Here is a 56,525-nt window from a genome sequence, read left to right on the forward strand (position 1 = left end):
GCTCATTTCCAGGAGCCATTCCTGCACAATATAGTCTTGTGGAATATATTGAGACATATAGACAACCCTCCGAGCAAGCTCGAAAGGCTCCAATAAGGAACGGCCTGAATTTAACCGATCACATGACGCCTGAAAGCCGCCACAGACCAGAGCCGCCGCCCACATGTCCCTTCATCAATCAACAATGTCAAAGAACCGACAACTTTAGAGGGACAACCAGCCTTCCCTGAAACTGCTTCCAGGGGAGTGTGTCCCGTCTATGTTGGCGACCGTTCCAGGCGCTCCCTGCTGGCAGCGCCCCGTCCGGTGAACAGCCCTCTAGGTAAGCCCTTTGATTCGGTCAAACCCTTTTTTGAACTTTCTGTTGCACCGATCGGCGATGGCGCGGGAATGGCATAGAAAAGCCAGTTATTTCTGCTGCTTATGTTGATTCCAACCGGAATGGGCGCAAACGGCGATTATCCCCGTGCACCCATCCCTTGCCGCTTCATCCTTTCCTCTCGCCGAATCAAACTACTGAAAGGATAGGGGAAATCGTCCTGCCACACTCAGGCCAGCGGCTCGCCTGCCCAGGTTTCGGTATCGACCTGCGCCTGGGCTTCCCTGGGGTAGCGCGGACCCGACGCCGCATCGAACGGGAAAAGCGCATCAACCGCCGCGATCAGCGCCGCTGGCCAGGCACGCGACAGGGTCGCCAGATTTTCTTCCAGATGCGCGGCGCTGGTCGTCCCCGGTATCGGCACGACATGATCGCCCTTCGCCAGCAGCCAGGCGAGGCAAAGCTGGGCCGCCGTGCCGCCCGCTTCCTTCGCCAGCGCCGCAAGCCGTCCGGCCAGGGCCAGATTGGCCGCCAGATGCGGCGGCTGGAAACGCGGCATCGCATGGCGAACATCGCCCTGCGCCACGGTGGCGGCATGCGGACTGCCCGCCAGCAGCCCGCGCCCGACTGGCGAGAAGGCGACGAAACCCACCCCCAACTGCGCGCAGGCATCCAGCACCGCGATTTCGGGATTACGCACCCAGGGCGCATATTCGGTCTGCATCGCCGCGATCGGATGCACCGCATAAGCGCGGCGCAACGTCGTTGCCGACATTTCCGACAGCCCGATCGCGCCGATCTTGCCAGCCTCCACCGCCCGCGCCAGAGCCCCGACCGACTCCTCGATCGGCACCCTGGCATCGAGCCGATGGAGATAATAAAGATCGATATGATCAACCTTCAGTCGACGCAGCGAATCCTCCAGCACCCGCGTGATCGCAGCGGGCGAGCCGTCCAGCCCGCGCTTGCCGTCAATTTCCGCCAGCACGCATTTGCTCGCCAGGGTAAATTCCCCCCGCCGGTGCATCAGCGTCCGGCCCAGCAGTTCCTCATTCGCGCCGAAGCCATAAAGGGCCGCGGTGTCGAAGAAGGTCACACCCATATCGAGCGCATGGCACAACAGCCTTTCCGCCACCCCCAAATCGGGTTTGGGCAGATAGGCGTGGGACAGGTTCATGCAGCCAAGGCCGATGGCCGAAACGGTAAAGGGGCCGATCTTGCGGGTGGGAAGGCTGGTCATGTTATAGAGGCAATCCTACGTAATTTTCCGCGATCGTCGTCTGCGCCGCGACCGAGGAAGCGATATAGTCGAGGTCGGCGACCTGCATCCGGCGATCGAACGCATCGCCATCGGGAAAGCGGTGCATCAGCTTCGTCAATTGCCATGAAAAGCGTTCGGATTTCCAGACGCGGGCCAGCGCCTTGTCCGAATAGCCGGCGATCGCGTCGCTGTCATGACGCTTATAATAGCCGATCAGCGCTTCCGACAGATAATGCACGTCCGATGCGGCCAGGTTCAGCCCCTTGGCGCCGGTCGGCGGCACGATATGCGCGCTGTCACCCGCCAGCATCAGCCGGCCATGCCGCATCGGTTCGAACACGAAGGAGCGCAGCGGCGCGATCGACTTTTCCAGCGCCGGGCCGCGGGTGATGTGCGCTGCCGCTTCCGGCCCCAGGCGGACGGCCAGTTCGTCCCACAGCCGGTCGTCGGGCCATTCTTCCAGCTTCTCGTCCAGCGGCACCTGGATATAATAGCGGCTGCGGGTCGCCGAGCGCATCGAGGCGAGGGCGAAGCCGCGTGCATGATTGGCGTAGATCAGTTCATGGTTGCACGGCGCGACATCGGCCAGGATGCCGAGCCAGCCGAACGGATAGACCTTTTCATAAGCCGCCGCGACGGACGCGGGCACCGCCTTGCGCGACGGACCATGGAAACCGTCGCAGCCGCACAGGAAATCGGCGTCGATCCGGTGGGTCACGCCATCCTTGCCATAGGTCAGGTAAGGCGCATCGCTGGCGATATCGTGCAGGGCGACATCGCCCGCGTCATAAATAATCTCCAGCCCGCGTTCCGGCGCGGCCGCCATCAGGTCGCGGGTCACTTCGGTCTGGCCATAGACCATCACCTGCTTGCCGGTCAGCGCGGCAATGTCGATGCGGATCAGCCGCTCGCCATCGGCCAGGAAAAAGCCGTCATGCGGCAACCCTTCGGCGTGCATCCGCGCGCCCAGGCCCAGCCGGTCCATCAGGTCGGTGGTGGTGCGTTCCAGCACCCCCGCGCGAATCCGGCCCAGCACATAATCGGGCGACGCCCGCTCCACGATCACGGTATCGATGCCCTCCGCCCGCAGCAGATGGCCCAGCAACAGCCCGGCGGGACCGGCACCGACGATGGCGACCTGGGTTTTCATGACGATCCTCTCCAATTCACAAGCAATTGGCCGGATCATGCGTCGGGCATCAGCGGATCGCCATGGCCGGATCAGCCAATGACTTGGACGATAGAACCACCATGCATCACAATATAATCGCCAGCAACCTACCAAACAGGCGGTTATGTCCGATATCCGGCCTTGAGCGGGATGGACGATCCGCTGCGCGATCCTTCAGGCTGCCGGCAATGTCACCACGCTGTCCGGTGCGTCGCGCAGGCGCAGATAGAGCGTCCCGTCCCGTGGCGCCGGTATGGTCAGGGCCGATCCGGTATAGCCATGCGCCACCTGCACCGCCTGATCCAGTGTCGGCGTCGTTCCCACAGCGTCGATCAGGAACAGGTCGCGGCCCTTGATCATGCACCCTTGCGCCTTGCCTTCGCAGGCGACCGCATCGATCTGCGGCAAGCGCGCCAGCGTCACCAGCGGCTGCCAGTCGCTCGCCGCGCCGACACGCAGCAGGCGGAAACGCAGCGGCCCGAACAAGGACGGCGCCATCACCTTTGGGTCCAGTCGCGCCACCATCACCTGCGGCCCTTCCAGCCGCAGGCCATTGGCGGCGGTCAGCCGGATCGCCGCGCCATCATCGGCCGGGGCGACCTCGATCACATCAGTCCCCTCCAGCGTCGTGCCCGCGCCCGCCCGGATCGAAAAGACGATCTGGCCATTGTCCGGCAGCAGATTATTCCCGTTCAGCACCAGCATCTTGCCGTTGGCGGGCGAGGGACCGGGACTGATATCCTTGCTCAGCAATCCGACCTGGGGCCGGGGCGGGGCCACGGTCACGTCCAGGCCAACCTTGCGCCCGTCGCGCAGCCGGACCCGCGCGGTCGCTTCGCGCCCCTGCGTCATCGCGGCGCCATCGCCCTGCGCCACCAGCCGCAGCCGGTCGACCGCGCCCTCCCGCGTCAGGCCATCGGGTCGCAGCAGCAGCCCGGCCACCTCCACGCTCTCCACCTGGTCCAGCCGCTGGCCAGAAAGCAGCGCCATCCTGTCCCCGGCATGAATCTGCAATCCGTCGAGCCGGCTCGCCTGCGCATAGCTGCGCAAGGGGATCGTCATGGGCTGCGGCACGCCCTGATAGCTGATCTCGATATTGAGCATCCCCGCCTTGCGATCGGCGAGCGGCAAGGTCAGCGCCAGCCCGTCCTGCCCCTCCACCGTCCATTGCACCGGCGCTGGCGCGCCATCGCCCTGGCGCACCGTCACACGCTCGACACAGGCGGGCGTGCCGCCCTTCAACCGCACGACATTGTCGCGTCCGACCACCAGGGCCGTGGCGTCGCCATCGACCTGCCAGCTTCTGTCGTCGGGCAATTGCAGGGTGAAATCCGGTCCCTCGAACCGATCGAAACCCCAATGGCCATAAAGATGCCCCTGCGCCGTCCCCCTGAACCCGGCCGGCCATGCCGTCGCGCCCGCCAGCACATAGCCGCCCCGGTCGGCGCGGGCCTCCACCGGCCATTCCACCGTCTCGCCCGATGCGGATTGCACCGCCAGCGTCATCGATCGGGCGTAGCTGGTGGAATAGATCAGCGGCGCGCCCTCGACCGGCAGCACCGCGCCCGGCCGCACCACGCAGATCGGACCGCGCGCCCCGCTGCGCAGCCGGGGCGGACTGTCCGCCTCGATCGCGGGCATCGATACGACCATCACCGATTTGGGCTTCTGAAAGGACGGCGCGCTGTTCAGCAGCAGGCCGATGCCATCGCCCTTGCGCACGCTCAGCGTCGGCAGATAGCCGAATTCAGGATTGCTGAACGCGCCGAAAATCCTGGCCACGTCGCGCACCACCGCAATATAGGCGCTGTAATAGCCATAGCCCGCCTCGCGCGTGGCGCTCAGTTGCAGCGCCAGGTCGGTCGGCGCGCCGGTCAGCGTCTCCGCCATCGAACTGGTGTGCACATCCGACAACAGCAACGAATCCCGGTTTTCAAGCAGGCAGGATGCCTGCATCTCGATCACCTTGGACAGGCATTCCTCGTTCAGCTTCATCGACAGGCTGCGCGCCAGTACCGGCGCCAGCGTGCGGAGATATTCAGGGTGGCTGTTCTCCTGAGCGCGGATCGCGCCCATGAAGGCGTCCAGCCGCGACCGGTCGAGCGACGCCTGGTTCAAATCCTGCGTCGCCCGCACGAACTCACCCGGCTTGCCGCGCACCGCACCGGACAGCGCGCCTTCCGCGCCGCCGGTATCGGGAACAAGGAACAGCACCATCTGCCGCGCGCCCCTGGGCACCGTCAGGTCCAGCGCCTTGCCCTTCTTCTTCCAGGTTTCGGCAAAGCTGACCCAGTCCCTGGGCGGCGGATTGGTCGCCCCGCGCAGAAAGGCGGACACCAGAATGAAATGCGCGCCCTGATCACCCTGCAAATCGGCCTCGACCGTCAGCCTGTCCCCTTCGGACAGGCTGGGCACCTGCGCGATCGGCAGGCTTTGCGCGCCGCGCGTCACACGGACCTTCAGGGATGGACCGGCCAGTTCAAAGGGCGCCGGGTCCGCGGCCATCAGCGGCGCGCTGGCCAGCAACCCGGCGACACAGCCACCAAAAACCATCATCCTGTTGATCAACAAGCGCATAATCCTGTCATCCGGCAGTAGGTGCCCCTCGCCTCCCCCTCTCCCACATCGCCTCCGGCAAGCCAAGCGGAACGGATGCAACGGGATGGACCGTGGCGGTTCGCCGCCGGGCCGCCGGTATCAGTCCGCGCGCCCATCCCCGGCCTCGGCAATCAGGCGCAGGGCGCTGCGCAGGGCGCTGCGCAGGGCTGCCCCATCCTGCCCTGCCAGCAACCCTTCGAACCGCGCTTCATTGGCCGCCATGATTGCATCCACCCGTGCGCGGGCCGCTTCCCCCGCCCCCGTCAACGACAGCGCCAGCGAACGCCCGTCCACCGGCGATTTTTCCAGCAACCCCTTGCTGGCCAGTGCCGCTATCAACGGCACCATATTGGCGCGCTTGATCCCCAGCATCCGGCCCAGGTCGCTCTGGATGCAGCCAGGATTGGCGCCCACCAGGGTCAGGATCGTGCCTTCGACCGGCCGCAGCCCGATTTCCGCCAGCGCCTCTCCCAGACGGGCCATCACCACCGCCGATGCGCGCCGGAGCATATAGCCCAGATGGGACGCGACCGGGTCGCGCAGGCGATCTTCAGGGGTTTCGGGCTGATCCATGACCATCCGAATAATGCTATTGATCATAGCAATCAACGTTGTTATGAATCATAGCAATAAAGAGGAGTCGGATATGCCTGCATCGGAAATTCTCCTGTCCATCGGGGGCACGCCCCGTGCCACGGCCGCCACCTTCGATCGCGCCAATCCCGTGACCGGCGCGCTGGCCACCCGCGCCGCCGCCGCCAGTGTCGGGGATGCTTTGGCCGCCGTCGATGCCGCCAGCGCCGCTTTCCCGGCCTGGTCCACCCTCGGCCCCAATGCCCGTCGTGCCGCCCTTATGAAGGCCGCCGACGCGCTGGACGCCAGGGCCGCCGATTTCGTCGACGCGATGATGGCGGAAATCGGCGCGACCGAAGGCTGGGCGCGCTTCAACCTGATGCTGTCCAGCGCGATGGTGCGTGAAGCCGCCAGCCTCACCACCCAGATCGGTGGCGAGGTCATCCCCTCCGACAAGCCCGGCTGCATTGCCATGGCGGTGCGCGAACCCGCCGGCGTCGTGCTGTCGATGGCGCCGTGGAACGCGCCGATCATCCTTGCCACCCGCGCCATCGCCGTGCCGCTCGCCTGCGGCAATACGGTGGTGCTCAAGGCGTCGGAACAATGCCCGCGCACCCATGGCCTGATCGTGGAGGCGTTCGTGGAGGCGGGGCTGGGCGGCGGCATCGTCAACCTCATCACCAACGCACCGCAGGATGCCGCCGATATCGTCGGCGCGATGATCGATCATCGCGCCGTGCGCCGCGTCAACTTCACCGGCTCCACCGCCGTGGGCCGGATCATCGCCCAACGCTGCGCGGCCAACCTCAAGCCCGTCCTGCTCGAACTGGGCGGCAAGGCGCCGCTGATCGTGCTGGAGGATGCCGACCTTGACGAAGCGGTCAAGGCCGCCGCCTTCGGCGCCTTCATGAACCAGGGCCAGATTTGCATGTCGACCGAACGGATCATCCTGGTCGATTCCATCGCCGATGCCTTTGCGGCCAAGTTCCAGGCGAAGGTCGCCACCATGCCGGTCGGCGACCCGCGCGATGGCAAGACGCCGCTTGGCGCCGTGGTCGACACGAAAACCATCGCCCATGTCCGCGCGCTGATCGATGACGCGCTGGCGGCCGGCGCGGTCCAGCTCAACGGTGGCGAAGCCGATGGCGTGTTGATGCCCGCCCATGTCATCGACCGGGTGACGCCGGACATGAAGCTGTTCCGCGACGAAAGTTTCGGCCCCGTCGTCGGCCTCATCCGCGCGCGCGACGAAGCGCACGCCATCGCGCTCGCCAACGACACCGAATATGGCCTGTCCGCCTCGGTTTTCACCCGTGACACCGCCCGCGGGCTGAAAGTCGCGCGCCAGATCCAGTCCGGCATCTGCCATATCAACGGCCCCACCGTCCATGACGAGGCGCAGATGCCCTTCGGCGGGGTCAAGGCATCGGGCTACGGCAAGTTCGGCGGCAAGGCCGGCATCGACAGCTTCACCGACCTGCGCTGGATCACGATTGAGACCGAGCCTGGCCATTATCCCATCTGAAACCGCCCTTCATCACGCCCCGGAGATTTTCCATGACCAACATCCTGCATGTCGACGGCGTCGACCAGACTGAACTCGAAACCGTCGCCTACACCGTCGAAGCCGGCATCGCCTGGGTCAGCTTCAACCGCCCGGACAAGCGCAACTGCATGTCGCCGCGCCTCAATCGCCAGATGATGCGCGTGCTCGACGCGCTGGAACATCGCGCCGATGTCGGCGTGCTCGTCCTGACCGGCGAAGGCACGGCCTGGTCGGCGGGCATGGATCTTAAAGAATATTTCCGCGAAACCGAAGCGCAGGGCCTGGCCGGCACGCGCGGCGCGCAGCGCGAAAGCTATGGCTGGTGGCGCCGCCTGCGCTGGTATCAGAAACCGACCATCGCCATGGTCAATGGCTGGTGCTTTGGCGGCGGATACGGCCCGCTCTTCGCCTGCGACCTCGCCTTCGCGGCGGAAGAGGCGCAGTTTGGCCTGTCCGAAATCAACTGGGGCATCCTGCCTGGCGGCGGCGCGGCCAAGGTCGCGACCGAACTCACCAATTTCCGCAACGCCATGTATCATTCGCTGATGGGGGAGAATGTGGACGGCAGGAAGGCCGCCGAATGGGGCTTCGTCAACGAAGCCTTGCCGCTCGCCCAACTCAAGGACCGCGTAACGCAAGTCGCGAACATATTGCTGACCAAGAATCCCGTCGCCCTCAAAGCGACCAAGGACGCCATCCGCCGTGTCCGCGAAATGACCTATGACAATGCCGAGGATTATCTGATCCGTGCGCAGGAGGCGGCCAACAGCTTCGACAATGAAGGGCGCAAGGAAGGGATCAAGCAGTTCATCGACGACAAGACGTACAAGCCGGGCCTTGGCGCCTATGACAAGTCCAGGCAGACCGCCTGATAACTTCTCTTTGGCCGGGCCGCTCCACAGGGGGCGGCCCGCCTTTCCCATATGACAGTTTCCCGGAGAGACACGCCATGACGGTCGACATGCTGACCCCGCCCGCCGCCGCCGCCACGTCATCGCTCGACCGGCTGCTGCGGCCGCGATCGGTCGTCATCGTCGGCGCGTCGGACAAGCCCGGCGCGCTGGGGGCATCGGTCCTCTCCAACCTCGACCGCAACGGCTTTGCCGGCGACATTCATCTCATCAACCCCAAGCGGGCGGAGATTGGCGGACGCCCCTGCCTGCCGTCGGTCGACGCCCTGCCCGATGGCGTGGATGTCGCTGTCCTCGCCATCCCGCGCATCGCCGTGCTCGACACGATCAGGGCGCTGGCCGCGCGCAGGGTCGGCGCCGCCATCATCTTTTCCGCCGGCTTTGCCGAAGGCGGCGAGGAAGGCCTGGCCCAACAGCGCGAGATTGGCCGCATCGCGGCGGAATCGGGCATGGTGGTGGAAGGCCCCAACTGTCTTGGCATGACGAATTTCATCGACCGGGTGCCGCTGACCTTCGTGGAAACCGACGCAAGGCCGCTCGGCGACCGCGCCGGCATCGGGATCGTGTCGCAGAGCGGCGCGATGGCCTGCGTCTTGGGCACCACCCTTGCCGCCCGCGACCTGGGCCTGTCCTTTTCCATCTCGACCGGCAACGAAGCCGCCTCCGGGGTCGAGGATTATGTCGACTATCTGCTGGAGGATGGCTCCACACAGGTGATCGCCATGATCGTGGAGCAATTCCGCAAGCCTGCCCGCTTCCTCGCCGCGGCCCGCCGCGCGCGCCTGCTGGGCAAGACCATCATTCTGCTCCACCCCGGCAAATCCAGCGCCGCGCGCGAATCCGCCGCCACCCATACCGGGGCGATGGCGGGCGACTACCAACTCATGCGGGTCAAGGTGGAACGCGCCGGCGTGATCGTCGCCGAAACGCTGGAGGAACTGGGCGATGTGACGGAAATCGCCCTGCGCTGCCCCGCCATCCCGGCCGGCGGCGTCGCGGTGCTGGGGGAATCCGGCGCGTTCAAGGCGCTGACCCTTGATCTGTGCGAAAGCCTCGACCTCGACCTGCCGCCCGTGGACGATGCCAGCGCGCCTGCCCTGCGCGCGGCCCTGCCCGACTTCGTCGGCGTCTCCAACCCGCTCGACATCACGGCGCAGGGGCTGGTCGAACCGGACCTTTATTACCGCACGCTGGCCGCCCTGTTCGGCGACGATCGCTTTGGCAGCGTGGTCGCCGGCATCATCCAGACCGACCCCGTCACCGTCGGCATCAAATTGCCACCGATCCTGCGCGCGGTCGGTACGCTTGGGCCGACCAAGCCTGTGATCTTCGCCGGCCTGGATGAAGGCGCGGCGGTGTCGCCCGACTATATGGCGCAGCTTCGCGCCTATGGCATCCCCTATTTCCCCTCGACCGAACGCGCGCTGCGGGCCTTGAAGCGGCTCAACGACCATGCCCGCCGCGATTTTACCGAAGGCGATGTCAGCCCCCTCCCCGCCCCCGGCCTGCCGGCCGCCGGCGGCGTCATTCCCGAATATCGCGCCAAGCAGATACTGGCCCCGCTCGGCATCCCCTTCCCCACAGGCGCCTTCTGCGCCACCATCGACGATGCGCTGACCGCCGCCCAGAGGATTGGCTATCCCGTCGCGCTCAAGGCGCAGTCCGCCAGCCTCAGCCACAAGAGCGACGCCGGCGGCGTCATCCTGAACCTGGGCGATGCGGACGCCCTGCGCGCCGGGTGGGACCGGCTCCATGCCAATGTCGCCGCCTATGATGCCGGCATCACCCTCGACGGCGCCTTGCTGGAAGGGATGGGCGAACGCGGCGTCGAACTCATCATCGGCGCAAAGAATGATCCCGACTGGGGGCCGGTCATCCTGGCTGGCTTTGGCGGCGTTACCGCCGAAATTCACCAGGATGTGCGCCTGCTCACCCCCGACCTTCCGCTCGACGCGATCATCGCCGAACTGTTCAGGCTCAAGGGCGCGCCGCTGCTGCGCGGTTTCCGCGGATCACCGCCGCTCGACGTGCCGGCCGCCGCCCGCATCATCGCCACGCTGGGCCGCATCCTGCTGGCCGAACCGACGATCGGAGAGATCGACCTCAATCCCGTCATCCTCTATGCCGATGGCGCGGTCGCGCTCGACGCGCTGATGCTGACAACAGCGCGACAGGCGTGACGCGATGGAGGAGGGACGGACCATGGACGATGCATTGCCCCGCCGCAGCCTGCTCAAGGCTTTTCCTCCCCTCATGCTGCCTGCACTCGCGCTCGCCGGCGGCACGGACACGCTCCGGGCGGCCGAACCGGATGCCCTCGCCGTCCCGCCCCTGACGCTCGCGATGCGGCTGCGCATATGGATCGGCCCGCCGCAGGAACTGGGCCTAGTCGATGGCGTGCGCAAGCGCGTCATCCCCATCACCGGCGGCAGCGTCACCGGCCCGCGCCTGACCGGCAAGGTGCTGCCCGGCGGCGCGGACTGGCAATCGATCCGGCCGGACGGGACCGCCGACATTCTCGCCCGCTATGCGTTGCAGGCCGATGACGGCACGATCATCTCGGTCGTCAATCCCGGTTATCGCCACGGCCCCGCCCCTGTCCTTGCCCGCATCGCGGCGGGCGAAGTCGTGGACCCCGCCCTCTATTATTTCCGCACCACCCCGCGTTTCGAGGTGGCGAGCGACAGCCCCCACGCCTGGCTCGGCCGCACCATCTTCCTCTGCACCGCCGCCCGCTACAAGGATCATGTCGCGCTCGACATTTTCGCGGTAGGCTGACCCCCATATGAAAACGACATGACAGGACAGGATCGAGGATGACCGACATCAGGCAAAGGCTGGACGAAGCCCCCATGGGCCGGCTCCAGGTCGCAGCGATCATCCTGTGCATCCTGCTGAACGCGCTCGACGGGTTCGACGTGCTGGCGATCAGCTTCGCCTCCCCCGGCATCGCGGCGGAATGGGGGATAGACCGTGCCCAGCTCGGCCTCGTCCTGTCGATGGAACTGATCGGCATGGCGGTGGGATCGGTGCTGCTTGGCAACCTTGCCGATCGCATCGGCCGCCGTCCGACGATCCTGGGCTGCCTGATCATCATGGCCGTCGGCATGGGCGCGGCGACACAGGCGTGGGGCGTTGTCTCCCTCTCGATCATCCGCCTCGCGACCGGCCTGGGCATCGGCGGGATGCTGGCCTGCACCAACGCCATGGTCGCCGAACTGGCCAACGCCCGGTCCCGCAGCCTGGCCGTTGCCATCATGGCGGCGGGCTATCCGGTCGGCGCGATACTGGGCGGCAGCGTGGCTTCGCATCTGCTGGTCGGCGGCGACTGGCGCGACATCTTCCTCTTCGGCGGCATCGTCACGGGCATCTTCCTGCCCATCGCGCTCTGGCTGCTGCCCGAATCGATCGGCTTCCTGTTGCAGAAACGCCCTGCCGACGCGCTGACCCGGATCAACCGCATCCTTGGCCGCATGGGCCATCTGCCCGTCCATGCCCTGCCGCCGCCGGACGAGGCCGCGCCCAAAGCCTCGTTCGCCGCCCTGTTCGCACCCGGCCTGGCGCGCACCACCATCCTGCTGACGCTCGCCTATTTCTGCCACATCATGACCTTCTATTTCATTCTGAAATGGGTGCCAAAGATCGTCGTGGACATGGGCTTCGCGCCGTCGGCCGCGGGCGGCGTGCTGGTCTGGGCCAATGTCGGCGGGCTTCTCGGCTCCCTGATCCTGGGGGCATTGAGCTGGCGGCTGCCGGTGCGCGGGCTGGTGATGATCGCCATGGTCGCTTCCACCATCATGGTGACGCTCTTTGGCCAGGGGCAAACGACTCTGGCCGGCCTCAGCCTGGTCGCGGCCATGGTGGGCTTCTGCACCAATGCCGCCGTCGTCGGCCTCTACGCGCTGGTTGCCCAATCCTTCCCCACCGCGTTGCGCGCGGGGGGCACCGGCATCGTCATCGGCATCGGCCGGGGCGGCGCGGCGCTGGGACCGATCCTGGCCGGTTTCCTGTTCACGCTCGACTTCGGCCTTCCGGCGGTGGCCCTCGTCATGGCGCTTGGCTCGCTGATCGGCGTGATCCTGCTGGCGATGCTGCGTCCCCGCCCCGCCTGACATCTTGCCCATGGGTGCGGCCGGGCGCATAGATGGATGATCCATCATGACGATCGCGCCCGTCCCCCGCTTCTACCTTTATGGCGAACCACAGCGCAGCGTGGCGGAGGGGTTCGTTCATGTCGAAAGCCTGGACGACCGATCCCGGCCCAGCGAATGGACGATCCGCCCGCATGTCCATCGCGATCTCAACCATATCATCCTGATCGCGCAAGGGGGTGGCGCGATGCAGGCAGAGGCGGCACAGGTCAGTTTTGCCGCTCCCTGCCTGCTGCTGATCCCGGCCGGCATCGTCCACGGCTTCACCTGGCACAGCGAATCCAGCGGCCATGTGACCACCATTGCGGACAGCTATCTGCGCCACCTGATCGTCCGTGACGCCGATCTCGCCCCGCTCTTCGCCCACCCCCATGCCGTCGCCCTGCCCCGTGAGGAAGGCGCTACCGCGCAAAGCATCATCGCCCGCATGGCGCAGGAACTGGGCTGGTCCGGCCCCGGCCAGCGCGCCGCCGTCGAATCCGCGCTCTTGTCACTCATGGTGCTTGCCCTGCGTCATGCGCCGCTGGCGCAGGCGACCCGGCCCGGCACCGCGCGCCAGGCCGCGCTCGTCGCCCGCCTGCGCGAACGGATCGAACAGCGGTTTCGTTTGCGGGAGCCGGTATCGGTCCATGCCCATGCCCTCGGCACCAGCCTGACCGCCCTGCGCCAGGCGTGCGCGCGCGTCGCGGGCAGTTCGCCCGCGCAGATGCTGGACGACCGCAGCCTGCTGGAGGCCCGCCGGCTCCTGCTCTATTCGCAAATGTCGGTGGCGCAGATCGCCTATGCCATCGGCTTTGAAGACCCGGCCTATTTCTCGCGCTTCTTCACCCGCCATGTCGGCCAGCCGCCCCGGACATATCGCGCGGTCCGCGAACGGCCCCAGCCATGACCGATGAAATCCGCGATATTCTCGCCCGGCTGCAAGAACCCCGCGACAATATCGTCACCCGCGCCCGCCGCATGGTGGAATGCCATGTCCCGCCCGAACGGCGCGGCCCCGGCTGGGACCGGCACTGGCGCGAACTGGAAGCCTATCTTGACCTGCCCGGCCATTGGTCGGCAAAGGACGGCGATGACTCGTGAGATGATGAACGACCTTATGGTGGCCCGGCTGCTGCGCGACCATGGCAGGAGCAAGCATCACTGGCGCAAGGTGATCGGCCCGATCCGCCTCTATGCCCGCGACACCCATCCCCATTGCAACTGGACGCTGACACCCACGGGCGACATGCGCGACGTGGCCCTGATCGAAAATCTGCTCGACGACCTGCGCATGGCCCACCCGCTGCTGACCGCCTGACGGCAATGAAGGACGCAGCCGGTTTGACGGCCACGTCCTTCCCTGCGACCCCGAAGGGATGTCAATCCGCCAGTTGGGTTTCCAGTTCACCCAGCACGCGATAGCAATCGAACACCTTGGCGACGCTGCTGTTGGGTTCGCGGCCTTCGCGAATGGCGCTGATGAATTCGCGGTCCTGCAATTCGATGCCGTTCATCGACACCGCCACCTGGCTGACGTCGATCGGCTCCTCCCTGCCGTTCACCAGATCGTCGTAGCGCGCGATATAGGTGTCGCTGTCGCCGATATAGCGGAAGAAGGTGCCAAGCGGCCCGTCATTGTTGAACGACAGCGACAGGGTGCAGATCGCGCCCGTCTCGCTCTTCAACTGGATCGACATGTCCATCGCGATGCCAAGCTCCGGGTGGATCGGTCCCTGCATCGCGTGCGCCGACACGATCCGGCCCGCCTGATAGGCGAACAGGTCGACCGTATGCGCGGCATGGTGCCACAACAGATGGTCGGTCCAGGACCGCGGCTCGCCCTTCGCATTGATATTCTTGCGACGGAAGAAATAGGTCTGCACGTCCATCTGGCTGATGTTGAATGCCCCCGCCTTGATGCGGTTATGGACATATTGGTGCGACGGGTTGAAGCGCCGGGTATGGCCGACCATGCAGACAAGGCCCGTTTCCTTCTGCTTGGCCAGCACCGCCTGCGCATCGGCCCAGCTATCGGCCAGCGGGATTTCCACCTCGACATGCTTGCCCGCATCCATGCAGGCGATCGCCTGGGCCGCGTGCATCTGCGTCGGCGTGCACAGGATCACCGCGTCGACATCATCGCGGGCCAGCGTTTCGTTCAGGTCGGTCGTGACATGGCCGATGCCATATTTCTCCGCGACCTTCTTCGTCGCGTCCAGTTCGCGGCCGATAATCGATGTGACGGTCACGCCGTCGATATTCTTCAGGCCATCAAGATGCTTTTCGCCAAAGGCGCCGGCACCGGCCAGGGCTATACGCATGGGAAACTCCGTACTTTAAGCGCCTCCCTTTCAGGGGAGGGGTCGGGGTTGGGAAGGCAAGCCAGGGCTCGCCATGATGGATTATTCCGCCGCGATTGCGCGCACCGTATCGCTCCCGCTCATGTCCAGCCCCTCGCCATTGTCGGGGCGCAGCACCAGATGGCCGATCGCGGTGTTGGAACAGGGCACATGATAATGGCGGTGCAGCGCGCGGGTCTTCTTGCCCATCGCCCCGCGCATGATCAGCCACATCACCATCTCGATGCCCTCGCTGCCCGTTTCGCGCAGATATTCGATATGCGGTATCCGGCGCAGATGGTCGCTGTCACCGATCAGCCCGTCCAGGAACATATTGTCCCATTCCCGGTTGATGAGGCCGGCGCGCGGCCCCTGTAACTGGTGGCTCATGCCGCCGGTGCCCCACACCTGCACATTCAGATCTTCCGGGAAACTCTCGACCGCCTTCCTGATCGCCTCGCCCAGCGCCCAGCAGCGATTGCCGGACGGCGGCGGATAGGTGACGACATTGACCGCCAGCGGCACGACCTTGCACGGCCAGGCGTCGGGCTTCCCGAACATCATGGACAGCGGCACCGTCAGGCCATGGTCGACATCCATCTCGTTGATGATGGTCATGTCGAACTCGTCCAGGATCAGGCTCTGCGCCATGTGCCAGGCAAGGTCGGGATGCCCCTCCACGTCCGGCACCGCGCGCGGCCCCCAGCCTTCGTCGGCCGACTTGTAGCGCTCGCCGCACCCGATCGCGAAGGTCGGGATGATCTTCATGTCGAACGCGCTGGCATGGTCATTATAGACCAGCACGATCACGTCCGGCTTTTCCGCCTGCTCCCATGCCCGCGTCCAGTCATAGCCGGCAAAGATCGGCCCGAAATACTCGTCGCGATCCTTGTTGAAATCCGACGCCACGCCCAGCAGCGGCACATGGCTCGACGCCACGCCAGCAGTAATCCGCGCCATCATCTGCTTCCTTCGTTGGTTTCGCCGCCAGACGCGGCGTTGGCCCTGATCGACCGCACGCCTTCGGGCGACCGGCCGCCATTCATCATCATCTCGCGATATTCGGGGAAGCTCATGCCGGTCATGGTGCTGACCGCCTCGGCGAAGGGAATCCCGTCGGTCGAAAACAGCTTGGACAGGAAATAGACATTGCCGCCCAGGTCCAGGCAGCGATTATAGTCGCGCGCCAGCAATGCGTCCTTCTGCGCCTGCGTCAACGGCCATTCGTCCATATAGGCGCGCTCGTCCGCCTTGAACCGCGCCCGATTGTCCGCCTTCATCAGGCTCATCGCGAACTGGTTCATATGATAGCCCTGTCGCGCCCGCTTGGCGGTGAACACGCGGGTGCCGGGAATATCCTCCATCTCGGCCAGATATTCGTGAATATCCTGATGTTTGGGATCTTCCGTTATCATAGTCCCCTCTCCTTCAATCGGGCGTCGAGCCGGGGAAAGACGCGGCGGGCATTGCCTTCGAAAATCGCGGCACGCTCGGCCTCGCTGATGTCCAGCGCATCGACATAGCGTTTGGTGTCGTCGAAATAGTGGCCCGTGGTCGGGTCGATCCCGCGCACCGCGCCGACCATTTCCGACCCGAACAGGATATTCTTGTTGTCGATCACGTCGGCCAGCAGGTTCACGCCCGGCTGGTGATAGACGCAGGTGTCGAAGAAGATGTTGTTCATCAGATGCGTCGACAGGTCGGGCTTCTTGAGCATGTCAGCCAGGCCCCGATAGCGTCCCCAATGATAGGGCACCGCGCCGCCGCCATGCGGGATGATGAATTTGAGGGTCGGGAAATCGGCGAACAGGTCGCCTTCCAGCAACTGCATGAAGGCGATGGTGTCGGCCGCGATATAATAGCCCCCCGTCGCGTGCATCGCCGGATTGCAGCTCCCCGACACATGGATCATCGCCGGCACGTCCAGCTCGACCATCTTTTCGTAGAAGGGATACCAGTAGCGGTCGGTCAGCGGCGGATGGGTGAAATGCCCGCCGCCCGGATCGGGATTGAGGTTGCAGCCGATAAAGCCCAGTTCGGTGACGCAGCGTTCCAGTTCGGCGATGCTGTTCGTCATGTCGGCCTTGGGCGACTGGGGCAACATGCACACGCCGACGAAGGTTTCGGGAAACAGGCCCACGACCCGCGCGATCAGGTCGTTGCAGCGGATCGCCCATTCCCTGGCCATCGCCTCGTCGCCGACATGCGGGGCCATCGCCGATGCGCGCGGCGAAAAGATCGTCAGGTCCGCGCCGCGCTCCTTGATCAGGCGCAACTGGTTCGCCTCGATCGTCTCGCGAATGTCCGCGTCGCTGATATCGGGATAGGGCGGGCACGGCGTCCCGGCCTTGAACGCCGCCTTCTGGGCCTCGCGCCAGGCGTCATGCCCCCTGGGCAACACCGTATAGTGGCCATGGCAATCGATAATCAGGCTCATCCGCGCTTATCTCCAAACATTTATCGTCACCCCAGCGCAGGCTGGGGTCTCAGGCGAAGGCGCACTACGCCCGCCCCAAAAACCCCATCACTCCCGCCTTCGCGGAAGCGTCGTCGGAAGCAATCACCCCGATCTTCGCCCCCAGCCCCTCCGGCACCGCCTTCACCCCCAGCGCGCCGATCGCCCGCTGCCGCGCGACCGTGCCGCGCGTCATCGCAGCGCCCGTGCCCAGCCCTTCCAGCGTCCTGACCACTTCCTCCATCTCGGCCGCGCGGCGCGTGCCATGCACCAGCATCCGGTCCAGATTATAGTCCGCCCGCGCATCCCAGGGCTGCGCCTTCTCGCTCGCGTCGAGCGAGGCCAGCACTTCGTCCAGCACGTCCGCCTGCGCCGCCGCCAGCACGCATTCGGCGGTCAGCGCCTCGATCCCCTTGACCATGACCGACCGGATCATCTTGATCGACGATGCCCGCCCCACGTCCGCACCGACAACGCGCATCCTGGCAAAGCCCAGCGCCCGCAACCGCGCCTCTGCCAACTGCGCCTTTTCGCCGCTCAGCAGCAACGGCACGTTCAGCCGCGCGGGATCGACCGGCGCCATCACCGCGCCATCCACATAATGGCCGCCCGCCGCCTCGATCGCCCGCGCCGCCGCCTGCTTGGTCTGCGGCGCGACGCTGTTCATGTCGCAAAAGAGCGCGCCCGGCGTCATCAGCGCCGCCGCCGCTTCCGCCACGGCCAGCGCCTGATCGGCCGTCACCAGCGACAGGACCAGGTCCACACCGTCCAGCGCATCTTCCATGAATCGCGCCGGCAGCACGCCCGCCTGCGCATAGGCTGCCAGCATGGCGTCACGCGTCGTCGCGCCGTCCGTCTTGGCATCATAGACATGGGCCGCCGCCGCCCAGTCCCCCGCCAGGGCAAAGGTGGATCCTGCTTCGCCGAACCCGATCAGACCAACTTCCTGCTCCATGACGATCAGCGATGGCCCATGGGGTCGCGAACGGCCAATCGAATCCGCCACGCCATCATAAGAATTTACGAAGTCATCTTGCCGGCGGCGACTTCCACGGCGGCCATGAACTGCTGCTGCAATCGGGTCGGACGCCAGTCCGCGCGGGTCGTCAGCCCGATCGTGCGGCTGATCGCCCCCGGTGCCGGTCCGATATCGGCCAGCAACCCCGCCTCCAGCTCCAATGCCAACTGGTCGTGCGACAATAATGTCAGATAATCCCCACCGACCAGCAATTGCCGGATCGTCATCACCGATCCGCACTCGATCGGGACGACGGGCAGGTCGCCGCCCAGTTCGGCGAACATCGTCCGCCACAATTGCCGCAACGGCGTGCCCTCCGGCGGCAATATCCAGGGAAAGCGGCGCAGCGCGTCGGCATCCCAGCCCTTTTCCAGCGGATGGCCACGCCGCGCCAATATGGTCGGCCGGTCCTCGAACAACGGCATCTGGCGCAGGTCCAGCACCATTGCCGGATCGCGCAGGGCCCCGATCATCAGGTCGATTTCGCCATCGCGCAACGGCCCTGCCAGTTCTGCATGGGCCCCTTCATGCACCGATATGTCGACATGCGGGAAATCCGACCGGAACCGGGCAATCGCTTCGGGCAGCAGCCGCGCGCGCGACAGCGGCATCGCGCCCACCATGATGCGCCCGCCCTCTTCCCCCTTCAGGTCGGCCAGATCCGCCAGCCCCTGCCGCAACTCCGCCAGCGCCAGCCGCAACCGCTGCGCCAGCGCGATGCCGGCCCTGGTCAGCGCCACCCCCCTGCCCCGCCGGTCGACCAGCCGGCTGCCCACCGCCAGCCCCAGGTCGCCCACGGCCCGGTGCAGCGACGGTTCGGCCACCCCGGTCGCGGCCGCCGCCGCCGCATAGCTGCCTGCCCGCGCCAGCGCCACGAAAGCGCGCATCTGCGCCGCCGTCACCCGGTTGCTGCCGATCAGGCGCAGGGCGACATCGATCCGGGGCTTCAACCGCATCGCCGCCTCCAGCGCCGCCATCCCGCCTGGTTGCCGCTCGAACAGGCGCACGCCCAGTTGGGCCTCCAGCTTGGCGATGCCCTGTGTCACCGCCGGCTGGGTCAGGTTGACCGTGCGTGCCGCCAGGCTGACGCTCCCCTGGTCGACGATGGCGGCCATGGCGGCCAGATGACGGATATTGAACTGGTCAGGCTGCATGATTGATGATTATCAAAATTTAATGCCTCTGCGCCAGTTCGCATTTGAGCATGATGTCATAGCTGTTCATGTCGTTGTCCATCTTGGGAGAAGGAGCAGTTTCATGTCCGGCATCGTCGTCCAGAATATCGAACGGGCGGACCTCGCCGTCGTCGACGGCCTTGCCCGCTGCGGCGTCGCCACCGTCCATGAAGCGCAGGGCCGCACCGGCCTGCTCGCCGCCTATATGCGGCCGATCTACAACGGCGCCCGCATCGCCGGCAATGCCGTCACCATCTCCGCCGCGCCCGGCGACAACTGGATGGTCCATGTCGCGATCGAACAACTCAAGGAAGGCGACATCCTGGTCCTCGCCCCCACCAGCCCCTGTACCGACGGCTATTTCGGCGACCTTCTCGCCACCTCGGCCCAGGCGCGCGGCTGTCGCGGCCTCATCATCGACGCGGGCGTGCGCGACGTGCGCGACCTGACGCAAATGCACTTCCCGGTCTGGTCGAAGGCGGTCCATGCCCAGGGCACGGTCAAGAACACGATCGGATCGGTCAACGTGCCCGTCATCTGCGCCCATGCGCTGGTCAATCCGGGCGACGTGATCATCGCGGACGATGACGGCGTGTGCGTCGTCCCCCGCGCTGATGCTGCCGCCGTGCTGGAAAAGGCGCAGGCCCGCGAAGCCGCCGAAGAAGCCAAGCGCGTCCGCCTGGCCGCGGGCGAACTCGGCCTCGACATCTACAACATGCGCCCGCGCCTCGCAGAAATGGGCCTGAAATATGTGTGAATCACGTCTCCCTCTCCGGTTGGGTTCGCGCTTGTCGGGAACCCAGCACGCCATTCTCGACAAGCGCGAACCCAACGGAGGTGGGAAATGAGCGCCCTCTCCTCCGCCCCCGTCCTGTGGATGCGCGGCGGCACGTCGAAGGGCGGCTATTTCCTCGCCGATGATCTGCCCGCCGACACTGCCGCCCGCGACGCCTTCCTCCTGCGCGTCATGGGGTCGCCCGACCCGCGCCAGATCGACGGCATGGGTGGCGCCGATCCGCTCACCAGCAAGGTTGCGGTCGTCAGGAAATCCGATCGGCCCGGCGTCGATGTTGATTATCTGTTCCTGCAGGTCTTTGTCGATCAGGCGATCGTCAGTGACGCCCAGAATTGCGGCAATATCCTCGCCGGCATCGGCCCCTTCGCGATCGAGCGCGGCCTCGTCACCGCACAGGCGGGCGAAACCCGCGTCGCCATCTTCATGGAAAATACCGGGCAAATCGCCATCGCCACGGTACAGACCCCCGATGGCCAGGTCTGTTACCACGGCGACGCGACAATCGATGGCGTGCCAGGCAGTGCGGCGCCCATCCCGCTGGAGTTTCGCGACACTGCCGGCTCGTCCTGCGGCGCGCTACTGCCCACCGGCAATGCCTGCGATATCGTCGAAGGCGTGCGCGTCACCCTGATCGACAACGGGATGCCCTGCGTCGTCATGAAGGCGCAGGATGTCGGCGTCACCGGCTATGAGGATCGCGACACGCTCGACAAGGATAGCGACCTCAAGGCGCGTATCGAAAAGATCCGCCTCGCCGTCGGACAGGCCATGAACCTTGGCGAGGTCAAGGACAAATCGGTGCCCAAGATGATGCTGGTCGCCCCGCCCCGCCATGGCGGCGCGGTCACGGTGCGCAGCTTCATTCCCCATCGCGCCCATGCCTCCATCGGCGTGCTCGGCGCGGTCAGCGTGGCCACCGCCTGCCTGATCGAAGGCTCGCCCGCGTTCGAGGTGGCATCGATCCCGGACGGCCATCGCAAGACGCTTTCGGTCGAACATCCGACCGGCGAAACCACCTGTGTCATGGACCTGGACGATAGCGGCAACGTGACCAGCGCCGCGATGCTGCGCACCGCGCGCAAATTGATGGATGGAAAGGTTTTCGCATGACAGATCGCATCACCTCATGGCACGGCAACCCGTCCCGGCCGCTCTACACGCCCCCCGCCGGGGCGATCGATGCCCATTGTCATGTGTTCGGCCCGATGGCGCACTTCCCGTTCAGCGCGAAGGCGAAATATCTGCCCGCAGACGCTGGCCCCGACATGCTCTTTGCGTTGCGCGATCATCTGGGCTTCGCCCGCAACGTCATCGTCCAGGCAAGCTGCCACGGCACCGACAATGCCGCCACACTGGACGCGATCGCCAAATCCGGCGGGAAAGCGCGCGGCGTCGCCGTGGTCGATCCCGCAATTGCGGATGCCGACCTTGCCGCCCTGCATGACGGCGGCATCCGCGGCATCCGCTTTAATTTCCTCAAGCGCCTGGTTGACGATGCGCCCAAGGACAAGTTTCTCGACGTGGCGCAACGCCTGCCCGCCGGCTGGCATGTCGTCATTTACTTCGAAGCCGACATTCTCGAAGAACTCCGCCCTTTCATGGATGCGATCCCCGTCCCGCTGGTGATCGACCATATGGGTCGCCCGGACGTGACCCAAGGCCCCGACGGCGCTGACATGAAGGCCTTCCGTGCCTTCCTCGACAGCCGGGACGATATCTGGTTCAAGGCCACCTGTCCCGACCGCCTTGATCAAGCCAGGAACGGCATGGGAGGCGATCCCTGGAACGCCTTCGCCGACGCGGTCGCGCCGCTGGTCGCCGATTATCAGGATCGCGTCCTGTGGGGCACCGACTGGCCCCATCCGAACATGCAGGACGATATTCCCGATGACGGCCATCTGGTCGACATGATCCCCCGCATAGCACCCACCGTCGCACTCCAGCGCAAGCTGCTGATCGACAATCCGATGCGTCTGTACTGGCCAGAAGAACGGGTCTGATCGCCCGGTTGCCATGCCGGCAAAAGCGCCGCCGCCCCGGCCCATGACAAGGCGGCGCTTTTGCCCGGCCCCTATAATCGCTCCCGCATGTCCTGCACGCCCTCATCCAGAAAATCGACGATGGCCCGCACGCGCGGCAATCGCTGCAAATCGGCGTGCATGACCAGCCAGTAGCTGCGCCACACCTCTGCCTGCCCCGGCAGCAATCGCACCAGCCGCCTGTCGGCCTCGGCCGCAAAGACATGCAGCACCCCCAGCCCGATGCCCGCTGCGACCGCTTCATGCTGCGCCGCGCTGGAACTGGCGCGAAAGCCGATCGTCGCGCCCGCCACGATCTGGTCCAGCGCGATCATTTCAGGGAAACCGGCCAGTTCCTCGATATAGGAAACGAAATTGTGACGGCTCAGCTCGGACCGACCTGCCGGCGCGCCATGGCGCGCGACATATTCTTTCGACGCATATAGGCCAAGCCGGTAGTCCACCAGCTTGCGCGCCACCAGCCGTCCCCTGGGCGGCGGCTTCAGCATGACGGCAATGTCCGCCTCCCGCTTCGACAGGCTGGCGGCCCGGCTTTCCGAAGCCAGTTCCAGCATCAGCCGGGGATGTCGCGTCCGCAACCGCGCGACACGCGGCGCGACCAGATGGGCGGCGAAGGCTTCCGGCGTTGCCAGCCGTACCGTTCCCTCCACTTCCCGGTCGCGCCCCGCAACGCTTGCGGCGGCCGCGACCAGCTCGCTCTCGACCCTCTCGGCATGGGGCATCAGGGCAAAGGCCGCGTGGGTCGGCGTCACGCCGCGCGGGGATCGGTCGAACAGCCGTGCGTCCAGCACGGCTTCCAGCGCCGTGATCCGCCGCGCGACCGTACTATGGTCAACACCCACGCGCCGGGCCGCCGCCAGCATATTGCCTTCGCGCATGACGGCCAGGAACAGGCGCAGATCGTCGGAATTCAGCATGGGCAAAACTGCACAACCAATGTGTCATCCTACCCGTATCGTCGCCAAGCTCGAAGGTCTATAGGGCAAGGCTGGAAATATCGGACAGGAGCCTTGATCATCATGCGGACCGTCACCCATTTCATCCATGGCACTATGGCGCCGCTGGCCGGCGCACGCCTGTCCGACATATTCGATCCGGCGACCGGCGCCGTGCAGGCGCAGGTCGAACTCGGCACCCCTGCCCTGCTCCAGCGCGCGATCGATTCCGCGCTGGCGGCGCAGCCTGCCTGGGCCGCCACCAACCCGCAGCGCCGCGCCCGCATCCTGTTCCGCTTCAAGGAACTGATCGAGGCGCATATGGATGATCTTGCCCATATGCTCTCGTCCGAACATGGCAAAGTGATCGCCGACGCGAAGGGCGACATTCAGCGCGGGCTTGAGGTTGTCGAATTCGCCTGCGGCATCCCGCATCTGCTCAAGGGCGACTATACGCAAGGTGCCGGTCCCGGCATCGATGTCTATTCCGTCCGCCAGCCACTCGGCATCGCCGCAGGGATCACCCCGTTCAACTTCCCGGCCATGATCCCGCTCTGGATGGCCTCGATGGCGATCGCCTGCGGCAACGCCTTCATCCTCAAACCCTCCGAACGCGACCCATCGGTGCCGGTGCGTCTGGCCGAACTCGCGCTGGAAGCGGGCCTGCCGGCCGGCATTCTCAACGTCGTTCATGGTGACAAGGAAATGGTCGACGCGATCCTGGACCATCGCGATATCAAGGCGGTCAGCTTCGTGGGGTCCTCCGATATCGCCAACTATGTCTATGCCCGCGCGGCGCAGAACGGCAAGCGCGCGCAATGCATGGGCGGCGCGAAGAATCACGGCATCATCCTGCCCGACGCGGACATGGACCAGGCGGTCGCGGACATAGTGGGCGCGGCCTACGGGTCGGCGGGTGAACGGTGCATGGCGTTGCCGGTGGTGACGCCCGTTGGTCAGGAAACGGCGGACATCTTCCGCGAAAAGCTGATGGCTGCGATTGCGACGCTGCGCCCCGGCATTCCAACCGATCCCGACGCGCAATATGGCCCGCTCGTCACCGGCCAGCACAAGGCCCGCGTGGAATCCTATATCCAGATGGCGGCCGACGAAGGCGCGGAGATCGTCGTCGACGGGCGCGGTTTTTCGCTCCAGGGATATGAAGACGGCTTCTACCTCGCCCCCACGTTGATCGATCATGTGACCCCGCGGATGAAAAGCTATCAGGACGAAATTTTCGGTCCGGTGCTGCAAATCCTGCGCGCGCAGACGTTCGAGGAGGCGCTCGGCTATCCCTCGCAGCACCAATATGGCAACGGCGTCGCCATCTTCACCCGCAATGGCGACTATGCCCGTCGTTTCGCCGCGGATGTCGAAGTCGGCATGGTTGGCATCAATGTGCCGATCCCGGTGCCGGTCGCCTATCACAGCTTTGGGGGATGGAAGCGGTCAGGCTTCGGCGATCTCGACCAATATGGCGAGGATGGCGTGCGCTTCTACACCCGGACCAAGAAGATCACCCAGCGCTGGCCGACCGGCGGCGCAGTCATCGACCAGAGCTTTGTCATTCCCACGATGAAGTGATGATCCCGGCAGGAAGGGGTGGTTGCCCCTGCCCTTTCCTGCTATTGTGCCAGGCCTGATCCAGGGTGCATCCGCCGCCGGATTTTCCTGAGCGACAGCCTGTTGGACGATGTAACCAACATAGCGGTTTGGTTACATCGCATCTTGCGCTAAGCCGCAGTCATGGCCGCTTTTTCCTACACCGCCGATCACGCCCTCCTGCTGCTTGGCAGGCTCGATGGACGGCTTGTGTCCAGTCCGGTCGCCGATATCTGGCTCGCCCGTGCCCGGCTACGCGGCGCCGCGCGGCTGGCGACCATGGCCGGCGTCCCGGTCGAGACGCGCGATCTCCAGGACTGGATCAGCGGCCGCAGCCTGCCCCCCCGGCACAGTGAGGGGCTGAACGATCCTCTTTCGGTCGCCGCCCTTTTCCACTTCGCCCTGTCGGCGGGCGAGGATGGCGCCGATCCGGTTGCGCGCGCGACGCTCAACATTGCGCGCCAGTTGCTCGATGATCGGGCCGAAGCGGCTTTATGGGGTCAGGAGGATCTGGTGCGCTTCGGCCCGCTCTGGCGTCAGGTCCGCGCCCTGCTGGACGCCCCCTACCCCCTCCCGTCGCTTCCAGCGGTCGCCCAGCGCCTGCTGGAGGCCCGCTACATGCTTGATACCCCACAAGCGGAAGCACCGTTGCTGACCACTGCGGACGGCCGCCAGTTGCGGTTGACCGGCGTGCGACAGGACAAGGGCTGGATCATCGCCTGCCACCTGCCCCTGGCATTGCAACGCGCGGGATTGACGCTGCGCCTGCTGCCCTTGCTGACGGATCTGCCGCGCTTCCTGCCCGATGCCCCCGATGACCTCGTCGCGGCGCTTGAACGGGGCCTGATCGCGCGATCGCAGGAAGGGCTGGCGGACCTTGATCGGCTGGAGACCCGGATGCGCCGCCTGCCCGCCATGTCGGGCCTTACGAAACGGAGCCGGGTGCCGTTGCTGACCCGGCTCGAACTGGCCTATCCGGGATTAAGCAAGGTTGCCATCGCGCGTCTGCTTGGCATTTCCCATCAGGGCGCAACCAAGCTTGTCGCGCAATTCAAAGCCCTCATGGGCATGCAAGGTCATGGGTGACGGCGCTCCCTCCTCCAGTCCATTCTCCCCCAAATATCTCCTGTCGTTAGAAAGTTTATACTGAGGTTAGAGAGTTAACGGCACCTCACTCCACCGTGACTCGCGTGTCCAGCGCGAGTCGGGCAACCATCGCGTTCCCGGAATGTCGAGCTATCGTTCCTGGTATGTCGAACAAGGCGTTCCCGAAGGATCGGCAATCCGTTCCCGAAGGATCGAACCATGTTCCCGATGGATCGAAAGGCCGGACCATGGCCGCTGCCTTCCCTGCGGATTGAATCAGTTCAGGCTGCATTGGCGAAGAGGTTGTTCAAATTCACGCGATGGCGCGGTCCCCGGTTGAAGCCTGTCATCCAATCGTCGCACATTCCCTGCCGCACCCGACACTTCGGGAACGAAGCGATGGTGAAACGAAAGATCGCGGCATGGTCTGGCCTTCGCACAGGATGGAAGCGGCATGCCCTGATGGCGATCCGGCCCGTCATCGCGGGGCAAGATGGCATCAAAGCGCGGGAAAGGGCCATTGCGCGACCGGCTTGTCCTATTCTGATGGAAACAGGCGGCATTTCAGTCCGATGACATAGCTTTGCTTCGTCCTCGCGCCCGCCATCGGCCCGCTACGCGCACAAGGATGGACCAGACTCACGCCATCGGCCTCGAAGGCAGGCCGGTAGCGCTCTGGGGCTGAATGCTGATTGGTCCCGGAATGAAGGGGAAGCGTCCTGCCTCCCCTGCCGGTCAGAGCTGATGCTTGTTCTTGTCATGGAAGCGGCGGACGAAGCCGATGAACGCCTTCTGATAATTGACCGGCGTGCGCTCCGCATCGCCACCGATCCACGCCTTGAAGTCCTGATGCAGCGTCTGATAGTCCCAGCCGGGACATTCGGCCCGCAAGGTGGCGAAGGTCGCATCGCTGATCTCGCCCGCGCCGGCGCGCGCCGACAGGCTGGCGACACTGCGGCGGATCAGCATGCTGGCATCCACGGCCTCCACTGCTTCCTCCGGTCCGGTGCGCGCCGGGGCGTTCGCCGGGCTCCGTGATGCTGTCGCGGGGGCCACGGCCGGCGCATCCTTGCGCCGCCGCATCCGCAATGCGGGTTCCTTCTTGCCCTCCGCCTGTTCCAGTTCGATCGTATAGCCGGGCAATGGATCGCGCTCCGCGATCTTGGCCAGTTCGAACTTGAACCGGCGATATTGTCCTTCCGCGCCCGATTTCTCGAACAGGGTCGGCATGGAAATGGCAAAGCCCCCCTCTCCCGCCCCGCCGGCATGTTTGCGCGCAACCTTGTAAAGCCAGCGTTCGCGCCCGCCGGTCAGGTCGAAATAGGCGCGGTCGATCGACAGCACCCCGCCCTGCATCAGCACGCCTTCATAGAACCAGTTGGAAAGCTCGATCGTCATGCCGCGCGATCGTTCCGTGCGCTCGTCCACCAGTTGAGTCCAGCCGTCGAGCCAGGAAAATGTCGCCTCGCGGCGGTTTTCGGCGCGGATATTGGTTTTGATCGTCGTCGCCACCAGCCGGTCGAGCGACTGCCCCAGCAATTCATAGGCGCGCCCCGTGGTCGGGCGGTGAATCGCCCGCAACAGGTCATAAGGCATCAGGTGCAACTTGCGCGGAATGTCGTTCAGGCCGCGCCGCGCCATGTCGGCCAGCACGCTGGCGCAGTAAATCAATATGTCCGCATCCCATATGGTCGCCATGCCATAATCGGGATTGGCCGACACATGCACCCATGCCTTTCCATCGGGCGATACATAGTCGATGGGCTTGACCCGCTTCGACTTGGCCAGGCTGAAAAACGGGCGTTCCATCATCTCGCGCTGGTCGCGCAGCGGCATGTCCGCGATATAGGGCAGGAACAGTTCGAACTGGTCGCTGATCTCGGCCTTGGCGGTGCGTGTCATGGCAGCCGGACTTTCCGTAAAGCCGCTGGGCTGTTTCCCTGGGGAAACGGCAGGAGGGCAGGGGAGGGAACTGGTGCCAGCCACGCCCTCTGTTTCCCCAGGGAAACGCGCCTCACCGCTGCAAGCCCTGACCGCGCCGTTCCAGATGCGCCAGGGCATCGCGCAGGGCATCCGCAAGCGAATCCGCGTCGGCTCCCGAACCGGCATGCAGCCTGATCGTGATTCCCTGGCGGTTGACCGACTGGACCGACAGGGCAGGGCGACCGATCGGCCCGGTCCACACATAGGGTTCGGCCCTGGGCGTCGCAGAGGCCGAGCGCGGCGCGTCGAGCAGCCGCTTGAGCACATCGGCGGCGGGGATTCCGGCGCTGCCTCGTTTGCGCAGCGTCGCCTGTTCGCTTGCCACTGTCCGGGCCGTTGCCCGGATCAGGGCCGCGGCCTTCATGTCATCCAGCGCCTGCGCCAACGCATAGGCCGGCTTCAACTGCACATCGGCGGGAGAGGCGAAGGCATCGATCACCGTGTCGGGTATCCCGGCCACCTTGATCATCTTGCTCAGCCAGCCTTTGGAGAGTTTCAGCCGTTCGGCCATCCGGGTCAGATGGCTGCCATAATGGGTGTGCAGTGCCTCGGCATAATTGCGCGCCCGCTCCAGGTCGGACACATCTTTTCGCGCACGATTTTCCAGGTCGGCCAGGCGAAAGGCTGCCTCGTCATCCAGGACCGCGACCTGGGCGACGAACTGCATGTCGGGATAGCTATGTCCGCGCAGCCAACTGATCGACCAATGCCGCCGCGTGCCTGCAATCACCTCATAATCATGATCGGGATCGCCCTCGACCCGGCGCACGACGGCGGGGACTTTCTGCCCACCTTCGGCGACGATCGAATCGATCAGCTCCCGGCAATTTTCCTCCGACAGGTGGGCATAATGGCGGGCATTGCCCGGCCAAATCCGCACTCGTGCGGGGTCGAGCAGCAATTGCGTGACCTGCCGCACCTCGCCCGACGCCAGCCGCGCCAGCGCCGATTCCCGGCCCAGCAATGTCGTGCCGCGCGGCCGTTCGCTGCGGGGCGATGCGGCAGGGACAGGGGCAGGGGACGGGGACGATGCCTCGATCGTTTCGGGTTCCGGCGCCGCTTCGGGCGCTTGCGCGCCTTCCGCTTCATCGGACAGCAGCGCCGCCAGATAGGCTGATTGCTTACGCGCCATGACCCTGTCCTCCAAAGAACATAAAGTGAACATCATGCGGCATTGACGATGTCCTCTTCACGCGCCGGGGCAATGCGCCCCCAACCCTGCCGGACCAGCGCTTCCACCTGCCCCATCGCCTCGTCCAGATTGGCGCGGCAGCGCTTGTGGGTGCGCGGCGTGCCGATCGGCCGCTCCAGTTCATAAACGGTCATCATCCGCAACGCGGCATGGCTGATCTCGGCTGAATCCAGGATCGGCACCGGCAGCAGCGCCGGGCCGAAACTCTGCTCCATGATCGCGCGCACCATCGCATGGCTGGGATCGTTGGAATCATATTTGGAACAGAGCAGGCGGATGAAGCTGTAATCCACGCTGATGCCCGCGCTCTGCAACTGGCCGATCACCTGGTCCATCATCGACAGGAACTGGACGGTCGAACAGAAATCCGGCGTCGTCGCCGCCAGCGGCACCAGCAGCGCATTGGCCGCCTGCATCACCGCCAGGCTGATCGTGCCCAGCGCCGGCGGCGGGTCGAGCAGCACGATGTCATAATTGCGCGCCAGGTCCATCAGCCCCTGCTTGAGCTTGCGGAAGCGCGCCGCCAGCACCGATCCGCCATCGCTGCCGGCCGCCGCCAGCTCATATTCGACATCGAACAGTTCCAGGTTGGACGGGATCAGGTCGACATTGGGCCAGGGCGTATTCTTGACCGCATAGAGCAGGTCGACTTGGGTGGGGTCGATCGACAGATAGGGGTAGAGCGTCTCTTCGCGCTGGATGTTGAAATGGGGGTTGAAGCCGAACAGGGTCGTCGTCGTCGCCTGGCTGTCGCAATCGACCACCAGCACGCGATAGCCCTGCACCGCGAAATAATGGGCCAGATGCGTGGTGACGGTCGATTTGCCGACCCCGCCCTTGAAATTCTGCACCGCGATGATCGCCGGCACGTCCATCGGCGCGCGTTCCGGGCTGGCGCCCAGCACCGCGCGCATATGCAGCATCTCGTCGACCGTATAGCCGGGCCGCCGGCCATTTTCGGTCGGCGGGGCCGGGGGCAGGCGGCCATCCTCCTCCGCCATGCGAATCCGATTCGTGGAACAGCCCAGCAATTGTGCGGCTTCGGCGATACCGAAACGCACGTTCAATTCCTTGCGGCTTTCAGGCAGAAAGGCTTTGCGCCGCAGCCTTTCCACCATTTTTTCGCCAGCTTCAGCCAGATCGCCGATCTGATCCACGATTGCGTTCATTCCGACCCCATATGCGAAGTTGAAGCTTAATCTGCACCAGCATTGCAGATTTGCTTCAATTCCGCAATGGCTGCCGGAATTTGCCTCAGCCTTTGCCCTCGACCGCCTGCAATCGGCATCCCGCTTCTACCCGCTGTCGCACCCTGCAAACAGCGTTGCATATGTTCCACTCGGTGTCACAATAACAACCGGGATCGGCCAGCGGCGCGCCCATCCATGCGGCTGGTGACGATCGCCGCCGGTTGCATCGCCGCTGTCATATCGTCGCTACCGACCGGACCAGCGCTGCGTGAAACCCTGTCCGCTCATCCGGCCGGGATGCTCATGGCTTGAGCGCGCCGGCCACCACCGGCGCCAGTTTCCGGACGATCACGGTCACGCCCCTGTCATTGGGATGGATGCCGTCGGGCAGTTGCAACGCCCGCTGGCCGATCACCCCGTCCAGGATGAACGGGTAGAGCGTCGCATCATGGCGTTTCGCAAGGTCGGGATAGATGGGGTTGAACGCTGCCGCATAATCCGGCCCCATATTGGGCGACGCCAGCATCCCGGTCAGCACCACCTTGATCCCCCGCCGCTGCGCCTCGATCAGGATCGCGCCCAGATTGGCGCGGGTTTCCCTGGGGCTGAGGCCACGCAGCATGTCGTTGCCGCCCAGCCCCACCAGCATCAGGTCGGGCTTGCGCGGCAACCCGTCCAGCGTGAAGGCCAGCCGCGCCAGCCCCGCCGCGCTGGTATCGCCCGACACCCCGGCATTGACGACCCGCGCCTTCACTCCGCGCGCGTTCAGCGCCTGTTCCAGCACCGGGGCCAGCCCCTTGTCCTGGTCCAGATTATAGCCGGCATAGAGGCTGTCGCCGAACGCCACGACCAGCCTGGCGTCCGCCGCCGGCGCCACCATGTTCGCCACCTGCGCGGCGTCCGCCGGCGGGGGAGGGGGCGGCGTCTTGTCCGAACAGCCGCTCGCCACATGGACAATCAGCGCCATCGCCCCATATTGCATCCATCTGCCCGCCAAGGAGCGCTCCTTCTTCATGCATATGCCCATCGATCCTGCCACTATCGCGATCCGCGCGCAGAATGTCACCCTCTCGCTGGGCACGCGCGACGCGCCGGTGACGATCCTGAAGGGCGTGGACCTGTCCATCCTGCGCGGCGAAAGCGTCGCTCTGCTGGGGGCATCGGGATCGGGCAAAAGCTCGCTGATGGCGGTGCTCTCCGGCCTCGAACGCGCCAGCGGCGGCAGCGTGAATGTGGGCGGCGTCGATTTCGGCGCATTGGGGGAGGATGACCTGGCCCGCGCCCGGCGCGGCCGCATCGGCATCGTGCTGCAAAGCTTCCATCTGCTCCCCACCATGACTGCCCAGGAAAATGTCGCCGTGCCGCTCGAACTGGCCGGCCATGCCGACGCCTTTGCGCAAGCGGCGGAGGAACTGCGCGCGGTCGGCCTTGGCCACCGGCTCGACCATTATCCCGCGCAACTGTCGGGCGGCGAGCAGCAGCGCGTCGCCATCGCCCGTGCGGTCGCGCCGCGCCCGACGCTGATCTTCGCCGACGAACCGACCGGCAATCTCGACGCCGCCACCGGCGCGTCGATCATGGACCTGTTGTTCGACCGCCAACGTGCGGCCGGGGCGACGTTGATGATCATCACCCATGATCCGCTGCTCGCCGAACGCTGCGGCCGCATCATCGAAATGCGCGATGGGCAGATCGTCGCGGATCGCGCCGCATGAACGCGCTTGGCTGGCCGGCCGCCTGGCGCATCGCCCGCCGCGATTTGCATCTGGGCTTCCGGGGCCTCCGGCTGCTCTTCCTCTGCCTGTTCCTGGGCGTCGCCACGCTGGCGGCGATCGGCAGCCTGACATCGGCCATCACCCAGGAATTGCGCGACCGGGGCAGGGTCATACTGGGTGGCGATGTCGAAATCGCCATGACCCAGCGCGAAGCGGGCTTCGGCGACAAGCAGGCCTTTGGCCAGTTGGGCACGCTCAGCGAAACCATCCGCATGCGTGCCATGGCGCAACGCGACGGGCAGGGCAGGGGCGACGCCCCGCCGGCCGTCCTCACCGAACTCAAGGGCGTCGACACCGCCTATCCGCTCTATGGTGCGCTCACCCTGCGCGATGCCACCTACCGCCCGCTCGACGCCGACCATATCCTGATCGGCGAAGCGCTGGCCGAACGGCTCGCCGTGCGGCGCGGGGATCGGCTGCGCTATGGCCAGGCGGACTTCACCATCGTCGCCATCATCGCCGAAGAACCCGACCGGCTGGGGGAGGGCTTCACCCTTGGCCCGGTGGCGATCGTCTCGCTGGACGGGCTGCGCCGCACCGGCCTGATCCAGCCCGGCAGCCTTTACACCAGCAAATATCGCATCCGCCTCAACCCCCGCCATGACGCCGCCAAGGTGGTGAAGGATTGGGAAAAGGCCCGCGCCGACGAAGGCTGGAGCTTCAAGGACCGGGATCGCGCCGCCCCCGGCGCCAACCGCTTCATCGAACGGATGGGGCAATTTCTCTCGCTGATCGGCCTTGCCGCGCTGGTGATCGCCGGCATCGGCGTCAGCAACGGCGTCGCCTCCTATCTCGCGGCCAAGCGCGGCGGCATCGCCACCTTGAAGGTGCTGGGCGCGACCTCGACCGACATCGCCCGCATCTACCGGATGCAGGTGGGGGCGGTCGCCCTGCTCGGCATCGGCGCGGGCCTGGTCGTCGGCGCGGCGCTGCCGCCGCTCGTCGTGGCGCTGGCGGGCGATGTGCTGCCGGTCAGCCCCGGTTTCCGCCTTTATCCCATGCCCCTGCTGGTCAGCGCCGCCTATGGCGCATTGATCGCCTTCCTCTTCACCTTCCCGCCGCTGGCCAAGGCCCGCACCCAGCCCGCCGCCGCCATTTTCCGTGGCGCGGTCGAAAGCCGCGCCCGGCTCGACCGCCGCAGCCTCGTCACGATGGCGATGGGCAGCCTGTTGCTCGTCGCGCTGGCGCTCGGCACCGCGCGCGAACCGCTGTTCTCCGCCGCCGTGCTGGGCGCGGTCGCCGCCGTGCTGCTCCTGCTGCTCGGTCTTGGCCTCGCCGTCAGCCGCCTCGCGCGCCGTCTGCCCCGGCCGCGCCGCCCCTTGCTGCGGCTCGCGCTCGCCAATCTCCACCGCCCCGGCGCGCAGACCGCCGCGCTGATCGTGGCGCTCGGCCTCGCGCTCACCCTGTTCGTCACCCTGGCCGGCATTGAAACCAGCCTGAATGCTGAAATCCGCAGCGTCGTCCCGAAAAAGGCCCCGGCGCAGATCGTGCTCGACATCCCCGCGCCCGACCAGGCCCGCTTCCGCGGGATCGTCGCGCAACAGGCGCCCGAAGCGCAGCTCAACATCGTCCCGGTCCTGCGTGGCACGATCACGGCCTTCGGCAAGCAGCGGGTCGCCGACCTCGACACGCTGCCCGAAGGCGCCTGGTTCCTGCGCGGCGAGCGCGGCGTCACCTACAGCGCCACCCTGCCCGAAGGCAGCGACCTGGTCGAAGGGCGATGGTGGCCCAAAGACTATCAGGGCCCGCCGCTCGTCTCGCTCGATGCGGAGGCGGCCAGGACGCTCAATATCGGTGTCGGCGACACGCTCACCGTTTCCATCCTCGGCCGTGAGATAGAGGCGCGCATCGCTTCGCTGCGCAAAGTCAATTGGGACACGATGGGTTTCAACTATATCCTGGTTTTCTCGCCCGCCACGCTGCAATCTGCGCCGCATAGCGTGGCCGCGACCATCACCATGGACCCGCGCCACGACACGGCCATGACCCGCGCGCTGCTCAGCGCCTTTCCCGGCGTGTCGGTGATCGCGGTGGGGGACGTAATCGATCAGGTCGGCACGATCCTCACGCAAATGTCGCGCGCCATCCTCGTCGCCGCGTCGGTCGCGATCCTCGCCGGCATCGCCGTGCTGGTCGGCGCGATCGCCGCCTCGCGTCAGGCGCGCAGCTATGACAGCGTGATATTGAAGACGCTGGGCGCGACCCGCGCGCAACTGCTGGGCGGTCAGGCGCTGGAATATGGGCTGCTCGCCGCGATCCTGGCGCTGGTGGCGCTGGGATTGGGCAGCGTGGCGGCGTGGTTCGTCATCGTCCAGGTGTTCGACTTCGGCTGGGCGCCCGACTGGCCGGTGGTGCTGGCGACGCTGGCGGGCGGGGCGTTGCTGACGCTCGGCATCGGGCTTGCCGGATCGCTGCCTTTGCTATCCGTCCGTCCGGCCCGCGCCCTGCGGCAGGTCTGACGGCCCGCCGCGCGGCAAACGGCGCATCGTGCCGCGCATCAGGGATTATTCTGCGGTCCTGTCCAATGGAAAGGCCGTCATGACCAACGCAACATTGATCCGCAGTTTCATCGATCTGCGCGCCTGGGCTGCCGGCGCGCCTGTCACGGTCGGGGAGGGCGACCCTTTCCTGGCTGCCCGCGCGCAGTGTCCGCTCGCCAATGGCCCGATCAGCGTCGGGCTGATCACCCTGGCGCAAGGCGCAGGCATGGTCGCCGCGATGCCCGCCGATGAATTCATCATCGTCGAATCCGGCGCCGTCCGCATCGCCGGCGGCGCGATCGACCTGACCCTTGGCGAAGGCGACAGCCTCGTCCTGCGCGCCGGCGCGGCCTTTGCATGGTCGGCTGACACCGACACCCGCCTGTTGTTCATGCGCCGCACCGGCGGCCCGGCCGGCGATGGCGCGATCATCCCCGTCGACGCCAACGCGCCGCTGGCTCCATCAGGCGCCCCGCTCGCGGAATTGCTGGTGGGGCCGACGCCCGAATGTCGCAACCATTCGGACTGGAAATCGGAAGACGGCGAATTCATGGCCGGCACCTGGGATTCGACACCCTATTATCGCCGCGCCATGCGCTATGGCCATTTCGAACTGATGTATCTGCTCGACGGCAGCGTCACCTTCGTCGATGAAGCCGGCGCGGAAGGCATGTTCAACCGGGGCGACATCTTTCTGGTGGAACAGGGGGCCAGTTGCAGTTGGGACAGCCAGGTCCATGTGAAGAAGGTCTATTGCATCTACCGTCCCGCCTGACCGACGGGTATCAGCCCATGGGATCGAGCGTCCCCAGCCACGCGACCAGGGCGATGATGGCGATGGCGGCGCTCGTTTCCACCAGCAGCGACAGCCGCAGATGCGCGATCGCGCGCTGCGGCATCGCGCTCTCCAGTGCCGGCGTCAAGCGCCAGCGATTGAGCGCCGCCAGCCCCAGCATCAGGCCGAACAGCATCAGCTTGGCGCCCAGCAGCCAGCCATAGCGGCTGGCTGCCAGATCCGGCATCTGGGCCAGTCCCACGATCATCACGCCATTGATGATCCCGCTGACCATCAATGTGGCAACGATCAGCGTTCCCATCAGGGCGAAACGCGACAGCATGGTGGCGACGCGGCGCATCTCGGCCGTGGCCGGTCGCAGCGCCAGCACGGCATGCAGCAATACCGCCAGCGCGCCGATCCAGCCCGCCGCCGCCCAGATATGGGCGACATCGGCGGCACGGTGGATCGTTCCGGCCATATCCTCGGTCGCGCCCGCATGGCCGGTCCAGGCCAGCGTTGCGGCGGCCACGGCCGCAGGGATCAGGACCAGTTTGGGACGGCCGGCGGATGCGCATGACAGCGCCAGCAACAGCGCCCCGCCACGCACCGCCAGCACCGGGCCGATCGGCGTCATGGTCAGCAATATCTGCGCGCTGGCCCAGTCGGGGGGGATGATCGGCGTGCCGGTCATCGCGGCGACACTTGCCAGCAGCCATAGCGCGGACAGCGCCATGCCGCCGATCGCCAGCGCCACCAGTACGCCCCGCCGACCTGCCATGCCCATGACCCACCAGAACAGCGGCAGGCCCATGAGCAGGGCAAGGTCGATCATCAACGCCAGTCGCGCGCCGATCAAAACCCCCTCGGTCATCGGTTTACTTGACCTTGAAGCTGTAACCGCCTTCCATCTTGTGCTGGTCGGCGCCGACGATATGCCATTTCAGGTCATAGCTGCCGGCGGGCAGGGCGCGGGGGAAGGTCAGGGTCATGGTCTTGCCTTCCACGGCGGTCTTGAATCCCTTGATCGGCATGGGGTCATGATTGGCCATGCCCGGCATTCCGGTCATCACCAGTTCCGCGCCGCTCAGCGGGGCCAGGAAGGTTTCGGAAAAGGTCAGCGTCAGCCTGGTCGGCTTGGCGACGGTCGCATTGGCGGCGGGGGTGGACGACAGCAGCTTGCTGTGCGCGCTCGCCACGCCCGGCAGTGTCAGGGCAAACGCAGCGGCGGTCAGGAACAGGCGGGTCATGTCAGCATCTCCAACAGGGGGGGTGTTAAGGGACATTACGCATGGACTTGCCGGACCCCTCGCGCCATGCGCATGATTTTTCCGTCTCAGTTGATGAGGGATGGGCGCTTGCATCGCGTATGATCCTGCAAGAGGACGGAGTATGATGGCATGAATGATCTGGACCAGATGCTGGGCGCGGTGCGGGCGATGCCTGCCGACGCGCGGCTTGCGGACATGGAGGATGCCGTCATGATGGGGGTTGCCAAGCGCCGGGACCAGATGACCGCGCGGCGCAGCCTGATGCTGGCGGGAATCATGGCGATCGGCATCGGCTGGATGGGCAGCATCGTGCCGGCCACGCCGGCGCAGGCCTCTCCCTTGCCCATCGGCATGTCGGACTATGCCCCCTCCCGCCTGCTTGGCCAATGAGCGCCTTATGACCGTGCGTCGCTATCTTCTCGTCGCGCTGGTCGCTTTCGCCGCATCGCTGGCGGCGGTGCTGGTCGCGCGGGTCTGGATCGCCCCTGAACCACAGGTGGAAAGCGAAGTCCACGCCCTGCTGCATCAGCGCCTGACCCTCGACGCGGTGCAGGAACAGCGGATTCATGCGCTGGAGGCGGCTTTCGCCACCCGCCGCGCCGCGCTGGAGGCGGCGATGCGCGCCGACAATCAACGGCTGGCCGCTGCGATCGCCGCCGAACATGGCTATGGTCCCAAGGTCGCGCAAGCGGTTGACCGATCGCATCATGTCATGGGTCAACTGCAAAAGGACACGCTCCAGCATATCTTCGCGATGCGCGCCGTGCTGCGGCCTGACCAGGCGGCCCAGTTCGACGCCGCCGTCGTCAGGGCACTGACCCAGCCGGCCCGGTGAGCGCGGCCGACTTCGAACCGGACGACCGGCAACTGGCGGCCCGCGCGCTGGCGGGGCAGCAAACGGCTTATGGCGCGCTGATGGCGCGCCATCGCGACGCTGTCTATCGTCTGGCCCGCGGTCATGTCGGCGATGGCGACGAAGCGCTCGACATCACGCAGGAAACATTCGTCGCCGCCTTCGCCGCGCTCGCCCGCTATGATGGCGCCCGGCCGTTTCGCGTCTGGATCGCCCGTATCGCGCTCAACAAATGCCGCGACTGGGCGCGTCGCCGCACCGTCCGTCGCTTCTTCGCCTTCGCCCGGCCGATCGACGACGCGCGCGACATTGCCGCGCCCGACGCCACGCCGGAGGAAGCCGCCCATTCGCGGCGTGAACTCGCCCGCATCAACGCCGCGATCGCCAGCCTGCCTGTAAACCTCAAGGACGCCCTCCTCCTGCGCACGATCGAACAGATGAGCCAGGCGGAAGCCGCGCAGGTGCTGGGCGTCACCGAAAAAGCGGTCGAAACCCGGCTCTATCGCGCCCGCGCGAAACTGGCGGAAATTTTGAGGGGTTGAACGCCCCGCCGCGTATGATGGGGCATGACCGACTTGTCCCTCGACCGCCGCACCCTCTTCAAAAGCGCCGCCGCCCTGACACTGGCCGGTGCCTTCCCCGCCTGGGCGCGCAGCGGCACGCCGGGCCTGCATCCCGCGCCCGGCGTCCTGTCGGGCGAGACGATCGCGCTCGCCGTGGGGGAAAGCCATTTCGGCACCGGCGGACGATCGGCGCATGCGATCACCATCAACGGCACTGTCCCCGCGCCGCTCATCCGCCTGCGCGAAGGGCAGCATGTCCGCCTCGCCGTCACGAATAATCTGAAAGAGGACACGTCGATCCACTGGCACGGACTGATCGTTCCGTTCCAGATGGACGGGGTTCCCGGCGTCAGCTTCCCCGGTATCCGGCCCGGTGAAACCTTCACCTACGACTTTCCGATCCGCCAGTCGGGCACCTACTGGTATCACAGCCATTCGGGAATGCAGGAGGCGATGGGCCATTATGGCCCGATCGTCATCGACCCCGCCGGCGTCGATCCGGTACAGGCGACCCGCGAACATGTGATCGTGCTGGCCGACTGGTCGCCGGTCCACCCGCATATGCTGCTCAAACGCCTCAAGCAGATGGGCGGCTATCATAATTTCCAGCGCCAGACGCTTGGCAGTCTGCTCGCGGGCAAGGATCAGGGCCTCAAGGACCGGATGGACTGGGGCAGGATGCGGATGGACCCGACCGACATTTCCGATGTCACCGGCTCCACCTACAGCTTCCTCGTCAACGGCCATGGCACGCCCGAAAACTGGACCGGCCTGTTCACCCCCGGCGAACGTGTCCGCCTGCGCATCATCAATGCGTCCGCCATGACCAATTTCAACGTCCGCCTGCCCGGCCTGCCCATGACCGTGGTTCAGTGTGACGGCCAGCATGTCCAGCCGGTCGACACCGACGAATTTCAGATCGGCATCGCCGAAACCTATGACGTGATCGTCCAGCCGACCGACGCCAAAGCCTATGCCCTGATCGCCGAAGCCATCGACCGCTCCGGCCAGGTCCGCGCCACGCTCGCGCCACAGCTTGGCATGGTCGCGCCGATCCCCGATCTGCGCCAGCGCCCGCTGCTGACGATGAAGGACATGGGGATGGACATGTCCGGCATGGACATGGGGCAGGGGGGCGTCATTGACCTCAGCCAGCCCGCCAATGACAGCATGGCCGGCCATAGCATGAAGATGCTCGACCCCTCGGTCGCGCCGGACGTACCGATGGGGCCGGGCGTCGCCACCCTTTCGTCCATGCCCGCCGATCGCACCGCCGACCGGCCCACGGGGCTGGAGGATGTCGATCATCGCGTCCTCACCTATGCCGATTTGCGCGCACTCGAACCCAATCAGGACGTGCGCACGCCGACCCGCTCGCTCGACATTCACCTGACCGCGAACATGGAACGCTATATGTGGTCCTTCGACGGGGTGAAGCTGTCCGACGGTGCCGACCCCATCGCCTTCCGCCATATGGAGCGCGTCCGCGTCACCCTCATCAACGACACGATGATGCCGCACCCCATCCATATCCACGGCCATTTCTTTCAATTACTGACCGGCGATGATCCGGCGCACAATCCGCGCAAGCATACGGTGAACGTCCTGCCCGGCGGCAAGGTCAGCTTCGACCTGACGGCCGATGCGCTGGGCGACTGGGCCTTCCACTGTCACATGCTGATGCACATGCATACGGGCATGATGCGCGTCGTCACTGTTCGTCATGTAACGGAGGACGCGGCATGAAGCGCCTGATCACCGCCACTGCGCTGCTGCTCGCAAGTGCCGCCGTGCCCGCCTTCGCGCAGGATCATGGCCAGATGGATCATGGCGCGCATCAGATGCCACAGGCGGAAGTCGCGCCGGCTGCCACCGAAACTGCCGATCCGCACGCAGGCCATGCCGCTCCCACGCCAGCCGATCCGGCCGATCCCCATGCCGGCCACGCCGCGCCCGCATCGAACGATGTGCCCAAAGGCATTGCGCCCGCAATCCCGACCGATCACGCCGCCGAAGCCTTTTACGACCCCACCACCATGGCCCGCGCCCGCGCCGCGATGCGCCAGGAAAGCGGCGGCATGACCTTTTCCCAGCTCATGATCGACCGCCTCGAATATCGGGCGCAAAAGGGCAGCGATGGCTATCATTGGGAAGGCGAAGGCTGGATCGGCGGCGACATCGATCGCCTTGCCGTCAAGTCGGAAGGGGAGGGGGCTGTCGGCGGCCCGCTGGAAAGCGCCGAAGTCCAGGCGCTCTACAGCCGCGCGATCGACCCCTGGTGGAACCTTGTCGCCGGCGTCCGTCAGGATTTCCGGCCCCAGCCCCGGCGCACCTACGCCACCATCGGTATCGAAGGGCTCGCGCCCTATTGGTTCGAAGTGGAGGCGCAGGCATTCCTGTCGAACAAGGGCGATGCCCATCTCCGCCTGGAAGGCAGCTATGATCAGCGCATAACCCAGCGTCTCGTTCTCCAGCCGGCCGCCGAAGTGAATGTCGCGGCGCAGGATGTGCCGGACCTGGGTATCGGGTCCGGCCTGTCGAATGTCGAGCTTGGCTTGCGTCTGCGCTACGAATTTGCCCGCGAATTCGCGCCCTATATCGGCGTCAACTGGGAACGGCGCTTCGGCGACACCGCCCGCTATGCGCGCGCGGCAGGGGAGGGGGCCTCCGCCACCAGCCTGGTGATGGGGATCCGCTTCTGGTTCTAATGCGACTCATTTCGGCATAAGCTGCCGACCCTCCGCCAGAAATTGTCATCAAGCCGGCGGGGGACGGCCCGTTTCGTTTCATTGCGCCGTTTTGTCTGGCTAAGCTGCGATCCCGATACCGAAAAGAACGGATCAGGGTAGATGCTGCGTTCCGCCTGTACAGGCTTCCTGTCTCTTTGCGTCCTGCTCGCGCCGGACGCCGCGACGGCGCAGACGGACGATGCTGGCCCATGGGCGCTCAGCGGCGGCTTCGACCTGATCGAAGTGCGCGCGGGCAAGGGCGATGCGATATTCCTGCTCGACAGCAGCTTCTCGCTGGGCAATGCCACTGACCAGCTCATGCTGGTGACGCAGGGCGGGGGTGCGCTCGGCAGCCAGATTGACGAGGTGCAGGCCCGGCTCTTTTACGGCCGCACCGTCGGCAACACGACCTGGCTTGTGGGCATACGCAAGGATGTCAAGCCGCACCCGCGCGATGTCCACGCCGTCATCGGTGCGCAGGGTATGATCGGTACGCGACTCAACTGGGAAAGCTATCTCTTTCTGTCCGATCGGGGACGACTGACCGGGGAAGGCCAGGTCATCTATCAGCTTCCGATCACCCCGCGCCTGTATCTGGAACCGCGTGTCGCGGTTGGCTGGTCGGCCCGGTCGAGCGTGGCCGAAGCCACAGGATCGGGCTTCACCGAAGGGGAAGGGACGGTGCGCTTGCGTTACCGGCTCACGTCCAAAATCAACGCCTATGCCGGCGTCGTTCACGAAAGGCTGCTGGGGGCCACCCGTCACCTCGCTCGCGCGCAGGGCGACACGCTGCAATCGACCATGGGGGTGATCGGCTTCGGCTTCAGTCTTTAGGGCGCACGAAGCCATAGCGACAAGCGCGTCAGGCATCGCGCATATGATGTGCGGCAGGCGCACATATTCCATGCTTGGCGATCAATCCGATAATAGTAATCCTGGTAATCTAATTGGGCGGCTTTCGGCGTCCAGTTTCATCGACGTCGGCTGCGTGTCCGGCGCCGAACGATGCCGTGTGCAAAAAGGAGAGAGATCATGGCCAGGACAATTGCTGACTGGATCAAGACGGATGGATATTTTCTCTCGTCACGCAATCCAATCGCCAACGCCGATCAAATCTGGGTCGAGCAGCAGGCGCTGTGCTTGCGCGCGCGCGATGATGTGAAGGCCGCGACCCTGAAAGCGAAATTCCTGTGGGCGACCGTCTCGGAAACGGTAAGCGATCAGGCCAAGGCCCTGCTCGATGATTTCATCCAGGAATATGCGCTGAACTATATCAACAAGGCCTGCAACAGCGACGCGGAGCATCCGCGCATATTCCAGAACTGGATGATCGCGCATGACTGGTTCGGTCATCATTCCCCGTCCTGCCGGATTGGCGGCGACAACCCCGACAATGGTTATCGTCTGATCCCTGTCGCGCATGGCGGGCACTACCGCATCGATGGACAGCGGCTTGGCACGGGGCCGGCGGACGTTACCTGGACCATCGTTGGCAATCCCGGCACGTCGATCACGCTGGCCAGCCTGACATGTGAAGATTTTGAGGTGGCCGACGATGGCAGCTTCACCGTCACGATCGACGACCAGCCCGCGAACGGACGCAGCAATCATCTGCAAACCCAGCGTGGCGCGATGTTCCTGTTCATCCGGGACGCGCTGGGCGACTGGGACAGCGAACGGCCCAACGCCCTGCGCGTCACCCGCCTCAATCCCACGGGTGTGGCACCGATCAGCGAGGATGAAATGGCCTATCGCGCCATCGAATGGATGCTGGGGGACGTGCCGCTCTATTACTGGTTCACCATGCTGACGCATGGCAAGCCGCCGAACCGCCTGATCCGGCCGGCGAGTTCGGGCGGCGTTGGCGGCTTGCGGTCACAGTTCGGCTGCTACGGCACCCTGCGGATCGGCGACGACGAAGCCTATGTCATCAAGGTGAATGGCGGCAACGCTGCCTTCCGCGATATCGTCGTCCATGACTGGTGGCACCGCAGCATCGCGCCCAACCTGTCCACCGGCTCGCTCAACAATGCCCAGATCGCGGCAGACGCAGATGGCCATTTCACCTTTGCCATCGGGCCGACCGATCCTGGCATCCACAACTGGCTCGATACGGGCGGCCTGAACGAAACGATCCTGCTGCACCGCTGGCAAGGCGTGCCAAGCGACACGCCGGAAGATCAATTGCCCTGCCTCATCAGCGAACAACTGGTGAAGCTGGCCGATATCGAAGCTGCAACCGCGGGCGCGAAAGCCTGCACCGCCGCGGAACGGGAGCAGCAGATCGCCCAGCGGCGGACAAGCTGGGCGGGCCGCCTCGAACTATAATCCTGAGAGAGGGAGACAGAGATGAGCATCGCCGGCATCGCGCTGCCAGACATGAAAGGCGCAACGGGCGCTACTGCACCGTTCCCCTGTTCCGGCTCTACGCACAGCCTGTTCTCAGTGTGACGAAAGACGTGAAGATGGCGGGGCGGGCAGCAGCACATGTAAGCGATCTGATCGATCAGGCGGAAAAGGCCTGGGCGCTGGATGACGATGTGACCAATGCGCGCATCAACGCGCTCAGCACGCGGATACTCGAAGTGGCACGATCGGTAGAGCGCAGCTTCGAGGTGCAGTGCCGCGCGCGCGGATTGAACACTGGCGAGTTGCTTGTGCTCGATGCGCTGCACCGGCTTGGTCTGCCCTTTGAAGCGACACCCTCGCAGTTGCGACAGCATTTCTTCATCTCCTTTGCGGGGATCGGGAAGCGGGTGAATGCGCTGGAGGCATTGGGCTATGTCGAGCGTAACCAGCAGGTGACAGACAGGCGCAGCCAGAAAATCCGGCTGACACCGGATGGTCTTGCAATATTGCGGGCCTTCGAGGGGCGCCAGCATAGGGTTCCCCACCGGGTCGCCATCGCGTCCATGGAAAGCGCGGAGCAGGAGATGCTGGCGATGTTGCTGCGCAAGCTGCATCGCCAGATCGAGACGATCACTGCAACCATGCCCGATAGCACAGCGCAATCCTGATCATTGGCCGCAGGCTGGCCGCCGCGCCACCCACGGATAATGCGGGGATGGCATGAAATGAGAAGAAGGAGGGGAGTATGGCCGTGGAAGGCAATGAACGTCTGCTGGACATCGATTCCGTGATCGCATCCGCCGAAATTGCCTCAGGCACCTGCGGCCTTGTCGATGATGCCCTGCGGCATCGGGTCAGCAAGCTGCTGGAAGCCTTTCGTGCGCGCGGGGCATATACGGCCGACCAGGGCATCGCCACGCGGCGCCAGGTCGTCAAGCTGTTGGCGCGGCGCCTGAACATCGCACGCGACATCGGCAATCATCCCGCTATCCTGGATGAAGAGATTATCGATCCGATCTTCATCATCGGCTTCCCCCGCACGGGCACGTCCATCCAGCAGGCACTGCTCGGTGCGGATCCCGCCAACCGGCCGGTCAGAGCATGGCAGGTGCACGAGCCGTCGCCCCCACCGGGAGAGCGCCCGGTGACAGCCGCGCGAAAGGCTGCCGCGGATGCAGTGGTGCGGCATTTCCTTGACCGTTGCCCCGGCATCATCGCACTCCATCCCTATTGGGATATGGGGGCGGAGACACTGATCGAAGACGAGGAAATCCTGACCTTGGACTTCTTCGACAATTATCCGGTCGTCCTGTGCGATGCGCCCACTCTTGCGATCCGGGTCGGGGAAGAGGATTTCGAGGATGCCTACCGCTTCCTCAAGCTGTTCCTCCAGCATCAGCAATGGCGGCAACCGCGCAAACGCTGGGTGCTCAAGGGTATCGAGCATCAACGCCACCTTTCCACGCTGTTCAAGGTTTTTCCCGATGCCCGATGCCTTTTCCCGCACCGGGAACCGGCGAAATTCCTGCCCTCCAATCTGACGATCGCAGGCGTCGTGTATGACGGGATTACCTGTGGCGGCATCGATCGCCAGACGCTGGCTGCGGGTTATCTCGCCGATTTCTCCGGTCGACTGGCCGCTGTGATGGCAGATCCCGCGATGCACGATCCGCGCGTGCGTCACATGGCGTTCAACCGCTTCATATCCGATCCGGTCGCAGCGCTGAAGCAATGCTATGCCGAATGGGGATTTGACTGGACGCCAGAAGGCGAAGCGGCGATGCGCGCATGGCTCGATGATCCGGCCAATGACAGCGATCGCTATGGGCGCCATACATATACGTTCGCACCGTTCGGTGTTGACTGGCAGACGCTCGGCCCGACATTCGATGTCTATCGGCAGCGTTATCTTTCGGCCGGCATGTCCTGACCGGCAGGCGTTCCATAATCATATGGCCCATTGATGCTGCAAATGGGGATCGCTGTCTCATGGCGCAGCATCTGGCCGGAAGGACGCCTGCAATTCCGCGCAGCCGCCCAAGGCACCCGTGTCCACAGCGGGTCTGTGCACCAATCAGCCTGCCCCCAATGCCGATGATGTCGACCTGGGATCGACCCATGACGGCAGCAAAGGCCGCTTATTGCAGCGACAGGGCCAGATGCTGTTCGACCAGCGCGACGTGCAATCTGATGCCCAGACCCAGCACATCGTCGTTGAAATCATAATGCGGATTGTGCAGCGGCGTAGCCCCTTCCGGCTTGCCCTGGCCCAGCCAGATATAGGCCCCTTTGCACGCTTGCAGCATGAAGGCGAAATCTTCCGAGGTGAAGGCCGGGTCGGGCGCCAGTTGCGCGACGCCCACGGTCGCGGCGGCGTCCAGCGCCTCCTGCGCGGCTTGGGCATCGTTGATCGTCGCGGGATAATAGCGTTGATAATCGACCGTGGCGGTCAGTTCGCCCGCCAGTGCGACGCCTGCGGCAATCTCGCGGATCGACGCCTCGATCCGGTCCTGCACCGCCGGATCGAATGTGCGGACGGTCCCTGACACGGTCACCAGGTCGGGGATGACATTATGGGTATGCCCGCCATGTATCTGCGTGATGGACAGGACGGCGGATGCTGTCGGCGCGATCCGGCGTGACACGATTGCGTTTAATTGCTGCACCAATGCTGCTGCAGCAAAAATCGCGTCCGGTGTGTCCTGCGGGATGGCGGCGTGGCCGCCGCGTCCTTCCAGCCGGATCTCGAACTTGTCGGCCGCCCCCATGATCGGGCCGGGGCGCGTCGCGATCGTCCCTGCGGGCAGGTCGGGCCAGTTGTGCAGCGCGAACACCCGGTCGCAGGGGAAGCGTTCGAACAATCCTTCCCGCACCATCTCGCGCGCGCCGCCCTGGCCTTCCTCGGCGGGCTGGAAGAAAAAATGGACCGTGCCGTCGAAATTGCGGCTCCGGTTCAGATGCTGCGCCGCGCCCAGCAGCATCGCGACATGTCCGTCATGACCGCAGCCATGGAAGGTGCCGGGCGTCGTGCTGGCATAGGGCAGGTTGGTCTGCTCATGGATCGGAAGCGCGTCCATATCGGCGCGCAGGCCAATGCTGCGTCCCGACGTGCCGTTGCGCATTATGCCGACCACGCCGGTCCGGCCGATCCCCTCATGCACCTCCAGCCCCAGCGCGCGCAGGTGTTCGGCGATCCGTCCGGCGGTGCGGTGCTCGCAAAAGCCCAGTTCGGGATGGGCATGGATGTCGCGGCGAAATGCGACGAGCGGCTGGATCAGGTCGGATATGTCGGTCATGGAAAGACGCTAAACTCCATCTCGCTTAAAGGAAACTCGGCTCCTGCTTGCGCAGGACCAGGCTCCCCGAACGCATGCGCTCCTATCGCTGTTCGCCGAACAGGTGCTGGATCGGATAATGATGTTTGATGAAGGGCGATTTGATCACGACATAGCTGAAATATTTCTCGATCCCGTAATCGCTTTCCAGCATCCCCTCGATGATCGACTGATAATGCGCCACGCCGCGCGTCACGAATTTCAGCAGATAATCATAGCCGCCGCTGACCAGATGACATTCGACGATCTCGTCCAGCTTGCGGATGCGCGTTTCGAACCGGGAAAAGTCGCCGGCCCGATGCTCGGTCAGCGTGACCTCGGTGAATACGGTCAGATATTCGCCCAGCTTGTGCAGGTTGATATGCGCGCCATAGCCGGTGATGTAGCCCGCCTTCTCCAGCCGCTTGACCCGCGTGAGGCAGGGGCTGGGGGACAGGCCGACCGCATCGGCCAGCTCGACATTGGTGATGCGGCCGGATTGCTGAAGCTGCGTAAGGATCTTGAGGTCGATCCTGTCCAGTCGTGGTCCGCCCAACATAGCCCTGCTCCCCCCTGTTTTTATCCCAGTGCTGCGCGAATATCGGCTTCTTCGAGCAGGTCGTCCAGTGTCTTGCGGATACGTGCGAATATCTCGTCCATCTCCGCGTCCGACGCGCAGAGCGCCGGGGCGAGGCCGATGATATTGTCGGCGAAGGCGCGGAAGATCACGCCATTCTCATATCCTTTGGCAAACAGCCGGTCGGCCAGCTTGAGCGCGGGATCGAAGCGTGTCTTGCCGCCCTTGTCCGCGACCAGTTCGATCGCGCCCAGCAGGCCGCGTCCGCGCGTATCGCCGACCATCGGATGGTCGGCCAACCCGGCCAGCCCCGCGTCGAAACGCACGGCCACCTTCTGCCCGTTCGCCAATATGCCGCCTTCGGTATAGAGGCGCAGCACTTCCAGCCCGACCGCCGCACTCACCGGATGACCCGAATAGGTCGCACCATGGCCGATCGCCACATCAGGCGCCGCACCATTGGCGATGCCCTGATACACCTTGTCCGACATCAGCACCGCGCCCATCGGCACATAGCCGGCGGTCAGCCCCTTGGCGACGGTCATCAGGTCCGGCGTCACGCCTTCCGCTTCGCAGGCGAACATCGGCCCGGTGCGGCCAAAGGCAGTGATGACCTCGTCGGCGACCAGCAAAATGTCCAGTTCGTCGCACGCCTGCCGCATGGCCTTGAGCCAACCGACCGGCGGCACGATCACCCCGCCCGAACCCTGGATCGGCTCGCAGAAGAAGGCGGCGACATTGTCCGCACCCAATTGCGCGACCTTGTCCTTCAATTCCTGCACCGACCGCGCGATGATCGCGGCGTCGTCGCCCTCCAGATCGCTGCGATAGGGATAGGGCGACGCGATATGATGCTGCCAGCGCAGCGGCAGGTCGAACCCGCGATGGAAATTGGCGAGCGCCGTCAGCCCGGCGCCGGTGCTGCTCGATCCATGATAACCGCGTTCCAGCGCGATGCACTGTTTCTTGGCAGGCTTGCCGATGGCGTTGTAATAGTGGGTGATATAGCGGATCGCGCTGTCCACCGCGTCCGATCCGCCCAAGGTGAAATAGACATGGTCAAGGCCATCGGGGCTGAGGTCGACCAGGCGCTGCGCCAGCTTCACCGCCGGCTCGCTGCCGAAATGGAAATAGCCTGTCGCATAGGGCAGTCGGCGCATCTGTTCGGCCGCTGCCTCGACGATGCTGTCCTGGCCATAGCCCACATTGACGCACCACAGGCCGGCGAATGCATCCAGCACCTCGCGGCCATCCATGTCGGTCAGCCACATGCCCTTGCCGCTTTGCAACAGCGTCGCGCCGCGCGCTTCATGCCCGCGGAAGGAGGTGACGGGATGGATCAGATGATCGCGGTCGATGTCCAGCAGGGATCGGTTGGATTGGTGCATCGTCTGTGTGCTCGCCATGGTAGTTATGGGGTCAGCCTATCGTTACGGCGCAGGGGCAAAGTCCGATATGGGGCGAATAGGCACCGCTACCGGCTTTAATCGGGAACTGGTGCGGCAGATTATGCTGCGGCCTGTCAGGAAACCCGACCTGTCAGGGCGGCGTGTTCCTGCCCGCGCGCGAACACGCCGCTTGTGTTGACTGGTGCAGGATCAGGCCAGCGCGTCGGCGATCGCCTTGCCGCACTGCTCGGTATTGGCCTTGCCCTTGAGGTCGCCGGTGCGCAGCCCCGGTTCGGCCAGCACGGTTTCCACCGCTCGCATGATCGCGGCGGCGGCGTCCGCTTCGCCCAGATGCTCCAGCATCATCGCCGCCGACCAGATCTGGCCGACCGGATTGGCGATGCCCTTCCCCGCAATGTCGGGGGCGGAGCCATGGACCGGCTCGAACAGCGACGGCGCGGTGCGGTCCGGGTTGATGTTGCCCGATGGCGCAACACCGATCGTGCCGGTGCAGGCGGGGCCAAGGTCGGACAGGATATCGCCGAACAGGTTCGACGCCACCACCACGTCGAACCGATCGGGGTTCAGCACGAACTGCGCGGTCAATATGTCGATATGATATTTGTCGTGGGTGACGGTGGGATAGTTTTTGGCCATCTCCTCCACCCGCTCGTCCCACCAGGGCATGGTGATGGCGATGCCGTTGGACTTGGTGGCGGACGTGACATGCTTGCGATCCCGCGTCGCGGCCAGGTCGAAGGCATAGCGCAGCACCCGGTCGGTGCCGTGCCGGGTCATCACTGTTTCCTGGATCACCACCTCGCGCGGCGTGCCGGGGAACATCTTGCCACCGACCGAACTATATTCGCCCTCGGTATTTTCGCGCACCACCCAGAAGTCGATATCGCCCGGTTCCCGCCCGACCAGCGGGCAGGGGACGCCGGGCATCAGCCGGACCGGGCGCAGATTGACATATTGGTCATATTCCCGCCGGAACTGGAGCAGCGACCCCCAGAGCGAAACATGGTCGGGCACCGTGTCGGGCCAGCCGACCGCACCGAAAAAGATCGCATCGGGCTGGCCGATCCGCTCTTTCCAGTCGTCCGGCATCATCTGGCCATGTCTGGCATAATAGTCGCAGCATGCGAAATCCTGCCAGGTCTGTTCGATCGAAAAGCCATAGAGGCTTGCCGCCCGTTCCAGCACGCGCACGCCTTCGGGCATGACTTCCTTGCCGATGCCGTCGCCGGGGATGACGGAGATGGAATAATTGCGTGCGGTCGTCATAGCCTACTCCCGTTCGCCCTGCGCCTGTCGAAGGGCGTCACTTTTCTTCAAGAACAAGGAATGGGCATCGACAGGCTCGGCCCGAACGGATGGAAAGGCGGGTCAGAGCTTCAGCCCGCCGATATGGAACGCCTTGGTTTCCAGATATTCCTCGATGCCCGCATGGGCACCCTCGCGGCCCAGACCCGACTGCTTGATCCCGCCGAATGGAGCCATCTCCATCGCCATGCCCCCGGTATTGAGCACCACCATGCCGGCCTCCAGCCGTTCGCCCACGCGAAAGGCGCGATGCAGATTTTCGGTGTAGAAATAGCTGGCCAGACCAAAGCTGGTATCGTTCGCCAGCGCGATGCCCTCTTCCTCATGGGTGAAACGGAACAGCGGCGCGACCGGGCCGAACGTCTCTTCGCTCGCCAGCAGCATGTCGCGAGTCGCGCCGGTCAGGATGACGGGCCGGGCGAAGCGCGCGCCGGTCGCGCCTTCAGGGGCCTGCGCAAACAGCGTCGCGCCATGGGCCAGCGCATCCTCGACATGCGCCTTCACCTTTTCCGCCGCCGCCTGGTTGATCAATGGGCCGATCGTGCTGCCGTCCTGATCGCCTGGCGCGATCTTCAGCGCCGACACCGCCTTGGCCAGTTTTTCGGCAAAGGCATCGTGAATGCCGTCCTGCACCAATATGCGGTTGGCGCATACGCAGGTCTGGCCGGCATTGCGGAACTTGCTCGCCATCGTCGCCGCGACCGCCAGGTCAACGTCCGCATCGTCAAATACGATCAGTGGCGCATTGCCGCCCAGTTCCAGGCTCAGCCGCTTGATCGTGTCCGCGCTCTGCCGCATCAGCAGCGCACCCACGCGCGTCGATCCGGTGAAGGACAGTTTGCGCACTGCCTCGCTGCCGGTCAGCACCGCACCGATCGGCGCGGCCTGGCCCGTGACGATGTTGATCACGCCCCTGGGGAAGCCCGCCTCGTCCGCCAGCTTGATCAGCGCCAGCGCGGTATAGGGCGTCAGTTCCGAAGGCTTCACCACCACCGGGCAACCGGCGGCCAGCGCGGGTGCGCATTTGCGGGTGATCATCGCCGCGGGGAAATTCCATGGCGTGATCGCCGCCGAAACCCCCACCGGCTCCTTCATCACCAATATGCGGCGATTGGCTTCGGGCGCGGGAATGATGCTGCCGTCGATCCGGCGGCCCTCTTCGGCGAACCATTTGATGAAACTCGCCGCGTAACGAATTTCGCCTTCCGCTTCCGCAAGGGGCTTGCCCTGTTCGGCGGTCATGATCCGGCCCAGATCGGCCAGATTGTCCATCACCAGCGCGTACCAGCGTTCCAGCAGGCTGGCCCGTTCCCCGGCGGTTTTCGCGCGCCATGCGGGCCAGGCCGCCTGCGCTGCGTCCACGGCCGCCTGGGTGTCGGCTTCCCCGCAATCGGCTATGGTGCCGATGATCGCGCCGGTGGCGGGGTTGTCCACGTCCAGCGTCGCGCCGGATGTCGCGCCGACCCATGCGCCGTCAATCAGTGCGCGTTCGATGAAGAGGGCGGGGTTGGAAAGGGAAAGGGTCATCCGAGTGCCTGTGTCGTGAGGGAGAAAGTCGTAATGGCCGGGTCCGTCTGTGGCAGGGGGCCACGCACCATGCGCATCACCCGGCCGACGCAGGGCAGGCCCAGCTCGTCCAGCCAGTCGCACAGCCCGCTTTCCTCCGGTACGTCCAGCCGACAGAATATCCCGCTGTTGGACCCCAGCCAGTGCGAAATCAGCGCTTTCGCTCCGCCCGTGTCCGGCGCGACGGTTGGCCCGACGACATAGCCGCGCCCGAACCGGCGAAACAGCGCAAAGCCGACCGGCTCGTTGCTCCGCGTCAGCACCACCCCCTGCGCGCCGGGCACCAGTGCGTCCAGCAGCGCGTCGCGGTTCATGCCGCTCGCCCGCCGCGCCAGCGCGTGGAGCGTTGGCATGTCCTTGGCGCCCAGGGGGCGCACCCGTTCGTCTGGGATCAGTTCGGCGACCGGCACGGCAAAGGCTGCGCCCTGATGCTGGAACACCGGGCCTGCGCTCTCGAACCCCAGCTTGCGATAGAGCGGCGCGCCCTCGTCGGTGGCGTTCAGCAATATGGTGCGGTCGCCCAGGTCGGCCATGACCTTCTCCATCAGCCGGCGGCCCAGCCCCATGCCCTGCGCGGCAGGCGATACGATCACCATGCCCAGCGTCGCTGCGTCCAGCCCGTAGGTCCATGCCATGGCCGTGCCGATGACGGTGCCGTCCCGTTCCGCCACATAGCCAAAGCCAAGGCTCAGCAGCATGTCCCAATCCTCGATCCGATGGGGCCATTTCTGTTCGCTGGAAAGCGCGTGGGCGGCGTGCAGATCGTCAGGCGTCATGCGCCGCAGGTCCACCATCGCCTCTATGCCTGTCGCCATGCGTCTTGCTCCCTGGCGGAAAAGGGTCGTCCGCCTGCCTTGATTTAGGAATCACGTGGAGCAACCATAAAAGGCGCGGCCAAGCATTGGCTGCTGCCTTCGCGTCGTTTTTGGAAGATTATCGCGCAGACTTTCCTGCGCAACTGCAACACATGCCGCGCGCGATCCATATTCTGGCGCGCAGTGTATTTCAGGAGACAGGCCGTGGACAGTTTCAACCCCGATCATATTGCCGTGCCGCAGGGCAGCAATTTCATCGGCGGGCGGCGCGTTCTGGGCCGTGGCAACGCCATCGCCGTGCGGCGTCCGTCGGACGGGCGGGTCTATGCCGACCTTGACAGCGTGGACGACGCACAACTGGCGCAGGCGGTGGAGGATGCCCAGCGGGCCTGCAAGGGCAGCGGCTGGGCGCAGACCGACCCGCGCGGGCGGATGCGGGTGCTGCGCCGCTGGGCCGACCTGATCGAAGCCGACATGGACGTGCTCGCCCCGCTGGAGGCATTGGGGTCCACCCGCATGATCCACGAAATCCGGGCATGGGACGTGACCTATACCGCCGAAACCATCCGTTTCTTTGCCGAATGGGCGGACAAGATCGGGGGCGAAGTGGCGGCGACCACGCCCGACAAGCTCGGCCTCACCATCCACGAACCCTATGGCGTGGTGGCGGCGATCGCACCCTGGAACCTGCCGCTGGTCATGGCGGCGTGGAAAATCGCGCCCGCCATCGCGGCGGGGAACAGCATCGTCCTCAAACCGTCCGAAATGACGCCGTTCAGCATCGTGCGCCTCGCCGAACTCGCGATCGAAGCGGGACTGCCCGCGGGCATCTTCAACATCGTGCAGGGGGACGGGCGCAGCGTCGGCGATCCGCTGGTGCGGCGCCCTGAGGTTGCGAAAGTCACCTTCACCGGATCGACCGCCACGGGCGCGGCGATCATGGCCGCCTGCGCCCGGACCGGGCCGAAGCCGGTGACGCTGGAACTGGGTGGAAAAAGTCCCCAGATCATCTTTGCCGACGCGGGGCTGGACAAGGCATCGGCCATCGTCGCCCGCGCCATCACCCTGAATGCAGGCCAGGTCTGCGTCGCCGGATCGCGCCTGCTGGTGCAGGAAAGCGTTGCCGATCAGGTGATCGACCGCATCATGACCAGCTTCGCCGCGCATCGCGCCGGCCCGACCTGGCGCACCGACACGACGCTCGGCCCGATCATTTCGGAAGGCCAGCTCGATCGCATCGATGGCATCGTCCAGCGTGCGGTGGCCAATGGCGCGCAAGTGCTGACTGGCGGCGGCCGCGCCACCGCGCCGCAGGAGGGCAGCTATTTCGCGCCCACGCTGCTTGCCAATGTCGATCAGAAGAGCGAGGCGGTTCAGGGCGAAATCTTCGGGCCGGTGCTGACCGTCCAGACCTTTGCGGACGAAGAGGAAGCCTATGCGCTCGCCAATGACAGCGCCTATGGTCTGGCCGCCGGCGTCCACACTGGCGATCTGACGCGCGCCCTGCGCGCCACCCGGTCGCTCGAAGCCGGCACCGTGTGGGTCAACCGCTATGGCCGCAGCAACGACTTCATCCTGCCGACGGGCGGTTATAAACAGTCCGGCATCGGCAAGGATCTCGGCCGTGAAGCCTATATGGCCAATCTCAAGACCAAGGTGGCCTTGATCGAGTTCTGACATTTGGCAGACTGGTTCCATATGTTCCATGGCACCAGTCTGCGATGCACGAAGCGACCTTCACCTTTCGCGTCGATCCGGGACTGGAAGGGCCGTTCGCCCGTGCCGCCAGGGCGCGGGATCGTAACGCCATCTACGACTATGGCGCAGCCCGCGGGCCGCGATCAAGCGCGACGCGCTCTTTTCGCCAAAGGCGGCGGCAGTGCTGAGCCACGGCGTCAGCCCTTGGCAAACCGCCCGATCCGGTATGGCTCCATCGGTATATCCGTCCCGCCCGTGGCGATGATCTCCGCCATCGTCTCGCCCACACCCGGCCCGATCTGAAATCCCGACCCGGAAAAGCCGAAGGCGTAATATAGGCCGCTGGTCGTCGCGCTCGGTCCCATCACCGGCTGGCTGTCGGGCATATAGCCTTCGATGCCGGACCAGACACGAATGATGTTGAGCTTGCCCAGCGCCGGCGCCAGCCGCCTGATCTGCTGCAACTGGGTCAGGGTATTTTGCGGCTCGACATAGGCGCGATACTGGTCGGGGAAGGATGGCCCGCGTGTACTGCCGCCCAGCACGATATTGCCGCGCGCCACCTGCCGGAAATAGACCGTCTCTTCCTCGATCGGCGTCATCACGCCGACGGCAGGCAGGATGGCATAGGGGACCGGCTCGGTGACGCTCATATTCGGTCCGCGTGACACGATCGGCACCGGCTCGCCAAATTGCGAGGACAGCGCATTGCCCCATGCGCCTGCGGTAATCAGCAGGATGGGCGCGCGAAAGGTCCGGCCGTTGGCGGCGGTGACGATGAAATCCTCGCCCACCTTCTGCGCGTCGACAATCTTCGTATTTTCATGGATGATCGCACCCAGCTTCTGCGCCGCGCGGGCAAAGGCCGGGGCGGCCAGGCGCGGATTGGCGTGGCCGTCCATCGCGGAATAGGAACCGGCCAGCACGTCCGGCCCGAAAAAGGGGAATTTGTCGCGCAACGCATTGCCGCTCAACAGTTCCAGGTCCAGACCTTCCAGCCGTGCCTTGGCGGCATAATCCTCCATCGATCCCACCAGTTCGGGCCGCTCGCGATAGCAGACGCGGATATGCCCGGACTGGAGATATTCGACATCCGCGCCCAGCAACTCACGCGACCGGCGCCAGATGGCGCTGGCGCGATTGGCCAGCGGCAACTGATGGATCGGGCGGCCCTGCCGCCGCACATTGCCGAAATTGGTGCCGCTTGCCTGCCGCCCGATCAGGTCGGTTTCCAGCAGCGTGACCGAAATCCCGTGACCGCGCAGGAACAGGGCGGCGGATGATCCCATCAGGCCCCCGCCCACTATGATGACATCGCTTGCCCCGTTCACTTTTCGTCTCCAATGCCGATGTTGATCGGCTTGACCGGCGCCTGGCCCCGCAATCGACCGACCTGATCGACCGGGATGCCCGCTTCCGCGGCGATCAGTTCGGCGGCGGCAAGGCCGCAATAGCGACCCTGGCACCGGCCCATGCCGACCCGGCTGAACGCCTTGGCCCGGTTCGCCTCCTGCGCGCCCGTCTCGCGCATCACCGCGCGCAGATCACCCGCACTCACACCCTCGCAACGGCATAGCACCGCATCGTCGGGCAACGCTGCGGCCTGTGCGGACGGCCATGGAAAGGCCGTCGCCAGGCCGCGCGCGAACTTCGCATAGGTCGCCACCTCGCCGCGCAGGCTGGCCGTCACCCCCTTGTCCACCGGCAGGCCCAGATCAGCCAGCGCCGCCAGCGCCGCCAGCGTGCCGCTGGCCTCGGCCGATCGTGCGCCCAATATCCTTGCCCCGTCGCCCGCCAGATAGACGCCCGCCACGCTTGCCCGCCCGTCGCCATCGCGTTCCGGCAACCATTGCCGCGTGTGCGAATCGAACGCGAAGGCGCAGCGCGCCAGGTCGGCCAACTGGGTTTCGGGTCGCAAATGATGCCCCATCGCCACCGCGTCGCAGGCGATGCTCTGTTCCTTGCCGCCGCTGTCGCGGAACCGCACGCCGTTGACGCCCGTATCGGGATCGCCCAATATCTCCACCGGCGTCACGCCCAGATGGACCGGCACGCCAGCGCGCTTGATCGCCTGGGTCAGCTTCACGCCGTTCCACAGTATCGATGGCACTGCCAGCAGGTCGGGCAGCGCCTTGACCCGCGCGGAAAAGGGCGACGTGTCCAGCACCGCCGCCACGGCCGCTCCGGCCTCCACATATTGGCTCGCGACCAGATAGAGCAAAGGCCCGGAACCCATGAACACCACGCGATGCCCGATCGACACCGCCTGGCTCTTGAGCGCCACCTGCGCCCCGCCCAGGCTGTAACTGCCCGCATATTGCCAGCCCTTGACCGGCATCAGCCGGTCGGTGGCCCCGGTGCACAGAAGCAGCGCGTCGAACGGCAATGCTGTTTGACCTGTCCCACTCGCTGTCCACACATGGCGGTCGGCGATGTTCCAGACCAGTGTTTCGGGCCGATAGTCGATCCGGTCCCTGATCGCATCAAAAGCATCATGGACCGCCTGTGCCCGGTCCGCCTCCGTGCCGTACAGCTTGGTATAGGGCCGGGTGAAATTGTCCGGCTGGCGGCGATAGATCTGCCCGCCCGCGTGCCGCCCTTCGTCAAGGACGATCGGTTGCAGCCCCGCCGCGACACAGGCCTGTGCGGCGCGCGTGCCTGCGGGGCCGGCGCCGACGATGATTATGCGTTGCTCGGCCATGTCGACTCCGGCTGGCTGGTGAC

The 56,525-nt window shown here is 65.3% G+C and carries 53 protein-coding genes (1 of these 53 running past the window's edge); 27 read left to right on the plus strand and 26 right to left on the minus strand.

Features of this window, described 5'->3' with window-relative positions; genetic code table 11:
- Positions 1-548 precede the first annotated feature (548 nt).
- The 4 genes from Q4610_RS16880 to Q4610_RS16895 form a co-directional block, all read right to left on the minus strand.
- Complete coding sequence (locus Q4610_RS16880; RefSeq protein WP_304537145.1) at positions 549-1,559, minus strand: aldo/keto reductase; 1,011 nt, start codon at positions 1,557-1,559, stop codon at positions 549-551.
- 1 nt (position 1,560) lies between these two features.
- The gene (gene pobA / locus Q4610_RS16885) at positions 1,561-2,730 is read right to left on the minus strand and encodes a 4-hydroxybenzoate 3-monooxygenase (protein ID WP_304537146.1); all 1,170 of its coding nucleotides are present in this window, start codon (positions 2,728-2,730) and stop codon (positions 1,561-1,563) included.
- Between the two features lie 195 nt (positions 2,731-2,925).
- The gene (locus tag Q4610_RS16890) at positions 2,926-5,307 is read right to left on the minus strand and encodes a hypothetical protein (RefSeq protein WP_304537147.1); all 2,382 of its coding nucleotides are present in this window, start codon (positions 5,305-5,307) and stop codon (positions 2,926-2,928) included.
- Positions 5,308-5,448: 141 nt separating this feature from the next.
- Complete coding sequence (locus Q4610_RS16895) at positions 5,449-5,922, minus strand: MarR family winged helix-turn-helix transcriptional regulator (RefSeq protein WP_304537148.1); 474 nt, start codon at positions 5,920-5,922, stop codon at positions 5,449-5,451.
- A gap of 73 nt (positions 5,923-5,995) precedes the next feature.
- Here Q4610_RS16895 and Q4610_RS16900 point away from each other — a divergent pair, with 73 nt between their 5' ends.
- From Q4610_RS16900 to Q4610_RS16935, 8 genes are all read left to right on the plus strand, one after another.
- The gene (locus Q4610_RS16900; RefSeq protein WP_304537149.1) at positions 5,996-7,447 is read left to right on the plus strand and encodes an aldehyde dehydrogenase; all 1,452 of its coding nucleotides are present in this window, start codon (positions 5,996-5,998) and stop codon (positions 7,445-7,447) included.
- A gap of 32 nt (positions 7,448-7,479) precedes the next feature.
- Positions 7,480-8,340: a p-hydroxycinnamoyl CoA hydratase/lyase gene (locus Q4610_RS16905; protein WP_304537150.1), complete on the plus strand. Its 861-nt coding sequence runs from the start codon at positions 7,480-7,482 to the stop codon at positions 8,338-8,340.
- A gap of 77 nt (positions 8,341-8,417) precedes the next feature.
- The gene (locus tag Q4610_RS16910) at positions 8,418-10,559 is read left to right on the plus strand and encodes an acetate--CoA ligase family protein (protein WP_304537151.1); all 2,142 of its coding nucleotides are present in this window, start codon (positions 8,418-8,420) and stop codon (positions 10,557-10,559) included.
- Positions 10,560-10,581: 22 nt separating this feature from the next.
- Positions 10,582-11,157: a DUF3237 domain-containing protein gene (locus tag Q4610_RS16915; protein ID WP_304537152.1), complete on the plus strand. Its 576-nt coding sequence runs from the start codon at positions 10,582-10,584 to the stop codon at positions 11,155-11,157.
- A 38-nt stretch (positions 11,158-11,195) separates the two neighbouring features.
- Positions 11,196-12,491, plus strand: a complete 1,296-nt coding sequence (locus Q4610_RS16920; protein ID WP_304537153.1) for an MFS transporter — start codon at positions 11,196-11,198, stop codon at positions 12,489-12,491.
- Between the two features lie 46 nt (positions 12,492-12,537).
- The gene (locus Q4610_RS16925) at positions 12,538-13,419 is read left to right on the plus strand and encodes a helix-turn-helix domain-containing protein (RefSeq protein ID WP_304537154.1); all 882 of its coding nucleotides are present in this window, start codon (positions 12,538-12,540) and stop codon (positions 13,417-13,419) included.
- A complete protein-coding gene (locus tag Q4610_RS16930; protein ID WP_304537155.1) occupies positions 13,416-13,613 on the plus strand; it encodes a hypothetical protein in 198 nt (65 codons plus the stop codon). Before Q4610_RS16925 ends, Q4610_RS16930 begins: the two co-directional genes overlap by 4 nt.
- Entirely contained in the window at positions 13,603-13,830 is a 228-nt protein-coding gene (locus Q4610_RS16935; protein ID WP_304537156.1) for a hypothetical protein, read from the plus strand. Before Q4610_RS16930 ends, Q4610_RS16935 begins: the two co-directional genes overlap by 11 nt.
- A 61-nt stretch (positions 13,831-13,891) precedes the next feature.
- Here Q4610_RS16935 and Q4610_RS16940 read toward each other — a convergent pair whose 3' ends face one another.
- From Q4610_RS16940 to Q4610_RS16965, 6 genes are all read right to left on the minus strand, one after another.
- A complete protein-coding gene (locus tag Q4610_RS16940; RefSeq protein ID WP_304537157.1) occupies positions 13,892-14,833 on the minus strand; it encodes a Gfo/Idh/MocA family oxidoreductase in 942 nt (313 codons plus the stop codon).
- Between the two features lie 81 nt (positions 14,834-14,914).
- Positions 14,915-15,811 carry a class III extradiol dioxygenase subunit beta gene (locus tag Q4610_RS16945; RefSeq protein ID WP_304537226.1) on the minus strand — a complete coding sequence of 299 codons (897 nt, stop codon included), beginning with the start codon at positions 15,809-15,811 and terminating at the stop codon, positions 14,915-14,917.
- Positions 15,811-16,266 carry a protocatechuate 4,5-dioxygenase subunit alpha gene (gene ligA / locus Q4610_RS16950; RefSeq protein ID WP_304537158.1) on the minus strand — a complete coding sequence of 152 codons (456 nt, stop codon included), beginning with the start codon at positions 16,264-16,266 and terminating at the stop codon, positions 15,811-15,813. The genes Q4610_RS16945 and ligA overlap by 1 nt, the downstream gene beginning before the upstream one ends.
- The gene (locus Q4610_RS16955; protein WP_304537159.1) at positions 16,263-17,288 is read right to left on the minus strand and encodes an amidohydrolase family protein; all 1,026 of its coding nucleotides are present in this window, start codon (positions 17,286-17,288) and stop codon (positions 16,263-16,265) included. Before Q4610_RS16955 ends, ligA begins: the two co-directional genes overlap by 4 nt.
- 64 nt (positions 17,289-17,352) lie before the next feature.
- The gene (locus tag Q4610_RS16960) at positions 17,353-18,261 is read right to left on the minus strand and encodes an NAD(P)-dependent oxidoreductase (protein ID WP_304537227.1); all 909 of its coding nucleotides are present in this window, start codon (positions 18,259-18,261) and stop codon (positions 17,353-17,355) included.
- Positions 18,262-18,326: 65 nt separating this feature from the next.
- Entirely contained in the window at positions 18,327-19,478 is a 1,152-nt protein-coding gene (locus Q4610_RS16965; protein WP_304537160.1) for a LysR substrate-binding domain-containing protein, read from the minus strand.
- Positions 19,479-19,581: 103 nt separating this feature from the next.
- Between Q4610_RS16965 and ligK the strand changes: the two genes are divergently transcribed.
- From ligK to Q4610_RS16980, 3 genes are all read left to right on the plus strand, one after another.
- Complete coding sequence (gene ligK, locus Q4610_RS16970; RefSeq protein ID WP_304537161.1) at positions 19,582-20,256, plus strand: 4-carboxy-4-hydroxy-2-oxoadipate aldolase/oxaloacetate decarboxylase; 675 nt, start codon at positions 19,582-19,584, stop codon at positions 20,254-20,256.
- An 87-nt stretch (positions 20,257-20,343) separates the two neighbouring features.
- Positions 20,344-21,405, plus strand: coding sequence for a 4-oxalomesaconate tautomerase (locus Q4610_RS16975; protein WP_304537162.1), 1,062 nt, complete (start codon positions 20,344-20,346; stop codon positions 21,403-21,405).
- A complete protein-coding gene (locus Q4610_RS16980) occupies positions 21,402-22,295 on the plus strand; it encodes an amidohydrolase family protein (protein ID WP_304537163.1) in 894 nt (297 codons plus the stop codon). Before Q4610_RS16975 ends, Q4610_RS16980 begins: the two co-directional genes overlap by 4 nt.
- Positions 22,296-22,366: 71 nt before the next feature.
- Here Q4610_RS16980 and Q4610_RS16985 read toward each other — a convergent pair whose 3' ends face one another.
- Positions 22,367-23,251, minus strand: coding sequence for a LysR family transcriptional regulator (locus Q4610_RS16985; protein WP_304537164.1), 885 nt, complete (start codon positions 23,249-23,251; stop codon positions 22,367-22,369).
- A 102-nt stretch (positions 23,252-23,353) separates the two neighbouring features.
- Here Q4610_RS16985 and Q4610_RS16990 point away from each other — a divergent pair, with 102 nt between their 5' ends.
- The 3 genes from Q4610_RS16990 to Q4610_RS17000 all read left to right on the plus strand — a co-directional run bounded on the left by Q4610_RS16990 (position 23,354) and on the right by Q4610_RS17000 (position 26,533).
- On the plus strand, positions 23,354-24,853 hold the full coding sequence (locus Q4610_RS16990) for a CoA-acylating methylmalonate-semialdehyde dehydrogenase (protein WP_304537165.1): 1,500 nt from the start codon (positions 23,354-23,356) through the stop codon (positions 24,851-24,853).
- A gap of 162 nt (positions 24,854-25,015) precedes the next feature.
- Positions 25,016-25,957 (plus strand): hypothetical protein, encoded by a 942-nt coding sequence (locus tag Q4610_RS16995; protein ID WP_304537166.1) that lies wholly within the window; start codon positions 25,016-25,018, stop codon positions 25,955-25,957.
- Between the two features lie 219 nt (positions 25,958-26,176).
- Entirely contained in the window at positions 26,177-26,533 is a 357-nt protein-coding gene (locus tag Q4610_RS17000) for a hypothetical protein (protein WP_304537167.1), read from the plus strand.
- 159 nt (positions 26,534-26,692) lie between these two features.
- Here the strand turns inward: Q4610_RS17000 and Q4610_RS17005 are convergent, their stop codons facing one another.
- The 4 genes from Q4610_RS17005 to Q4610_RS17020 all read right to left on the minus strand — a co-directional run bounded on the left by Q4610_RS17005 (position 26,693) and on the right by Q4610_RS17020 (position 31,337).
- Entirely contained in the window at positions 26,693-27,859 is a 1,167-nt protein-coding gene (locus tag Q4610_RS17005; protein WP_304537168.1) for a replication initiator protein A, read from the minus strand.
- A 112-nt stretch (positions 27,860-27,971) separates the two neighbouring features.
- On the minus strand, positions 27,972-29,072 hold the full coding sequence (locus tag Q4610_RS17010; RefSeq protein WP_304537169.1) for a ParB/RepB/Spo0J family partition protein: 1,101 nt from the start codon (positions 29,070-29,072) through the stop codon (positions 27,972-27,974).
- A 32-nt stretch (positions 29,073-29,104) separates the two neighbouring features.
- Positions 29,105-30,301, minus strand: coding sequence for an AAA family ATPase (locus Q4610_RS17015; RefSeq protein WP_304537170.1), 1,197 nt, complete (start codon positions 30,299-30,301; stop codon positions 29,105-29,107).
- A 322-nt stretch (positions 30,302-30,623) separates the two neighbouring features.
- Entirely contained in the window at positions 30,624-31,337 is a 714-nt protein-coding gene (locus Q4610_RS17020) for an arylesterase (protein WP_304537171.1), read from the minus strand.
- On the opposite strand from Q4610_RS17020, the gene Q4610_RS17025 reads away from it, so the two are divergent.
- The 3 genes from Q4610_RS17025 to Q4610_RS17035 all read left to right on the plus strand — a co-directional run bounded on the left by Q4610_RS17025 (position 31,336) and on the right by Q4610_RS17035 (position 35,352).
- Positions 31,336-32,037 (plus strand): ABC transporter ATP-binding protein, encoded by a 702-nt coding sequence (locus tag Q4610_RS17025; RefSeq protein WP_304537172.1) that lies wholly within the window; start codon positions 31,336-31,338, stop codon positions 32,035-32,037. The genes Q4610_RS17020 and Q4610_RS17025 overlap by 2 nt on opposite strands.
- Positions 32,034-34,556 carry an ABC transporter permease gene (locus Q4610_RS17030; protein WP_304537173.1) on the plus strand — a complete coding sequence of 841 codons (2,523 nt, stop codon included), beginning with the start codon at positions 32,034-32,036 and terminating at the stop codon, positions 34,554-34,556. The genes Q4610_RS17025 and Q4610_RS17030 overlap by 4 nt, the downstream gene beginning before the upstream one ends.
- Positions 34,557-34,635: 79 nt before the next feature.
- Positions 34,636-35,352 carry a cupin domain-containing protein gene (locus tag Q4610_RS17035; RefSeq protein WP_304537174.1) on the plus strand — a complete coding sequence of 239 codons (717 nt, stop codon included), beginning with the start codon at positions 34,636-34,638 and terminating at the stop codon, positions 35,350-35,352.
- Positions 35,353-35,362: 10 nt separating this feature from the next.
- Here Q4610_RS17035 and copD read toward each other — a convergent pair whose 3' ends face one another.
- Both copD and copC read right to left on the minus strand, forming a co-directional pair.
- Positions 35,363-36,226, minus strand: a complete 864-nt coding sequence (copD, locus tag Q4610_RS17040; RefSeq protein WP_304537175.1) for a copper homeostasis membrane protein CopD — start codon at positions 36,224-36,226, stop codon at positions 35,363-35,365.
- A 4-nt stretch (positions 36,227-36,230) separates the two neighbouring features.
- Positions 36,231-36,602 (minus strand): copper homeostasis periplasmic binding protein CopC, encoded by a 372-nt coding sequence (gene copC, locus Q4610_RS17045; RefSeq protein ID WP_304537176.1) that lies wholly within the window; start codon positions 36,600-36,602, stop codon positions 36,231-36,233.
- A 150-nt stretch (positions 36,603-36,752) separates the two neighbouring features.
- Here copC and Q4610_RS17050 point away from each other — a divergent pair, with 150 nt between their 5' ends.
- From Q4610_RS17050 to Q4610_RS17090, 9 genes are all read left to right on the plus strand, one after another.
- On the plus strand, positions 36,753-37,013 hold the full coding sequence (locus Q4610_RS17050) for a hypothetical protein (protein WP_304537177.1): 261 nt from the start codon (positions 36,753-36,755) through the stop codon (positions 37,011-37,013).
- 7 nt (positions 37,014-37,020) lie between these two features.
- Positions 37,021-37,458 (plus strand): periplasmic heavy metal sensor, encoded by a 438-nt coding sequence (locus Q4610_RS17055; RefSeq protein WP_304537178.1) that lies wholly within the window; start codon positions 37,021-37,023, stop codon positions 37,456-37,458.
- Positions 37,455-38,018, plus strand: a complete 564-nt coding sequence (locus tag Q4610_RS17060; RefSeq protein ID WP_304537179.1) for an RNA polymerase sigma factor — start codon at positions 37,455-37,457, stop codon at positions 38,016-38,018. The genes Q4610_RS17055 and Q4610_RS17060 overlap by 4 nt, the downstream gene beginning before the upstream one ends.
- Positions 38,019-38,042: 24 nt before the next feature.
- On the plus strand, positions 38,043-39,785 hold the full coding sequence (locus Q4610_RS17065) for a copper resistance system multicopper oxidase (protein ID WP_304537180.1): 1,743 nt from the start codon (positions 38,043-38,045) through the stop codon (positions 39,783-39,785).
- Complete coding sequence (locus Q4610_RS17070; RefSeq protein WP_304537181.1) at positions 39,782-40,747, plus strand: copper resistance protein B; 966 nt, start codon at positions 39,782-39,784, stop codon at positions 40,745-40,747. Before Q4610_RS17065 ends, Q4610_RS17070 begins: the two co-directional genes overlap by 4 nt.
- A 141-nt stretch (positions 40,748-40,888) precedes the next feature.
- A complete protein-coding gene (locus Q4610_RS17075) occupies positions 40,889-41,602 on the plus strand; it encodes a copper resistance protein B (RefSeq protein WP_304537182.1) in 714 nt (237 codons plus the stop codon).
- A gap of 198 nt (positions 41,603-41,800) precedes the next feature.
- A complete protein-coding gene (locus Q4610_RS17080) occupies positions 41,801-43,096 on the plus strand; it encodes a DUF1214 domain-containing protein (RefSeq protein WP_304537183.1) in 1,296 nt (431 codons plus the stop codon).
- Between the two features lie 137 nt (positions 43,097-43,233).
- A complete protein-coding gene (locus Q4610_RS17085; protein WP_304537184.1) occupies positions 43,234-43,785 on the plus strand; it encodes a MarR family winged helix-turn-helix transcriptional regulator in 552 nt (183 codons plus the stop codon).
- Positions 43,786-43,862: 77 nt separating this feature from the next.
- Positions 43,863-45,047 (plus strand): sulfotransferase, encoded by a 1,185-nt coding sequence (locus Q4610_RS17090; RefSeq protein WP_304537185.1) that lies wholly within the window; start codon positions 43,863-43,865, stop codon positions 45,045-45,047.
- 208 nt (positions 45,048-45,255) lie between these two features.
- Here Q4610_RS17090 and Q4610_RS17095 read toward each other — a convergent pair whose 3' ends face one another.
- The 6 genes from Q4610_RS17095 to Q4610_RS17120 form a co-directional block, all read right to left on the minus strand.
- Positions 45,256-46,413, minus strand: coding sequence for a M20 aminoacylase family protein (locus Q4610_RS17095; RefSeq protein ID WP_304537186.1), 1,158 nt, complete (start codon positions 46,411-46,413; stop codon positions 45,256-45,258).
- A gap of 82 nt (positions 46,414-46,495) precedes the next feature.
- Positions 46,496-46,990: an Lrp/AsnC family transcriptional regulator gene (locus Q4610_RS17100; RefSeq protein WP_066855158.1), complete on the minus strand. Its 495-nt coding sequence runs from the start codon at positions 46,988-46,990 to the stop codon at positions 46,496-46,498.
- A 20-nt stretch (positions 46,991-47,010) separates the two neighbouring features.
- On the minus strand, positions 47,011-48,396 hold the full coding sequence (locus Q4610_RS17105) for an aspartate aminotransferase family protein (RefSeq protein WP_304537187.1): 1,386 nt from the start codon (positions 48,394-48,396) through the stop codon (positions 47,011-47,013).
- A gap of 210 nt (positions 48,397-48,606) precedes the next feature.
- Positions 48,607-49,683: a tartrate dehydrogenase gene (locus Q4610_RS17110; RefSeq protein ID WP_304537188.1), complete on the minus strand. Its 1,077-nt coding sequence runs from the start codon at positions 49,681-49,683 to the stop codon at positions 48,607-48,609.
- A 102-nt stretch (positions 49,684-49,785) separates the two neighbouring features.
- The gene (locus Q4610_RS17115) at positions 49,786-51,249 is read right to left on the minus strand and encodes an NAD-dependent succinate-semialdehyde dehydrogenase (protein ID WP_304537189.1); all 1,464 of its coding nucleotides are present in this window, start codon (positions 51,247-51,249) and stop codon (positions 49,786-49,788) included.
- Entirely contained in the window at positions 51,246-52,103 is an 858-nt protein-coding gene (locus tag Q4610_RS17120) for a GNAT family N-acetyltransferase (RefSeq protein ID WP_304537190.1), read from the minus strand. Before Q4610_RS17120 ends, Q4610_RS17115 begins: the two co-directional genes overlap by 4 nt.
- 204 nt (positions 52,104-52,307) lie before the next feature.
- On the opposite strand from Q4610_RS17120, the gene Q4610_RS17125 reads away from it, so the two are divergent.
- Positions 52,308-53,780 (plus strand): aldehyde dehydrogenase family protein, encoded by a 1,473-nt coding sequence (locus Q4610_RS17125; protein WP_304537191.1) that lies wholly within the window; start codon positions 52,308-52,310, stop codon positions 53,778-53,780.
- A gap of 218 nt (positions 53,781-53,998) precedes the next feature.
- Here the strand turns inward: Q4610_RS17125 and Q4610_RS17130 are convergent, their stop codons facing one another.
- The 3 genes in view from Q4610_RS17130 to Q4610_RS17140 are tightly spaced (each overlapping or abutting the next) and all read right to left on the minus strand, a layout consistent with a single transcriptional unit that may run on beyond the window.
- A complete protein-coding gene (locus tag Q4610_RS17130; protein WP_304537192.1) occupies positions 53,999-55,132 on the minus strand; it encodes an NAD(P)/FAD-dependent oxidoreductase in 1,134 nt (377 codons plus the stop codon).
- Complete coding sequence (locus Q4610_RS17135) at positions 55,129-56,502, minus strand: FAD/NAD(P)-dependent oxidoreductase (protein ID WP_304537193.1); 1,374 nt, start codon at positions 56,500-56,502, stop codon at positions 55,129-55,131. Before Q4610_RS17135 ends, Q4610_RS17130 begins: the two co-directional genes overlap by 4 nt.
- On the minus strand, positions 56,484-56,525 hold the final stretch of the coding sequence (locus Q4610_RS17140) for a (2Fe-2S)-binding protein (protein WP_304537194.1). It continues 264 nt past the right edge of the window; the window shows 42 of its 306 coding nt (coding positions 265-306); its start codon lies off the right edge, out of view; the stop codon is at positions 56,484-56,486. Before Q4610_RS17140 ends, Q4610_RS17135 begins: the two co-directional genes overlap by 19 nt.

The organism is Sphingobium cyanobacteriorum, from assembly GCF_030580935.1.
GTDB lineage: Bacteria > Pseudomonadota > Alphaproteobacteria > Sphingomonadales > Sphingomonadaceae > Sphingobium > Sphingobium cyanobacteriorum.

Excerpts from the sequence above, each read along its gene's own strand:
- Q4610_RS17110 (WP_304537188.1), bottom strand. The coding sequence starts at position 49,683 with ATGACGACCGCACGCAATTATTCCATCTCCGTCATCCCCGGCGACGGC.
- copD (WP_304537175.1), bottom strand. The coding sequence starts at position 36,226 with ATGACCGAGGGGGTTTTGATCGGCGCGCGACTGGCGTTGATGATCGAC.
- Q4610_RS17095 (WP_304537186.1), bottom strand. The coding sequence starts at position 46,413 with ATGACCGACATATCCGACCTGATCCAGCCGCTCGTCGCATTTCGCCGC.
- Q4610_RS17010 (WP_304537169.1), bottom strand. The coding sequence starts at position 29,072 with ATGGCGCGTAAGCAATCAGCCTATCTGGCGGCGCTGCTGTCCGATGAA.
- Q4610_RS16905 (WP_304537150.1), top strand. The coding sequence starts at position 7,480 with ATGACCAACATCCTGCATGTCGACGGCGTCGACCAGACTGAACTCGAA.
- Q4610_RS17065 (WP_304537180.1), top strand. The coding sequence starts at position 38,043 with ATGACCGACTTGTCCCTCGACCGCCGCACCCTCTTCAAAAGCGCCGCC.
- Q4610_RS16960 (WP_304537227.1), bottom strand. The coding sequence starts at position 18,261 with ATGGAGCAGGAAGTTGGTCTGATCGGGTTCGGCGAAGCAGGATCCACC.
- Q4610_RS16955 (WP_304537159.1), bottom strand. The coding sequence starts at position 17,288 with ATGAGCCTGATTATCGATTGCCATGGCCACTATACGGTGTTGCCCAGG.
- Q4610_RS17090 (WP_304537185.1), top strand. The coding sequence starts at position 43,863 with ATGGCCGTGGAAGGCAATGAACGTCTGCTGGACATCGATTCCGTGATC.
- Q4610_RS17030 (WP_304537173.1), top strand. The coding sequence starts at position 32,034 with ATGAACGCGCTTGGCTGGCCGGCCGCCTGGCGCATCGCCCGCCGCGAT.
- Q4610_RS17070 (WP_304537181.1), top strand. The coding sequence starts at position 39,782 with ATGAAGCGCCTGATCACCGCCACTGCGCTGCTGCTCGCAAGTGCCGCC.
- Q4610_RS16980 (WP_304537163.1), top strand. The coding sequence starts at position 21,402 with ATGACAGATCGCATCACCTCATGGCACGGCAACCCGTCCCGGCCGCTC.
- Q4610_RS17050 (WP_304537177.1), top strand. The coding sequence starts at position 36,753 with ATGAATGATCTGGACCAGATGCTGGGCGCGGTGCGGGCGATGCCTGCC.
- Q4610_RS16945 (WP_304537226.1), bottom strand. The coding sequence starts at position 15,811 with ATGGCGCGGATTACTGCTGGCGTGGCGTCGAGCCATGTGCCGCTGCTG.
- Q4610_RS17105 (WP_304537187.1), bottom strand. The coding sequence starts at position 48,396 with ATGCACCAATCCAACCGATCCCTGCTGGACATCGACCGCGATCATCTG.
- Q4610_RS16995 (WP_304537166.1), top strand. The coding sequence starts at position 25,016 with ATGGCCGCTTTTTCCTACACCGCCGATCACGCCCTCCTGCTGCTTGGC.
- Q4610_RS17080 (WP_304537183.1), top strand. The coding sequence starts at position 41,801 with ATGGCCAGGACAATTGCTGACTGGATCAAGACGGATGGATATTTTCTC.
- Q4610_RS16910 (WP_304537151.1), top strand. The coding sequence starts at position 8,418 with ATGACGGTCGACATGCTGACCCCGCCCGCCGCCGCCGCCACGTCATCG.
- Q4610_RS16895 (WP_304537148.1), bottom strand. The coding sequence starts at position 5,922 with ATGGATCAGCCCGAAACCCCTGAAGATCGCCTGCGCGACCCGGTCGCG.
- Q4610_RS16915 (WP_304537152.1), top strand. The coding sequence starts at position 10,582 with ATGGACGATGCATTGCCCCGCCGCAGCCTGCTCAAGGCTTTTCCTCCC.
- Q4610_RS17075 (WP_304537182.1), top strand. The coding sequence starts at position 40,889 with ATGCTGCGTTCCGCCTGTACAGGCTTCCTGTCTCTTTGCGTCCTGCTC.
- Q4610_RS16965 (WP_304537160.1), bottom strand. The coding sequence starts at position 19,478 with ATGCAGCCTGACCAGTTCAATATCCGTCATCTGGCCGCCATGGCCGCC.
- Q4610_RS16975 (WP_304537162.1), top strand. The coding sequence starts at position 20,344 with ATGAGCGCCCTCTCCTCCGCCCCCGTCCTGTGGATGCGCGGCGGCACG.
- Q4610_RS17100 (WP_066855158.1), bottom strand. The coding sequence starts at position 46,990 with ATGTTGGGCGGACCACGACTGGACAGGATCGACCTCAAGATCCTTACG.
- Q4610_RS17005 (WP_304537168.1), bottom strand. The coding sequence starts at position 27,859 with ATGACACGCACCGCCAAGGCCGAGATCAGCGACCAGTTCGAACTGTTC.
- Q4610_RS16935 (WP_304537156.1), top strand. The coding sequence starts at position 13,603 with ATGACTCGTGAGATGATGAACGACCTTATGGTGGCCCGGCTGCTGCGC.
- Q4610_RS17020 (WP_304537171.1), bottom strand. The coding sequence starts at position 31,337 with ATGAAGAAGGAGCGCTCCTTGGCGGGCAGATGGATGCAATATGGGGCG.
- Q4610_RS16880 (WP_304537145.1), bottom strand. The coding sequence starts at position 1,559 with ATGACCAGCCTTCCCACCCGCAAGATCGGCCCCTTTACCGTTTCGGCC.
- Q4610_RS16900 (WP_304537149.1), top strand. The coding sequence starts at position 5,996 with ATGCCTGCATCGGAAATTCTCCTGTCCATCGGGGGCACGCCCCGTGCC.
- Q4610_RS17000 (WP_304537167.1), top strand. The coding sequence starts at position 26,177 with ATGTTCCCGATGGATCGAAAGGCCGGACCATGGCCGCTGCCTTCCCTG.
- ligK (WP_304537161.1), top strand. The coding sequence starts at position 19,582 with ATGTCCGGCATCGTCGTCCAGAATATCGAACGGGCGGACCTCGCCGTC.
- Q4610_RS17115 (WP_304537189.1), bottom strand. The coding sequence starts at position 51,249 with ATGACCCTTTCCCTTTCCAACCCCGCCCTCTTCATCGAACGCGCACTG.
- Q4610_RS16925 (WP_304537154.1), top strand. The coding sequence starts at position 12,538 with ATGACGATCGCGCCCGTCCCCCGCTTCTACCTTTATGGCGAACCACAG.
- Q4610_RS17085 (WP_304537184.1), top strand. The coding sequence starts at position 43,234 with ATGGCGGGGCGGGCAGCAGCACATGTAAGCGATCTGATCGATCAGGCG.
- Q4610_RS16990 (WP_304537165.1), top strand. The coding sequence starts at position 23,354 with ATGCGGACCGTCACCCATTTCATCCATGGCACTATGGCGCCGCTGGCC.
- Q4610_RS16940 (WP_304537157.1), bottom strand. The coding sequence starts at position 14,833 with ATGCGTATAGCCCTGGCCGGTGCCGGCGCCTTTGGCGAAAAGCATCTT.
- copC (WP_304537176.1), bottom strand. The coding sequence starts at position 36,602 with ATGACCCGCCTGTTCCTGACCGCCGCTGCGTTTGCCCTGACACTGCCG.
- Q4610_RS16930 (WP_304537155.1), top strand. The coding sequence starts at position 13,416 with ATGACCGATGAAATCCGCGATATTCTCGCCCGGCTGCAAGAACCCCGC.
- Q4610_RS16920 (WP_304537153.1), top strand. The coding sequence starts at position 11,196 with ATGACCGACATCAGGCAAAGGCTGGACGAAGCCCCCATGGGCCGGCTC.
- Q4610_RS17135 (WP_304537193.1), bottom strand. The coding sequence starts at position 56,502 with ATGGCCGAGCAACGCATAATCATCGTCGGCGCCGGCCCCGCAGGCACG.
- Q4610_RS17015 (WP_304537170.1), bottom strand. The coding sequence starts at position 30,301 with ATGAACGCAATCGTGGATCAGATCGGCGATCTGGCTGAAGCTGGCGAA.
- pobA (WP_304537146.1), bottom strand. The coding sequence starts at position 2,730 with ATGAAAACCCAGGTCGCCATCGTCGGTGCCGGTCCCGCCGGGCTGTTG.
- Q4610_RS17035 (WP_304537174.1), top strand. The coding sequence starts at position 34,636 with ATGACCAACGCAACATTGATCCGCAGTTTCATCGATCTGCGCGCCTGG.
- Q4610_RS17025 (WP_304537172.1), top strand. The coding sequence starts at position 31,336 with ATGCATATGCCCATCGATCCTGCCACTATCGCGATCCGCGCGCAGAAT.
- Q4610_RS17120 (WP_304537190.1), bottom strand. The coding sequence starts at position 52,103 with ATGGCGACAGGCATAGAGGCGATGGTGGACCTGCGGCGCATGACGCCT.
- Q4610_RS16985 (WP_304537164.1), bottom strand. The coding sequence starts at position 23,251 with ATGCTGAATTCCGACGATCTGCGCCTGTTCCTGGCCGTCATGCGCGAA.
- Q4610_RS16890 (WP_304537147.1), bottom strand. The coding sequence starts at position 5,307 with ATGATGGTTTTTGGTGGCTGTGTCGCCGGGTTGCTGGCCAGCGCGCCG.
- ligA (WP_304537158.1), bottom strand. The coding sequence starts at position 16,266 with ATGATAACGGAAGATCCCAAACATCAGGATATTCACGAATATCTGGCC.
- Q4610_RS17055 (WP_304537178.1), top strand. The coding sequence starts at position 37,021 with ATGACCGTGCGTCGCTATCTTCTCGTCGCGCTGGTCGCTTTCGCCGCA.